This is a genomic window from Streptosporangium sp. NPDC023963, from assembly GCF_040639135.1.
GTDB lineage: Bacteria > Actinomycetota > Actinomycetes > Streptosporangiales > Streptosporangiaceae > Streptosporangium.
Genome location: NZ_JBEZZK010000009.1, coordinates 172041 through 229711, shown reverse-complemented (window position 1 = coordinate 229711; position 57671 = coordinate 172041). Strand labels below are relative to the sequence as shown.

Sequence of the window (57671 nt, the reverse complement as noted above, 5' to 3'; positions counted from 1 at the left end):
GCCCGCGCGCACCGCGGCGGCCAGCGCCGTCTCCTCGACGAGGGCGCCGCGGGCGGTGTTGATCAGGTGCGCCGTCGGTTTCATCCGCGCGAGCGCGGACGCGCCGATCAGGTGCCGGGTGGCCGGCGTGAGCGCCGTGTGCAGGGAGAGGAAGTCCGCCGCGGCCAGCAGCTCGGGAAGGTCCACGAACCGTACGGAGGCGTCGCGGCGCAGGCTCCGCGGCACGCCGGTCGTGCACAGCACCGACAGCCCGAAGGCCTGGGCGAGAGGCACCACGGCCCTGGCCGCCGCGCCGTACCCCAGGAGCCCGAGCGTTCTGCCGCGAAGCTCGTGACCGTCCTCGCGCGGCCAGCGGCCGGCCTGGACGCCGGCGGCGACCGGCACCAGCCGGCGAGCCTGGGCCAGCAGCAGGGCCATCGTGTACTCGGCCACGGCGTTGGCGTTGACGCCGGGCAGGTTGCTCACCGAAACGCCCGCGCGGGTCGCGGCCTCGACGTCGACGGAGTCGTGGCCCACGCCGGTGCGTACCACCGCGCGAAGAGCCGGGACGCGCGCGAACACCTCGGCCGTCATCGGCTCGTTCGCGATCAGCGCGCCCTGGCAGCCGTCCAGGATCGCGACGAGCTCGTCGCGCTCGCGGGTTTTCCGCAGCGGACGGTGCCGGGTGGTGAGGCCGGCGTCGCGCAGGAGGACGTCCACCTCGTCGCCGGGTGCCAGGTAGTCGGTGGTGACGAGGACGGTGGGCACGGTGGGCGGGGTGCTCACCGGTCGCCCTCCCCCGCGACGGCCGCGCGCCGGAGCCGGTCGACCCGGACGACCAGCAGTACGGCGACGACGGCCAGGACGGCGATGTGCAGGAGCATCAGACGCCATCCGGTGACGTCGACCGCCAGGCCGACGAGGGCCGGGCCAGCGAATCCCCCGCCGGCCCATCCGACCGTGTACAGGCCGGTGTAGGCGCCCAGGACGCGGCTCGAGGGAGCCAGGTTCCACAGCACGACGACCGCGTTGATCACGAATCCGGCGGCGCCGGCCGCCGCGAGGCACAACGCCACGACGGTGACCGCCGGGGTCTGCACGACGGCCCCGAGGAGCGCGCCCGTGCCGAAGACCGTCACCCCGGCGGCCATGACCCGCAGCCGCCCGAACCGTTCGGCGAGCAGCGCGGCGGGGAAGGCGGCGAGGATGAAGGCGATCCCGCTCGGCAGCGTCAGCCCGCCCGCCTCGCCGTCGGACAGGCCGAGGACCTCCACGCCGTAGGGGGTCATCAGGGAACGCGAGGCGAACCACGCTCCCCCGAAGACGAACACGGCGACGATCAGCAGTAACCGGCGCCGGTCGGGGTCGAACACCAGGTCGCCGACGACGGTCCTCAACCTGATCTTGGCTCTCGTGTCGCGCGGCCCGGTGGCCGCCGACGCCTCGTCCTCCGCGAGGGCGGCCCGGTAGGCCGGCGAGCGGCTGTCGCGCACCCGCCAGACGAGCACCGCCGCCGCCACCAGCATGAGGCCGGAGGGAACGGCGAAGGCCAGCTTCGGGTGGTCGTCGACCAGCAGCAGGCTGACCAGCGCGGCCACAATGGTGGTCAGCGCTGACGCGATCTTCACGACGGCGTTGGCCCGGCTCCGGCGCGCGGGCTCGATGAAGTCGGGCATGAGCGATTCGCTGACGGGCTTGAAGCTGTTCATCACCAGCGCGTAGAGGAAGATCACCAGGATCAGCCAGGCCGTCGACGTCGCGTGCGGGATGAGCAGGAACAGCGCGGCGCCCAGCGGCATCATGACCGCCAGGTACGGGATCCGGCGCCCCCAGGCGGTCCGGGTGTTGTCCGACCGGTTGCCCATGTAGGGCTGGATGAAGATCCCCAGCAGGTTGTCCATGCCCATGAGCAGGCCGATCACGGCGACACTGGCGACGTGGTCCCGCAGCAGCTCGGGCACCCGGTTGTCGTAGAAGTTCCAGGTCGACTCCTGGGCGAACACCGCCAGGGCCACGTAGAACGTGATCCTCCCGGTGCCGGCCGAACGGCTTTCGGCTCGCGTCGAGCTGGCCATGGCGTCCTCCTCGAATGTGACAGCAGCCACACTATTTGCCATAGCAAAAATGTCAACGCATAGCATCCAGAGGTGCCATTGCGGCTGTTATCGTGAGCCCATGATGGTCAGGCCGACGACGGACGAACCCCACACGCGCGGCGGGACCCGGGCGGATCTCGCCTACCGGACCCTCCGGGAGGCGATCGGGACCGGCACGCTGCGCCCAGGACAGAAGGTGACCGAGCGCGGCCTGGCCGAGCAGCTCATGGTCAGCCCCACACCGGTGCGCGAGGCACTGCTGCGGCTCGAACACGACGGGCTCATCCAGCGCACGGGCCCCCGGACCGTCGTCGTGGCCGACATCGCCGAGCGCGCCATCGACGACCTCGCCGAGGTCGAGATAGGCCTGCGGGGCCTGGTGGCCCGGTTCGCGGCCAGAAACGCCACCCCCGAGCAGCTGGACGCCCTCGACGCGATCCTCGACGCCGCCGACGACCTGCTGATCGTCAGCGTCACCCGGCACCGCAACGGCGAGAACGTCGACCGGCACGTCAGCGCGCTGCTCGACCGGATGCAGGAGTTCAACGAGGCGGTGAACGCCTGCGCGGCCAACCCGATGCTGATCCGGCTCCTCGAACAGTCCCAGGTCTTCTCCCAGCCCGAGCGCCGGGCCCTGCGCCTTGAGAAGATCGCCGCGGACGACCGCTTCGGCCTGGACCGCTACGCCGGTCACCGCGCCCTGGTACGCGCCCTGCGGCAGGGCGACTCGGCGACCGCGGAACGGCTGGTCATCGAGGACGCCCAGGGCGGGCTGGCGGCACTGAGAGCACGACCCCGCGGGAGGAACCGATGACGCGGGGGAAGCGATGAGGCGAAAGGAAGCGATGACGCGGGAGGAACCGATGACAGCGCCCTCGTACCGGATCGCCGTGATCCCCGGCGACGGGATCGGCACGGAGGTCGTCCCCGAGGGGCTGCGGGCACTGGAGGCGACCGCCGGGGTGTTCGGCCTCGACCTGCGGTTCGACCACTTCGACTTCGCCAGCGCCGCGTACTGGCAACGCCACGGCACGATGCTCCCGCCCGGCTGGCAGGAGACCCTCGGCTCCTACGACGCCCTCTTCTTCGGCGCCGTGGGCTGGCCGGAGGTCGTCCCCGACCACGTCTCGCTGTGGGGCAGCCTCCTGCTGTTCCGCCGCACGTTCGACCAGTACGTCAACCTGCGTCCCTGCCGGCTGATGCCGGGGGTCCGCAGCCCCCTGGCGGGCCGCGAGCCCGGCGACGTCGACTTCGTCGTCGTCCGGGAGAACACCGAGGGCGAGTACTCCAGCATCGGCGGCCGGATCTTCGAGGGCACCGAGCGCGAGACCGTCCTGCAGGAGACGGTGATGACCCGCGTGGGCGTCGACCGCGTGCTGCGCTACGCCTTCGAACTCGCCGGACGGCGGCCGGCCCGCCACCTCACCTCGGCCACGAAGAGCAACGGCATCTCGATCTCGATGCCCTACTGGGACGAACGGGTCGAGGAGATGGGGAAGCGGTTCCCCGGCGTCACCTACGACAAGTGCCACATCGACGCGCTGGCGGCGAACTTCGTCCTGCACCCGGACCGGTTCGACGTCGTGGTGGCCAGCAACCTCTTCGGCGACATCCTCTCCGACCTGGGCCCCGCCTGCACCGGCACGATCGGCATCGCCCCGAGCGCGAACATCAACCCCGACCGGACCCGCCCGAGTCTCTTCGAACCGGTCCACGGCTCCGCGCCCGACATCGCCGGCCGCGGCATCGCCAACCCGATCGGGCAGATCTGGTGCGCCTCGATGATGCTCGACCACCTCGGGCACCCCGACGCCGGCGCGCACCTGCTGGGCGCGATCGAGGACGTCCTCGCGGCGGGCCCGGACGAGGCCCCGCTCACCCCCGACCTCCACGGCCGGGGCACCACCCTGGACCTGGGACGGGCGATCGCCGCCCGGGCCGGGCAGGGCGGACCGCCGTCCGGGTCCGCCGCCATGCGGTGATCGAGCCGGTCATGCAGCGAATGCGGCGAATGCAGTGATCAGGCCGGTTACGTAGTGATCAGGCGGTCGCCTTACCATCGACACGCCCCCTGACGGGACCGACGGGGTGCTTGAGCAAGGGAGTACCGCCATGGACGCGGACGTCATCATCGTGGGTGCGGGCCTGGCCGGGCTGGTCGCGGCGCAGCAGCTGACCGGCCAGGGCCGGAAGGTGGCACTGGTGGACCAGGAGAACGCCGCCAACCTGGGAGGGCAGGCGTACTGGTCCTTCGGCGGGCTGTTCCTCGTGAACTCGCCCGAGCAGCGCCGCCTGAGGGTGAGGGACTCCTTCGAGCTGGCGTGGAGCGACTGGCAGGCGAGTGCCGGGTTCGACCGCCTGGAGGACGAGGACCTCTGGGCGGCGCGCTGGGCCCGCGCCTACGTCGACTTCGCCGCGGGCGAGAAGCGCTCCTGGATAGACGCCCAGGGCATCAAGCTGACGCCGGTGGTGGGCTGGGCGGAGCGCGGCGGCCTGCGCGCCGACGGTCACGGCAACTCCGTACCCCGCTTCCACGTGGCCTGGGGCACCGGAACGGGCGTGGTGGGCCCGTTCATGCGCGCCGCCGAGCAGGCGGCCGGCGCGGGACTGCTCACGTTCCACCACCGTCACCGGGTCGACGAGCTCGTCGTCCAGGACGGCGCCGTCACCGGGGTGCGCGGGAGCGTCCTGATGGACGACGCCTCGCCGCGAGGGGTGTCCTCCAGCCGCGAGGTGACGGGTTCCTTCGAGCTGACGGCGCAGGCGGTCATCGTCACCAGCGGCGGGATCGGCGCCGACCACGACCTGGTGCGCCGCTACTGGCCCCGGCGGCTGGGCACCGCCCCGCAACACATGATCACGGGTGTGCCCGCCCACGTGGACGGGCGGATGCTGGCCATCAGCGCCACGGCGGGGGCCAGGATCGTCAACGAGGACCGGATGTGGCACTACACCGAGGGCGTACAGAACTGGGACCCGGTCTGGCCCGGGCACGCGATCCGGATCCTGCCCGGACCGTCGTCGATGTGGTTCGACGCGCTGGGCCGCCGCCTGCCGGCCCCGTACCTGCCCGGCTACGACACCCTCGGCACCCTCAAGTACCTGCGCACCACCCCCGACATCGCCGGATACGACCACTCGTGGTTCATTCTCACGCAGAAGATCCTCGAGAAGGAGTTCGCGCTGTCGGGCTCGGAACAGAACCCCGACATCACCGGCGGAGACCGCAGGGCGGTGCTGCGCAACCGGGTCTTCGGCAAGGGCGCGCCCGCTCCGGTGGACGCCTTCAAACGGCGCGGCGCGGACTTCGTCGTCGCCGCCACGCTGGAGGAGCTGGTGGTGAAGATGAACGGCCTGACCGACGAACCACTGCTCGACGCCGGCGAGCTGCGCCGCCAGATCGTGGCCCGCGACCTGCAGATCGGCAACCCCTACAGCAAGGACGCCCAGGTGCAGGGCATCCACAACTCACGCCGCTTCCTCGGGGACCGGCTCAGCCGCACCGCCACCCCGCACCGCATCCTGGACCCGCAGGCCGGCCCGCTGATCGGCGTCAAGCTCCACGTCCTGACGCGCAAGAGCCTCGGCGGCATCCAGACCGACCTCGACTCCCGCGCCCTCGGCGCGGACGGCACCCCCATCAGCGGCCTGTACGCCGCCGGAGAGGCGGCCGGATTCGGCGGCGGCGGCGTGCACGGCTACAACGCCCTGGAGGGCACCTTCCTCGGCGGCTGCCTGTTCTCCGGCCGCCAGGCCGGCCGCGCCGCCGCCCGGGCGGTCGCGTGAGACACCCGGGCGGTCGCGTGAGACACCCGGGCGGTCGCATGAGACGCCAGGCTCAAGTCGCGTGAGACGCCCAGGCGGTCGCGTGAGACGGCCGGGCCCAAGTCGCGTGAGACGCCCAGGCGGTCGCGTGAGACGGCCGGGCCCAAGTCGCGTGAGACGGCCGGGCCCGAACGGCCGCCGTCCGGGTCCGCGCTCGCCGGAGTGACCCGGCGGGCACCGAACCCGGTGGCCCGGAGGGCGCCCGGTGATCTCGCTACGCGTCCCCGCTTGACCTTGACACCGTGACAAGGTCTTCACTGGGGCCGAGGAGGTGGTCCCGATGACCATGCAGAACCAGGACACGAACCTGATCCGGACCTTGCGGGGACTGGAGGACGACAACCCGTCGGTGCGGCTGCGGGCGGCGCTGGCGGCCGGCACGACCCCCGACCCGCGGTTCGTCGGCGAGCTCGTCGAGCGATGCGCGATCGAGCCCGAGTTCTACGTACGCGACATGCTCACGTGGGCCCTCACCCGCCACCCGGCGTCGACGACGGTCCCGGCGCTTCTCGACGAGGTCGGCTCGCAGCGCGCGCAGGCACGGAGCCAGGCGCTGCACACGCTGTCCAAGATCGGGGATCGGCGGGCGTGGCCGGCGATCACGCGGGCGCTGCTGTCCGACGCCGACGACGAGGTGGCGCGGAGCGCCTGGCGGGCGGCGGTCGTGCTCGTGCCCGAAGGCGAGGAGCCCGAGCTGGCCGTAGTGTTGTCGACACAGCTCGGGCGCGGCGGACGGGAGACGCAGCTGAGCCTCAGCCGGGCGCTGGTCGCGCTGGGCGAGGTGATCCTGCCGGCCCTGCGCGCCGCGACGACGGATCCCGACCCCCGGGTGCGCGCGCACGCGACCGCCACGGAACGGCTGTCGCGCGACCCGGACGCCGGGTTCGAGTTCGCGATCGAGCAGGCGAAGCGCGTCGTGGCCCTGGGCGGGAGCGGCCAGGAGGAGTGACAGGCAGTGTTGATCGGTGATGTGGCACGACGGTCCGGGGTCAGCGCCCGCATGCTCAGGCACTACGACTCGCTCGGCCTGGTGCGGCCGACGGGCCGCACCGGCGCCGGCTATCGGGAGTACTCCGGCGAGGACATCCGGCGGATCTTCCATATCGAGAGCCTGCGGTCGCTGGGGCTGTCGTTGCGTGAGGTCGGGCGCGCGCTCGACGACCCCGGCTTCACGCCCTCGGCGCTCGTCGACGACCTCATCCGCCGGACGCGAGAACGCATCGCCGGTGAGACGGAGCTGCTCACGCGACTGCGCCGGATCGATGCCGCCGAACCGGCCGGCTGGGAGGACGTCCTCCAGACCGTCGCCCTCCTGCAGGCGCTGGGCTCGAAGAGCGCCGGGAAGCGCCAGCGCGCGGCCCTGTCCTCGGTCGAAGAGGTCTCGGTGCCGGTGGAGGCACTGGTCGAGGCGGCGCTGAGCGAGACGGACCCGAACGTCGCCGGAGCCCTTCGATGGGCTCTGGCGCGGTCGGGCGACGGCGGGCCGGCGCTGCTGGCGGAGGGCCTCGGCTCACCGGCGGCCGAGGTGCGCGAACGTGCCGTCCGGTCCATCGCCGAGATCCCGGACGGTGCGGCGACCGCACTGCTGCGGGACGCCCTCGCGCACCCCGACATCGTGGTCCGCAGGTACGCCGCTCTGGCGCTCGGGGTACGTGGAGTGGCCGACGCGGTCCCGACCCTCATCGACATGGTCGTCGAGGGGACGAACGACGTCGACGCGGCCGACGCGCTGAGCGCGCTGGCGACTCGCCCGGCGTCGGCGGAGCGGATCGCCGCCGGGCTCGTCGACCGCCTCGCCCACGGCACCACCGAACCGCCCGCACGCCTGCGGCTGACCCAGGCGCTCGCGGACATCCCGGGAATCACGGCATCACGCGCCCTCGCGGACCTGTCACATGACGAGGACCGTGCCGTCGCGCTCACCGCGACGTACATTCTCGGGGTACGCGAAGCACGATGACGGATCTCTCCCGGGCCGCTGTCGTGTCCGGGGCCCGGCCGTCGCCGGTCACCACCGGCCGGCCGGTGGTCGATCCGCCCGGAATGCCGGTGCGCCGACGATGGCACTATCCTCTGGCAAGGGGTGTCGGATGATCAGAGTGCTGCTGGCGGAGGATCTGCGGATCCTGCGGGAGGCGCTGGCCGGGCTGCTGCGGCTCGAGGGTGACATCGAGGTCGTGGCGGAGGTCGAGTACGGCGACGCGATCGTGCCCGCCGCCCTGGAGCATCGGCCCGACGTCGCGGTGATCGACATCGAGATGCCCCGCATGGACGGCCTGGACGCCGCCGCCGAGCTACATCGCCTGCTCCCCGGCTGCAGGACCCTGATCCTGACCGCCGTCGGCAGGCCGGGCAACCTGCGGCGCGGGATCAGCGCGCGGGTGTCCGGCTTCATCCTCAAGGACTCGCGGCCCGAGGACCTGGTGGCGGCGATCCGCACGGTGGCCGCGGGCGGGCGGGTCATGGATCCACAGCTCGCCTACACCACCCTGGACATGCCGGAGAACCCGCTCACCGACCGCGAGCAGGACGTGCTCCGCCTGACGGCGGGCGGCGCGACCCCCCGGGAGGTCGCCGGGCGGCTCCACCTGACGTACGGCACCGTCCGCAACTATCTGGCCTCCTCGGTGACCAAGCTGGACGCGCGCAACCGGGTCGACGCCATCCGCATCGCCACCGAGGCGGGCTGGCTCTAGAGGGGCACCTCGGCGGTGAGCACGAACAGGTCGCCCTCCGGCCCGGCCACCAGCCGCCCACCGGCTTCCACGGCGCGCTCGGCCAGGTTGTCCAGTCCGGTCCCCCGCCGCGAGGACGGCTCGGGCCGCCTGCCGAGGCCGTCGTTGGACACGCGGAGCCGTACCATGCCGTCCTGGCGCGCTGTCTCGACCCAGGCGAACCCGGCGCGGGAGTGCCGCACGACGTTGGTCGCGGCCTCACGCAGCACGGTGGCCAGCAACGTGTCGGCGCCGGCGGGCAGCGGCGCCGACACGTCGGCCGACAGCCTGACACCGGCGGCCTCCAGCAACGAGCGGGCGGCGGCCAGCTCGTCGGCGAAGACCAGCCGGGCGGGCGGGCCGGTGATGGCACGCACCTCGCCCAGAGTCCGCCGCGCGACGGGCAGCAGCTCGCGTACCTCCTGGCGCGCCCGGTCGGGGTCGGACTCCAGGAGCCGGGCGGCGAGCTCGCCTTTCAGGACGATCGCCGAAAGGCCGGACCCCAGGAGGTCGTGGACGTCCCTGGCGACCCGCAGACGGGCCTGCTGCACGGCCATCCGGGCGAGCCGGTCCCCGGTCTCGTTCAGACGCCTCGTCACCTCGGGCAGGCGGCACAGCGAGTAGGCGGAGGCGGCCCCCATGACGAGCCCGGACAGCCAGTACAGGCGGCTGGTGATGGGGTCCGGGTCCGGGACGAGCGCCAGGCCCAGCAGGCTCAGCCCGCCGACGACCAGTGACGGGCGCGGCCGCATCCGCACCATCGCGGCACCGACCGCCAGGAAGGCGGGGGGTATCAGCGCCAGGCCGTACATCGTGACGCCGGCGGCCAGGAGGAGCGCGTGCGCCGACAGGGTCCACGGCCAGGCGCGCGGGGCGGACGCGTCGCGGCGGGGTGCGCCGTGGTAGAGCTGCAACCCGCCGGAGACGACCAGCACGGCGACCGCCACCGCCCATCCCGCCGTGTCGGCAGAGCGGTTCTGGGTCAGGTTGGCGAGCGTGATGGCCGTGTAGTTGACCACGACGAGGAGCAGGGTCCACCAGGCGAACCGGAACATGACCGGGACCGGCGCGCTTTCGGCCGGACCGGGGGCGGGAAGGGTCCGCCGGTGGGTGTCGGCGATCTCACGGGCGGCCGCCAGTGACCGCCGGGCCCGCCGTACGACCTCGGTCAGGCCCGTCCAGATCTCGTCGGGCCGGAGAACACGGGCCGTTCCGGTGGCCTCGGGGCCCGCCGTCATGGCGGCGCCGAGGCCGCGGACCGAGTCCACGATGGCCGAAAGGTCCGCTCCGATGGTCTCACCCAGCCTGTCGACGGTGTCCAGGCGGTCCCTGGCCACCGCGAGCTCGGCGAGCCGGCGGCGTTGCGCGCTCGCCAGCCGTACCCGATCGGCGAGCACCACCAGCGCGAACAGGGTGAGCCCGACGTTCAGATCGGTCACCGTCCGCGCGGCGACGGCCACGGCGTCCTGGTAGTACAGGTACGAGATGCCGGTGTCGGCGACCACCACCAGCGCGAACAGCAGCCAGGACGCGGGAGCGGCCAGGGTCAGCAGCACGGCCGAGCCCAGGACGCCCGCGACCGGACCCCAGATGTCTCCGACGACGAGGAAGGACCCGAAGGTCAGCACCGCCTCCACCGCCACCAGCGGGCCGGGGCGTGTCCTTTCGCGCAACACCAGCAGGCCGTGCACCGCGATCAGCGCGACGACCAGGAGAGCCGCGGTCACCCTGTGCGGCGACCCGGCGGCGGAGTGGACGATCTGACCGAGCCTGCCGCCGAGCAGGGCGAGCAGCATGACCGCGACCAGTGCCCGCGCGACCTGCGGTTCCAGCTTCATACGCCCCCTGTGCACAATGCATGACAAGGACATGCATGCTGCGGATTCGTCCGGTGCACCGGACACTGGTGACCGCCAGGGCCGGATCGGCAGGATGAACGCCATGACAGACAACACCGCAATCCGGCCCTATCGCATCGAAGTATCACAGGCCGAGCTTGACGATCTCCAGGAGCGGTTGCGGCGCACCCGCTGGACACCCGAGATCCCGGGGGCGAACTGGAGCCGCGGCGTGCCCGTCGACTACCTCAAGAGGCTGGCCGGCCACTGGGCCCGCGACTTCGACTGGCGCGCGGCCGAGGCCGACCTGAACCGGTGGCCGCAGTTCACCACCGAGATCCAGGGCCAGACCGTCCACTTCAAGCACATCCGCTCCGAACGCCGCGACGCCAAGGCGCTCCTGCTCCTGCACGACAACCCCGGGGCGACGATAGGCCTGCTCGACGTCCTCGAACCGCTGTCACGCGACTTCCACCTCGTCGTACCCGCCATGCCGGGCTTCGGGTTCTCCAGCCCGCTCACCACCACCGGCTGGACCGTCAAACGGACCGCGGCGGCGTTCGCCGAGCTGATGGAACGGCTCGGCTACGACCGGTACGGCTCGCACGGCGGCGGTGGCGGCGCGAACCTCTCCGTCGAACTCGGCCGCCAGGTTCCCGACCGGCTGATCGGCCTGCACGTCAACGCCTACGTGGCCTTCCCCGGCGACGACCTCGAGGGCCTCACCGAGACCGAGCAGGCGCGGATGGCGACCATCCAGCGGTTCATGCAGGACGGGTTCGGGTTCAACGTCATCATGTCGACCAGGCCCCAGACCATCGCGTACGGCCTGCACGACTCGCCCGCCGGCCAGCTGGCCTGGGTGGTGGAGAAGTTCAAGGAATGGACCGACCCGAAGTCGGAACTGCCCGAGGACGCCTTCTCCCTCGACCGCATCCTCACCGACGTCAGCGTCCAGTGGTTCACCGGCACCTCGGGATCGATCGCGCAGAGCTACTACGACGTGGCCCACGACCCCGGAGCCTGGGGGCCGAAGGAGCGGGTGACCGTCCCCACGGCGTGCGTGGTCACCCCCGGCGACGTCACCGTCCGCCGTTTCGCCGAGCGCGACACGACGGTGACCCGGTGGACGGAGTTCGACAAGGGCGGCGCCTACGTCGCGCTGGAGCAGCCCGACATGCTGGTCGCGGACGTACGGGAGTTCTTCGCCGGTCTCTGACCCGGCCGGCCAGGGTACCGCACGGCGCCCCGGCCCCCGCACGTGAGGCCTCGAACGCCTGCCCGGACCCGGGATCCGGACGGGGTGAGCGTGCGGTGGCGGCTCAACCGGTCTCGGGACCGGCCCGGCCGGGCGTCAGGACGGCGGCCACGAGGGCCGCGGCACCTGCGGCGACCGCGGCGAGGACGTAGCCGCCGGTGAACCCCGAGAGCGTGTCCCCGATCAGGCTGGCCGCCGCGACGCTGGAGACGGCGGCGGCTCCGATGGAGGCGCCGAACTCGTGGAACGTGCTGACGATGCCGGAGGCGACGCCGGACTCGTGCGGGGCCACCTGGCCCAGAGCGGTCGCCGAGGCGACGACGAACAGCGCGCCGGTCCCGGCGGCCGCGAGCGCCGTACCCGCCACCACGGTCGCGGTATGCATCGACAGGGCGGGCACGGCCATGCCGACCGCGGCGACGAGCAACCCGGCCACGGCGAGCCGGCGCGCCCCGGCCCGGGCGATGGCCCGGCCGGTGAGGTCGGCCCCGAGCATCGTCGCCACCGCGACCGGGAGGAACAGCAGACCGGTCTGCAGGGCGCCGAAGCCCTGGGCGTGCTGGAAATAGAACGTGCCGAGGAAGAACACCGCGATCATCAGCGCCGTTGCCATCACGATGAGGAACGTGCCGGTGGCCACCGGGCGCCGAACCAGCAGCGCGACGTCCATCAGGGGCGACCTCGCGGTCTTCTGCCTGGCCACGAACGCCAGATAGCCCAGCGTGGCCGCCAGCAGGAGCCACCCGGTCGTGGCGGTGAGCCACCCGTGGTCCCCGGCGCGAGTGATCGCGTAGATCACCGCACCGGACGAGGCGGTGACCAGCAGCGCACCGAGCACGTCAAGCCGAGCTCCGGGCGCGGCCACCCCGTGGCGCGGCAGCATCCGGGCGAGAGCGGCAAGGATCACCAGCCCGATGGGCACGTTGACGTAGAAGACCCACGGCCAGCCCGGACCTGCGGTGAGCAGTCCCCCCAGCAGCACGCCGAGAGCCGCGCCCCCACCGCCGAGCGCGGACCAGATGCCGAGCGCCTTGTTCCGCTCCGCACCGTCGAACAGGGTCACCAGCAGCGACAGGGCCGACGGAGACAGCAGCGCCGCACCGAGTCCCTGCGCGATGCGGCCGCCCAGCAGCACACCCGCGGAGTCGGCGAACCCGGTCACCGATGACGCCACCGTGAAGATCAGCAGGCCGGCGAGGACCACTCGCCTGGCCCCGACCAGGTCGGCGAGCCGCCCGCCCAGCAGCATCAGGCCGCCGAACGTCAACGTGTACGCGCTGACCGTCCATGTCAGCGCCTCACGGCTCAGGCCCAGGTCGGTCTCGATGTGCGGGAGCGCGATGGCCACGACCGTGACGTCAAGGATCAACATCAGCTGGGCCACCCCGAGAAAGGCCAGGATGCGCCATCGCGACGGATGAGCCGAGCTGTTCGGCGGAGATGGTTCGTGGATCTCATGGTGCGTCATCGAGAGCCTCCGGCTAACTCGTATGGTTGTGTACGACTTCGAGCCGTGAGAGTAACACGTATATCTGCGTACGAGTTAAGGTGGTGGCATGCCTACCGTCTCTGCCGGTCCGCGCCGGCGCGCGGACGCCGAACGCAGCATCGCCCGCATCGTCTCCGCAGCACGCGAACGCCTGAGCAGCGATCCGGACGCGAGCGTCGACGACATCGCCAAGGCCGCCGGAGTGGGCCGGATGACGCTCTACGGCCACTTCCGCACCCGGGCGGAACTCGTCGAGGCCGCGCTCGTCGACGCACTGCGCGCCGGCGAGGAGGCGCTGTCGTCCGTCGATCTCACCGGGAACGCACGAGACGCCCTGGCCCGGCTGCTCGACTCCAGCTGGTCCCTCGTCGCCGAGTCCATGGCGTTGTCGAGCGCCGCGCAGAAAGCCCTTCCCGCCGGGCGCGTCCGCGAGCTGCACGCCGCCCCCGCGCGACGCGTCGAAGAGCTCATCCGCCGCGGCCAGGACGACGGCGTGTTCCGCACCGACCTGCCGATCTCCTGGCTGATCAACGTGCTGCACTACATCCTGAAAGGCGCCGCGGAGGAGAGTCGCACCGGGCGCATGGAGACGGGCGAGGCCGCCCGCGTCGTCATCGCGACGGCACAGGCGATCCTGGTCGCCACCCCGCCGGACCCTCACGCGACGCCGAAGTAGCGCGCCCTCGAAATCCTCACGAGGGCGCGCCCGGCGGGCGTGGCCACCACCGAGCTCGGCGAGCCCGCGCGGAACCCGAGCCCTCCGCGCCACCGGCCCGCGAACTCACCGCTCACGCTCCGCCCGTTGCGGTTTCCCGGACGTGGACGTCGCCGAGTTCCCGCCGTCCTCCCCCGGTGGCGATGTCGGCGAAGGCGCCGCACGCTCCGACCCCGTTGGCAATTTAACCCCCAGGGGGTATGTTGAAGTCGCAAACCGAGATACCCCACTGGGGTATTCGTGAGAGGAGACCCTTATGTGCACGGCATGCGCGTGCGGCACCGCGGAGAGCGCCTCCGCGCAGGTGGAGACCGGCGGCGGGAGCGTCTACCAGGTCAGCGGGATGACCTGCGGGCACTGCGTCTCCTCGGTCTCCGGCGAGATCGGCAAGGTCGGCGGCGTGAGCGACGTTCAGGTCGACCTGGCCACCGGCGCCGTCACCGTCAGCGGGGCGGGCTTCTCCGACGAGGAGATCCGCGCCGCCGTGGACCGGGCGGGCTACGCGCTGGTCACCCCCTCGCCGGCCAGCGCCTCCTAGAGCGACTTCGCCCAAGAGAACAAACGGTGGGCGTGCACTGGCATGCACGCCCACCCACGGGGCCGGTCGGACTCGACATCACACCCAACCCCATGACGCATCCTGCCACCACGGCATGGATGCGAGGAATCAGGAGTGCGGCATGAACGCCGTCAATCCCCGCAGGTGGCAGGCACTCATCGTGCTCGCCGCCGCACAGTTCATGGTCATCATGGACACCTCCATCATCGGCGTCGCGCTACCCGACATACAGCGCGACCTCGGGTTCTCCCCCGGCGACCTGCAGTGGGTGTTCAACGCCTACGTCATCGCCTTCGGCGGCCTGCTGCTGCTCGGCGGCCGGCTGTCGGACCTGTTCGGCGCCCGCAGGGTCTTCACCACCGGCTGGATCATCTTGATCATCGGTTCCGTCGTCGCCGCGCTGGCGGGCGAGGCCTGGGTCGAGATCCTCGGCCGCGGCGTCCAGGGCGTCGGCGGCGCGCTCATCGCGCCCGCCTCGATGACCCTGCTCATGATGCTTTTCGGCCACGACCCGCGTGAGCTGGGCAAGGCCATGGCCCTGTACGGCGCGGCGGCGCCGGCGGGCGGCACCGCCGGGGTGTTTTTGGGCGGCGTCATCACCGAATACCTCAGCTGGCCCTGGGTGTTCATCATCTACGTCCCGATCGGCCTGGCCACCCTCGCGGCCGTCCCCGCCCTGCTGCCCGCCGTCTCGGGCAGGCGCGGCTCGGTCGACGTACTGGGTGCCATCTCGGTCACCGCCGGTGTCGCCCTGGCGGTCTACGCCATCGTCCAGGCCCCCGAACAGGGCTGGGGCTCGGCCACCACGCTGGTGGAACTCGCCGGAGCGGTCGCGCTGCTGGCGCTGTTCCTGGTGATCCAGCGCACGGTTCGCGAGCCGCTCATGCCGCTTCGCGTATGGAGGACGCCCGGCCTGGCCACCGCCAACCTCGCGATGGCCCTGCTGGGGGCGGCCTGGATCCCGATGTGGTACTTCCTCAACCTCTACCTGCAGCAGGTGCTCGGCTACGGCGCCTTCCCCAGTGGCGCGGCCCTGCTGCCGATGACCGTCGCCATCATGATCTTCATGATCGGCGTCACCGCGAGGCTGCTGGGCCGGTTCGGTGCCAAGCCGCTGATCGTCGCCGGCCTGCTCGTCCTGGCGGTGGGCCTGGCGGGCCTGTCGCTCGCCAGGCCGGGTGGGACGTTCGCCGTCGACGTGCTGCCCGCCTCACTGATCGCCGCGGTCGGCATGTCCCTGGCCTACATCCCGGCCATGATGTCGGCCATGTCCGGGGTGCGGCCTGAGCAGAGCGGTCTGGCCTCGGGGATCGTCAACACCACCTACCAGGTCGGCTCCGCGCTCGGCCTGGCCGTGATGACCGCGATCGCCACCTCCCGGGGGGCCGCGCAGCTGGGGAACCTGCCCGCGCTCACCGGAGGTTTCCAGGCCGCCTTCATCGGGGCCGCGGCCGTGGCCGCCGCCGGTGCCGTGCTGACCCTGCTGCTCATGCGCACGCCGAAGCGGGCGGCGCGAACGCGGCCGCAGGAGCCGCAGCCGGCCGGTGTGTGACGGATCCGCCGGGCGCGTCTGCGACGCGCCCGGCGGATCGTCGCCGCGGATTGCGCCCGATGTTCTCAAAACCTTCGGAATACCATACGGGGGTATCCTGTTGTAGGAGGTGACGACGAAGGGCGGGGACATGCACGGCTACACCCACAACAAGCAGGACCATCTACGGCGGTTGCGCCGGATCGAGGGGCAGGCGCGGGGACTGCAGCGGATGGTCGAGGAGGACAAGTACTGCATCGACATCCTCACCCAGGTGTCGGCGGCCAACCGGGCCCTGCAGTCCTTCGCGCTGTCCCTGCTGGAGGAGCATCTGGCGCACTGCGTGGCCGAGGCCACCGCCAAGGGCGGCGCCGAGGCCGAGGAGAAGGTCAGGGAGGCCACCGAGGCCATCGCCCGCCTCGTTCGTTCCTGATCGACGAAACCCAGCAAACACAAGGAGTGATCGCCATGACCATCACCACCTACACCGTCACGGGCATGACCTGCGGCCACTGCGTCACCTCCGTCAAAGAAGAGGTCGGCGAGGTCCCTGGCGTCACCGGCGTCGACGTGGATCTGGCTACCGGCCTGATGAGCGTCCACAGCGAAAACCCGATCGACACGGCGCAGATCACGGCCGCGGTCGCCGAAGCCGGATACGACGTGGTGACCCCGTCATGAACACACCGGCCAGGCTGGGCGCCTACGCCCTCGGACTCGTCGTGATCTTCGGCGGCGCTCTGGGGGCCGGCAACGCGGTGGGTGCGACCGGTCCCGCCCCCGCGGCGGAGGCTCACACGACCCACGCGACCCCGGCTGCGAGCCAGGCGGGCGAGCACGCAACCCACACCGAACCGGCTCCCAACCCGGCCGCGACCGGCGAGCCCGTTCCCGGAGGTCTGCAAGTGTCCCAGGACGGCTACACCCTCCTCCCCCAGGCCACCACGCTCCAGCCGGGCAAGACGACGGACTTCCGGTTCAGCGTGATCGGCCCCGACGAAAAGCCCGTCACCGCCTACCGGACAGAGCACGGCAAGAAGCTGCACCTCATCGTGGTCTCTCGCGATCTGGGCAGCTTCCAGCACCTGCATCCCGAACCGACCGGCGACGGCGTGTGGTCGGTGAAGCTGACCGTGCCCGAGGCGGGCACCTACCGGGCGTTCGCCGACTTCGCCCCCGAGGGTGGCCGCGGACTGACCCTGGGCATCGACCTGCAGGCCCCCGGCGCCCAGGAACCCGAGGCGCTGCCCGCGACCAGCCGTACCGCCACGGTCGACGGCTACACCGTCACCCTGGACGGGGAGCTGACTCCCGGCGCCTCCAGCAAGCTCACCCTCAAGGTCGGCAAGGACGGCGGGCCCGTCACCGACCTGCAGCCCTACCTGGGCGCCTATGGGCACCTGGTCGCCCTGCGCGCCGGAGACCTGGCCTACCTGCACGTGCACCCCGACGGGGAACCAGGTGACGGTAAGACTCCGCCGGGCCCGCAGATCACCTTCTACGCCGAGGTGCCCAGCCGCGGCGACTACCGGCTGTTTTTGGACTTCCAGCACGAGGGAACCGTGCGCACCGCCGACTTCACCGTCCGCGCCGGCGAACTCCCCGCCCCGGCCACGACGCCGAGTCCGGCGGCGGCCACGCCGACCGCATCCGCCTCGCACGGCGACCACGAGCACTGACACCTGGCATGACGAGCGAAAGGAGCAGGTGATGTCCCCCCTCACCGATGACAAGCCGCCGACCACCAGCGGCTCGGTTGAACTCTCGATCGGCGGCATGACCTGCGCGTCGTGCGCCAACCGGATCGAACGCAAGCTCAACAAGCTCGACGGCGTGAGCGCGACCGTGAACTACGCCACCGAGAAGGCCAAGGTCACCTTCGGCGAAGGCGTCGATCCTCAGACGTTGATCGCCGAGGTGGAGAAGACCGGCTACAGCGCCACACTGCCCGCCGAGCCGAAGAGCGACACCGCGCCCGGTGAGGCAGACGGCGAACCGGCCGACGAACTTCAGTCGCTGCGCCAGCGGTTGATCACCTCCGTGGTGCTCGCCGTGCCGGTGATCGCCATGTCGATGATCCCGCCCCTGCAGTTCGTCAACTGGCAGTGGCTGTCGCTCACCTTGGCCGCCCCGGTCGTCGTCTACGCCGGCTGGCCCTTCCACCGGGCAGCCTGGACGAACCTGCGCCACGGTGCCGCGACCATGGACACCCTGGTCTCGCTCGGCACCGTCTCCGCACTCGGCTGGTCGCTGTGGGCGCTGTTCCTCGGTACGGCGGGCACACCTGGCATGATCCACCCGTTCGCCTTCACCATCGAGCGCACCGACGGCTCGGGCAACATCTATCTGGAGGCCGCCGCCGGAGTGACGGCGTTCATCCTGGCCGGCCGCTACTTCGAGGCCCGCTCCAAGCGCCGCGCGGGCGCCGCCCTGCGGGCGCTGCTGGAGTTGGGGGCCAAGGACGTCGCCGTACTGCGCGACGGCGTCGAGACCCGCGTTCCCGCCGAGGAGCTCAAGGCGGGCGACCGGTTCGTCGTCCGGCCCGGCGAGAAGATCGCCACCGACGGCGTGGTCGAAGAGGGAACCTCCGCCGTCGACGCCTCCATGCTCACCGGCGAATCGGTGCCGGTGGAGGTGCGCCCCGGCGAAGCGGTGACCGGCGCGACCGTCAACGCCGGTGGACGCCTGCTCATCCGCGCCACCCGCGTCGGATCCGACACCCAGCTGGCCCGGATGGCCAGGCTGGTCGAAGACGCTCAGACGGGTAAGGCCCAGGTCCAGCGGCTGGCCGACCGCATCTCCGGGATCTTCGTGCCAGTCGTGATCGCACTGGCCGTCGGCACGCTCGGCTACTGGCTGGGAACCGGCGGCGGGGCCGGGGCGGCCTTCACCGCCGCGGTGGCCGTGCTGATCATCGCCTGCCCGTGCGCCCTGGGCCTGGCCACGCCGACCGCCCTGCTCGTCGGCACCGGGCGCGGCGCCCAGCTCGGCATTCTGATCAAGGGCCCGGAGGTGCTGGAATCCACCCGCGCCGTCGACACCGTCGTGCTCGACAAGACCGGGACCGTCACCGAGGGCAAGATGACCCTGGCCGGCGTCCATCTCGCCGACGGCGAGGACGAGACGCAGGTGCTGCGCCTGGCGGGTGCCCTGGAGCACGCCTCCGAACACCCCATCGCCCAGGCCATCGCCCGAGGAGCGGCCGAACGCGTGGGCGAGCTGCCCACCCCCGAGGACTTCGCCAACCGCGAAGGGCTCGGCGTACAGGGCGTCGTCGACGGACACGCCGTCCTGGCGGGCCGCCCCGCGCTGCTCGCCGAGTGGTCCCAGCACCTGCCCACCGGCCTGGAGCGGGCACTCGCCGAGGCGCAGGCGGCGGGCCGCACAGCCGTCGCGGTCGGCTGGGACGGCCAGGCTCGCGCGGTCCTGACGGTGGCCGACACCGTCAGGCCCACCTCGGCCGAGGCGATCCGACGGCTACGCGCCCTGGGCCTGAGGCCGGTGCTGCTCACCGGCGACAACGAGACCGTCGCGCGGTCGGTCGCGGCCGAGGTCGGCATCACCGAGGTCATCGCCGAGGTGCTGCCCGCCGACAAGGTCGACGTCGTCAAGCGGCTGCAGGCCGAGGGCAGGTCGGTGGCCATGGTGGGTGACGGCGTCAACGACGCCGCGGCGCTCGCCCAAGCCGATCTGGGCCTGGCCATGGGCACCGGCACCGACGCGGCCATCGAGGCCTCCGACCTCACCCTGGTCCGCGGCGACCTGCGGGTGGCCGCCGACGCCATCCGGCTGTCACGCCGCACCCTGGCCACCATCAAGGGCAACCTGTTCTGGGCCTTCGCCTACAACGTGGCCGCCCTGCCCCTGGCCGCGCTCGGCCTGCTCAACCCGATGATCGCCGGGGCCGCGATGGCGTTCTCCTCGGTCTTCGTGGTCGGCAACAGCCTGCGCCTGCGCACTTTCAGATAGCGAGACACCGGTGCGGCCGCGACGATCCTGCCGGGCAGGCCGCCCTCTCGATCCGTCGCGCTCCTCGGGCCGATCCGTCGCGCTCCTCAGGCCGAGGGGCGCGAGGCGCGGACGTAGTAGAGCATGACCGGCAGGTCGCCCTCGTCGATGAGGTGGAATCCGGCGTCGGGGATCAGGTCGCCGAGCAGGTCCCGCGGGCTGTGTCGCATCGCGGGGCCCGACACCGTGCCGACGAGATGGGCGAGCAGGTGGTTGGCGGGCGGGCGGAACTCGGCGATCAGCAGCCGTCCGCCCGGCCGCAGTACCCGGAACATCTCCCTTACGGCGGCGCCTCGCTCGGCGGCCGGCATGTGGTGGACGGCCAGGCTGGAGACCACCACGTCGAAGGAGGCGTCGGGCAGGTCGAGCGCCTGCCCGGCGCCCGCGACGTAGGAGCAGTTGCCCGGGGCGCGACGGCGGGCATGGCCGATCATGGGTGGTGAGGGGTCGACGCCGGTCACGTGGCCTGCCGGGCCGACGAGCGGGGCCAGGATCCGGGTCAGGTAGCCGGTGCCGCAGCCGACGTCGAGCACCTGGTCGCCCGGCCGGGTTCCGGACAGCGCCGCCAGGCGGGTGAAGATCTCGCGCCGTCGCCCGAGCAGGCCGATGTTCGCCGCGATGTCGTAGGCGCGGGGGTGATCGATCGTCCCGCCCTCGTCTGCGTGCTCGGCGTGATTGTGGAGCAATCTTCCCAGTCCCATTATTGTTCTCCTCTCGAACAACCTGTTCAATAATGAATGATCCGTTCGTTAGCATGACGGGGTCAACAACCACTTCCGCCTTGCTGTGCCATACCGAACAGGACCGGTGAAGTGTCCGGAAACACCGACAGGCGGGTGCGGCGCACCCGGCAGGCGATCCAGCGCGCGCTGGTGGAGCTGATCCTGGAGAAGGGGTATGAGCCGGTGACCGTCACCGACCTCATCAACCGCGCCGACGTCGGGCGCTCGACCTTCTACGCCCACTTCGCCGACAAGCAGGCCGTGTTGTTCGCCAACCTGGACGAGGTCGCCTTTCTGCATCCGGCCCCGAGTGCCGACGGCCCGCTGTTCGGCTTCAGCCTGGCGATGTTCGAGCACGTGCAGGAGCAGCGCAGGCTGGTGCGGGCACTGCTCGGACGCCGTGGTGGCCAGATGGTGATCGCCCACGGCGAGCAACTGCTGCAGGCCGTCATCCGCGACGAGCTGCTCGCCCGGGGCGGGCGCGCCGGCGCCTCGCTCGATCTGGTGGTCACCTGCGCCGTCGGGGCGTTCATGGCCTTGGTGCGCAAGTGGGTGGACGGGGAGATCGACGCCACACCGGCCGAACTGGACGCGGCGTTCCACACGACGATCACCCCCGGCGCACGAGCGTTACTGGCGCGGGCGTGAGACCGGTGCGAAAGACCATCGGATCGTGGATACGCCACCGGCTGGGCGGCATGCTCCGGAAGACCTCCACAACCTGGCTGTATGCCATTTCAGCATAGATTTGCCTATTTCCGTCTTTGACGGCATCGGATGCCGGCGTGAGACTTCTCTGCGCCCCAGATCCACGACAGGAAGGCATCCCGCCGTGCCCACCCGGCTTCTCCGACGCGCCACGCTCTGGGCGCTGACCTCCCTCGCGTTCGTCCCGATGGCGGGGGTCACCGCGACCGGCCACGCGTCCACCACCCTGCCCACTGCCACGTCCACCACCCTGCCCACTGCCACGTCCACCGTCCCGGCAGCGCCGGCAGCGCCCGCGACGGCACCGGCGCCGGGCCAGATCCGGGCCGCGAAGGAGCTGCGCGCGCTGGAGGCGTCCTTCAAGGGCCGGATCGGCGCGTACGCCGTCGACACCGCCACCGGCGCGACGATCGGCTACCGGCCGGGCGAGCGTTTCCCGATGCTGTCCACCTTCAAGGCGATGGCCGCCGCGGCCGTGCTGCACAGGGCCCGCACCTCCGAACCCGGCCTGATGGACAAGGTCGTGCGCTGGACGGCCGCCGATCTGCAGGAGCACTCCCCGGTCACCGAAAAGCACGTCAAGGGCGGGCTGACCGTCGCGCGGCTGTGCGAGGCGGCCATCACCCAGAGCGACAACACCGCGGCCAACATGCTGCTGAGGCAGATCGGCGGCCCCGCCGGCCTGACCCGGTACCTCCGGACGCTGAAGGACCCGGTCTCCCGGCTGGACCGCTGGGAGACCGGGCTCAACGACTGGAGCCCCAAGGAGAGGCGCGACACCACGACGCCCGCGTCCATGGGCCGTGACCTGCGCGCGGTCACGACGGGCAACGCCCTCAACGCCAAGGACCGGCAGCGGCTGAACGCCTGGCTGATCGCGAACACGACCGGGGACGCCCGCATCCGCGCGGGCCTGCCCAGGACCTGGACGATCGGCGACAAGACCGGCACGAGCTCCAGGTACGGGGCCGGAAACGACATCGCGGTGGTCTGGCCGGGCCGGTCGGCCGCCCCCGTCATCATGTCGATCTACACCAACCGCAGGACCGTGGGCGGCGCCGTCGAGGACAGGGTCATCGCGAAGACCGCCACCATCCTCGCCCGCGGCCTCGGCAGGCTCTGATGCCGGGACAGCGTAAGGGGCCGGGGATCACCTCTCTCGCCGCGCTCCCCCGTCCCGTTCGTCCGATGCGCGCCGGGGGCGAAGGATGAACCTCTTCGGCCAGGAGCCGGACGACGCCGCCGTCCGGCGGGTGCACCGCCCGCGCCCGGCCAGGACCCGATTGTCAGCGGGGGCGAAGATCGTGCGTCTGGCCGGCGCGGCGACGGCAGTGGGGGTGCTGACGGCCGGGCTCGCGCTGCCCGCCGTGGGAGGCGCGGGGGCGGTGATCGTCGGAGCGTCGGACGGGCTCGACCTCAATCCCGCGGAGCTCACCGAGCCGCCGCTCGCCGAGAAGACGACCGTCCTCGACGCCAGGGGCCGCCCGATCGCGCAGTTCTGGGACGTGTACCGCGAGGTCGTACCGCTCGGCCGGGTGTCCGGCGTCATGAGGGCGGCCATCGTCTCGATCGAGGACTACCGCTTCTACGAGCACGGCGCGATCGACCTCGAAGGCACGGTGCGGGCCCTGGCCAAGAACCTCTCCTCGGGAGGGGTGAGCCAGGGGGGGTCCGGCATCACCCAGCAGTACGTCAAGCAGGTGCTGCTGAACACGGCCGTCACCCAGAAGGAGAAGGAAAAGGCCCTGGAGGCCAGCTACGCGCGCAAGCTCACCGAGTTGCGCTACGCGATGGGGGTCGAGCGGAAGTACACCAAGGACCAGATCCTCGAGAAGTACCTCAACATCGCCTATTTCGGCGCCGGGGCCAACGGTATCGAGGCGGCGGCCCGGCGGTTCTTCGGCGTGCGCGCCTCCCGGCTCAACCTGTGGCAGGCGGCCACCCTGGCCGGAGCCGTGCAGCTGCCCACCGCCACCGATCCTGAGGGCGGCGGGGAGAACCGGCGAAGGCTGCTGGAACGGCGCGACGTCGTGCTCGACCGGATGGCGGAACTCGGCGCGATCACCCCGCGGCAGGCCGCCGCGGCCAAGGCGAAAAAGCTCGGCTACCGGGGCACTCCCCTGCCCGGCAACTGCACGGCCAGCCCGTACCCCTACTTCTGCGTGTACGTGCGCGAGGAGTTCCTGCGCGATCCCGCGTTCGGCAGGACCGCGGAGGAGCGCGCCCGGCTCCTCTACCGCGGCGGCCTGACGATCAGGACGACGCTGGACCCCCGCATGCAGGCGGCGGCGGAAAAGGCCGTCAGGAAACACGTCCACGCCTCCGACGACCCCGTCGCCGCCGAGGCCCTGGTCCAGCCGGGCACCGGGATGATCAAGGCCATGGCGGCCAGCCGCGAGTACGGCACCTCCGCGCGCAGGAACGAGATGTCGTACAACATCGTGGCCGACACCGACCACGGCGGCATCGGCGGGTTCCAGGCGGGCTCGACGTTCAAGACCTTCACGCTGATCACGGCCCTGAAGCAGGGCATGAGGATCGACGACGGCTTCACCGTCGGAAACGGTTACCGCGCCTCGGGCTACGCCGACTTCAAGAACTGCCGGGGCGAGAACATCGGCGACCCGACGCACACCGTCACCAACGACGAGGGATCTCCGGGCTTCAAGTCTCTGCAGACCGGCACCTGGCAGTCGGTCAACACCTTCTTCATGGAACTCGAACGCCGTGTCGGCCTGTGCGACACCGTCCGGACCGCCAGGTCGCTGGGCATCAAGCGCGCCGACGACCGCAAGCTGCGGGAGTACGAGACCTTCACCCTCGGCATCAACGAGATGGACCCGGTGACCGTCGCGGCCGCCTACGCCGCCATCGGCGCGCGCGGGAAGTACTGCGCTCCCATGGTCGTCACCCGCGTCACCGACCGGAACGGCAGGGCGACCGGCCACCGGCCGAAGTGCCGCCGGGTGCTGGATCCCGGGATCGCGGACGCCACGGCGCACATCCTGTCGGGGGTGTTCACCAAGGGCACGATGCGGGCGGTGGGCGGCATCGGCCGCGACGCCGCCGGCAAGACCGGCACCAACGACGACCAGGCGAGCGCGTGGTTCGCGGGGTTCACCCCGGACCTGGCCGGCGCGGTGAGCATCGGCGACCCCCGGGGCGCCATCGCGCACAAGCTGAACGGCGTCACCATCGGCGGCAGGCATTACGGCGCCGTCTTCGGGGCCACCGTGCCCGGGCCGATCTGGAAGGACACCATGATCGGCGCGTTGAAGGGCGTGCCGGCCACCTCCTTCACCCCGATCGACTCGGCGCGGTTCGGCGGCTGCGGGCGGCACTGCCGGCCGGCCCGGACGCCTCCGGACGAGGAGGCGGCCGGCGAGACGGACGATCTCAGGCGTGGAGGGTGAGGGGTGCGGGCATCCCGTCGGTGAACAGCTGCGCGTCGACCTGGTCCAGGGCGACGCGCAACGCGCCGAGGGCGACGCTGTCCGCGCCGAGATCGGACGCCCTGATCTCGGGGACGCGCAGGCAGAGGCGGCGTAGCTCCTGCTCCAGGGGATCGATGATGAGGTCGGCGGAGCGGGAGTAGCCGCCGTCGAGGATGAGGCCGGCCCCGGTCCGCATGCCCGCCAGCAGGTAGACGATGTCGTCGGCGTCCTGCGCGGCGCCCTGCCGGCGTTCGGCGACGGCGGCGAGCTTGCAGTCGTTCTCGACGAGGACCGGGCAGGTGAACCGGGCCGCGCTGCCGAGCAGGTAGACCTCCGGGCCCGCGACGCGCCGGATCAGGGCGAGCGCGTCCCGGTAGGCCTGCTCGCGGGGTGCCCCGGAGTGCCGGACGCCGGGGGCGGCGCCGGCGTTGACGAAGTCGAGCTTGAGACGCGCCGCGCCGCCGGCTCACGGCCGGTGCGCGTACCGGTCCGGTCCTTCGTGAGGCACGGCCTGCAGCAGTGAACGCAGCAGCCACGCGGCGGTGTCGGCGGACACCTCGCCGGGGGTGTTCACGATCTGGCCGGCGAGTCCGTCGACGAACGTGTGCAGGAGTGCCGCCCAGAGCTCGACCTGGGCGTCGGGGTGCGGGAACGTGGCCCGGTCCGGTTCGCGGATCGACTCGTACCCGCGCATGGCGGCGACGCACTGGCGGTACAGCGCCCGCTGGTCGCTCCACGTCACCGAACCCCCCTCCGGAGGGTGCCGGCGCTCCCATTCCACGATCGCCGACCACAGCGCGTACTCCTCGCGCCGCTCGGTGTCGAGCGGCAGCATCTCCTCCACGATCGTGGCGATCCGTTCGACCACCGAACCCTGCGTGCGGGGCCGCTGGACGCGCGGGAGGACCCGCAGACGCAGGGCGTCGGTGGCGGCCCGTACGACGTAGGCCTGCAGTTCGTGCTGGTTGCCGAAGTAGTGCCGCAGGGACCCGGTGGACCAGCCGGCTTCGGCGGCGACCCCGCGGACGGTCACCCCGGCGAGACCTTCGCGCAGGATCACCCGGACGGCGGCCTCGCCGAGCTCGGCCCGCCGCCGGTCATGATCAACGAGTCGCGGCACGTGAAGATGCTAGCACGCGTGTGTTATTTTAACTGACACGGGCGTATTATTACGGTTCGTCGGCTCCCGTAAGGAGACAGGTTTGTCGATCGAGACGATCGGGGCGGTGCTCGGGCTGGCCCTGCTCGACACGCTGAGTCCCACCGTGATCGGGGTGACGCTCTACCTGCTGCTGGCCAGGCCGCGCCGCGTGGGCGTGCTGCTCGGCGTGTACCTCGGCTCGGTCGCGATCGCGTACTTCGCCCTGGGCGTGCTGCTCATGTTCGGCCTGGGCGCCGTCGTGCCGGTCGTCGACGAGACCGTGTGGGCCTGGGGGCAGGCCGTCCTCGGCGTGGCACTCATCGTGGGGAGCTACTTCATCCCCGACAAGGACCCCGAACGCGCGTCCGTCCAGGCCCGGTCCTTCACCCTGCGCGCGATGCTGCTGCTGGGGCTGGGGACCTGGCTGTTCGAGTTCGCCACCGCCGTGCCGTACTTCGCCGCGATCGGCGTCATGACCGCGGCCCATCTGACCGCCGTCCAGTGGTCGCCGCTCCTCGGCGTGTACGTGACCGTCATGGTGCTGCCGGGCATCCTGCTCCTCGCCGCGTGGGCCGCCCTGGGCGAACGGATGCGCGAGCGGTTCGAACGATGGCAGAGCAGGCTCTCCTCGGGATCCCGCTCGACGCTGCGCTGGATCGTCGGGATAGCGGGAGTCCTGATCCTCCTGGACGCGGCACCGGACCAGATCACCTTCACGACGAGTCCGTGACCGCCCGCGCCGGCACCTCGGCGAGGCTCCCGCGCGTCGTGACCCGCTCCTCGGCGGGGAACTCCACCGCAACGGCGAGGGACGACGGCGGACCGACGAGGGCCGCACGCCGGGCCCCCGATCGAACCGTCGCGAGCACGGGGACACGCGACACCGCACCTCGCGACACCGCACCTCGCGGCGTCTCACACGCGGCGTCGCGAGCCCGCGGCCGCGCTCAGCCGGCGGCGGCGCCGAACCACCTGGGCAGCCGGTCGAGCAGATCCCGCTGGTCCTCACCGGCCCACGCCACGTGGCCGTCCGGCCGCAGCAGCACGGCGGGCACGTCCAGTTCCTCGCCGACGTCGACGACGTGGTCGACCCGATCCGCCCAGCCGGCCACCGAGAGCCGGCCGGTCTGGTCGAGCAGCAGTCCGCGGCCGCCGCGCATCAGCTCGTAGAGGCGACCGCGCTTCAGCGCCACGTCCCGCATCCGCCGGCCGAGCAGGTCATGCCCCTCGCCGACGTCGTAGCGGACCCCGATCGCGACGATCTTCTCGATCAGGTGCCGGTTCACGTCCTCGAAGTCCATCAGCTCCGCCAGCAGCCGGCGCACCGCCTGCGGCCCCGGCTCGGTGGACATCAGCTCCGCCTGCGCGCGGGTGTTGTCCAGCACGTCGGCGGCCACCGGGTGCCGCTCGGTGTGGTAGCTGTCCAGCAGCCCCTCCGGTGCCCAGCCGCCGACCTCGGCGGCCAGCTTCCAGCCGAGGTTGAACGCGTCCTGGATGCCGAGGTTGAGCCCCTGCCCGCCCATCGGCGGGTGGATGTGCGCCGCGTCGCCGGCCAGCAGCACCCGGCCGGTCCGGTAGCGCTCGGCCTGCCGGGTGGCGTCGCCGAAGCGGGACAGCCAGCGCGGTGAGTGCACGCCGAAGTCGGTGCCGGCGAAGGCCCGCAGCTGTCGCCTGAACTCCTCCAGGGCCGGCGGGACCGAGCGGTCCCCGGCCACCCCCTCGGCGGGCACGACGACGCGGTACACCCCTCCCCCGAGGGGACCGAGGCCGAACCGCAGCTGGGTCCTGCGGACTTCGGCCACCACGGCGGCCACCGTCTCCGGCGGCACGGCCACCTCCATCTCGCCCAGCAGCGTGTCGATCCTGGAGGGCTCACCGGGGAAGCCGACGCCGAGCAGCCTGCGCACCGTGCTGCGGCCGCCGTCGCAGCCGACGAGATAGCGTGCGCGCAGTCGCGTGCCGTCCGCCAGCTCGGCGGTCACCCCCTCCTCGTCCTGGCTCAGCCCGGTCAGCTCGCGGCCGCGCCGGATCTCGGCGCCGAGCTCGGCGGCGCGCTCGGCCAGCAGGCGATCGGTGATGGTCTGCGGGATGCCGAGGACGTAGCCGTGCGCGGTGTCCAGCCGGCCGGGCGAGGGCTTGGTGATGCCGGCGAAGAAACCACCGACCGGATGCCGCCGGCCGTGGGCGAGGAACCGCTCCAGCAGGCCACGCTGGTCCATCACCTCGATGCTGCGCACGTGCAGGCCGAGCGAGCGGACGTGCGCGGTCGGCTCCGCCTCCTTCTCCAGCACGAGCACGCGCACGCCGTGCAGCCGCAACTCGCCGGCCAGCATCAAGCCGGTCGGTCCCCCACCGGCGACGATCACGTCGATCATGAAAACCCCCCATTGGACAAGGTCGCGTCTCGGCCGCCGCTCCGCGCGGTCCGGCGGCGCGCACCCGCGCCGCCGTACCGAGTCCTCCCGACCGCACCGCGGGTGCCACCGGCGGTCCGGCGTCCCACGTGCTCCGTACGCCGGTCGACGAAAGGACGCGTGCTTCGCGAGCTCCTGCTTTCCGCAGGTCCTGGCCTCGGCCGACGATTCTGCAGCATGACCCGGGGCTTGCCGCAAGCCCCCCGGTGCGCTGTACATTGAAAGTGGCGAGGAGTCCGCGATCTCCTTGCCTTCACCGTTTGTCGTCCGCCTTCACCGTCTGTCGTCCGTTGCGGACCGGCAAGCCCCTCCCGAGGCGGTGACGCGCCGCTCACGGCGACGCCGCCGGCTGGACACGCCCGGGACGCGTGCCCCTTCGTCCGGCGCGGTGCGATCAGCGTCCGGCGCGGTGCGATCAGGCCCCGGCCCGTGTCGTGCCCCGGCCCGTGTCGTTGAGGAGGAGTGTCGTTCAGGAGGAAGAGCCGCTCCGGCTCCGGCTCCGGCCGCGCCGGCTCCCCGGCGAACCGTCCGCACGCCGCCGCCCGCTCGTCAGCCGGAAACCCTTCGGGCAGGACGGCGGCCGTTCTTCGCGGGCCTGATGGTGATCCTCCCGGGCCGGCGGTGCCGGCGTACGCGACGTGCCGCCGCTTCTTGAGGAGATCGCCCGCCCAGAGCGGGCAATGAGGCGGAAAGGGGAATATCCACTCCTTTCCACTCTCAATGTATAGCGCACCGGGGGGCTTGCCACAAGACCCGGGTCATGCTGCAGAATCGTCGGCCGAGGCCAGAGCCTGCGGAAACGGGGATGGGAAGTGCGTGTGGTGTTGTCGGCGCATGGGTCGCGGGCGGACGTCGGACCGCCGGTGGCACTCGCGGTGCGGTCGCGAGGACTCGGTACGGAGGCGCGGGTGTGCGCGCCGCCGGACAAGGAGTTCGCGGAGCCGTCGGCCGGCGCCCGCGCGTGGTCCGTGGCCGGCACGATCCGCACCGGCGGGGCGACGGTGACCGCGACGCCGCCGCTCGACGCGGTCAGCCGGGAAAGACCGCCCGCGCCCGCGTGAACCACGCGAGACCCTCGAGCCGGAACCCGAGAACCCGAGAACCCGGACGACCTGAACCGGCAACGGCCACGGGCCCGTGTCAGGCAGAGCGTCGCTCGCCATGACCACCGGACTCGTCACGCCGGTTCATCCCCCTTGCCGCACGCGACAGCGCAAGCGCCCTCAGATCGGAGCAAATGACGTGACACCGCTGACCGCCAGCGCGTTCGACCTTCCTGACCACCTCTCCCCCAAGGCCGACCCGGCGCTGATCGCCGGCGACGAGAAGCATTTCGCGGCCATCGCGGACAGCCTTGAACGGTCGATCGCCGACCTGGCCGACCGTCTCGACGCCGAGCGCAAGGCGCCCGGCGGCAAAGGCCGGCAGGTGCTGGACCGGGACCTGGAGATCCACCGGCTGACCGCCCGGCTACGCGCGCTGCGCCGCTTCGGCCTGGACCTGTGCCTGGGGCACATGGTCGGCGCCGACGACTCCGAGCCCGTGTACATCGGACGGCTCGGCCTCACCGACAGCGCGGGCCGTCGGCTGCTGCTCGACTGGCGCTCCCCCGCGGCCGAGCCGTTCTTCGGAGCCACCCACGCCAACCCGATGGGGCTGGCGAGCCGCCGCAGGTACCGCTGGACCCGCGGCCGGATCAGCGACTACTGGGACGAGGTGTTCACCTCGGACGGGTTCGAAGGGCACGCCGCGCTCGACGACCAGTCCGCCTTCATCGCCAGCCTGGGCGGTAACCGGTCGCCCAGGATGCGGGACGTGCTCGGCACCATCCAGGCCGACCAGGACGCCATCATCCGCGCGGGATCTCGCGGCGCTCTCGTCGTCGACGGCGGCCCGGGCACGGGCAAGACCGTCGTGGCTCTGCACCGCTCCGCCTATCTCCTCTACTCCGACCCCCGCCTCGGTCGCCGCCGGGGCGGCGTGCTGTTCGTCGGTCCGCACCAGCCCTACCTGGCCTACGTCGCCGACGTCCTGCCCAGCCTGGGAGAGGAGGGCGTGCAGACCTGCACCCTGCGAGACCTCGTCGCCGAGGGAGCCGCGGCGGCGATCGAGGCCGACCCGGAGGTGGCCCGCCTGAAGTCGTCCGCGGACCTGGTGAAGGCGATCGAGCCGGCCGTCAGGTTCTACGAGAACCCGCCCGACAAGGGGATGACGGTCACGACCCCCTGGTCCGACATCTGGCTGAGCGCCGAGGACTGGGCCGAGGCGTTCGAGGCACCGGAACCCGGCACTCCGCACAACGAGGCGCGCGACCGGATCTGGGAGGAGCTGCTCACGATCCTGATGGACAAGCACGAGGGCGAGGTCTCGGCCGACCTGCTCCGCAGGTCGCTGCTGCGGGACAGGGAGCTGCTCACGACCTTCAACCGCGCGTGGCCGCTGATCGAGGCGGCCGACCTCGTCGGGGACCTGTGGTCGGTACCGGCCTACCTGCGGATGTGCGCCCCCTGGCTCGGCCCCGACGACGTCCGGAAGCTGCGGCGTGAGGACGCCCAGGCCTGGACAGTGTCCGACCTGCCGTTCCTGGACGCGGCACGGCAGCGGCTCGGCGACCCGGAGGCGGCGCGGCGCAGGCGGCGCCACGAGGCCGCTGTCGCCACCGAACGCGAGCACATGGCCAACGTCGTCGACGCCCTGCTCGAGGCCGACGACGACGGTGAGGGTGTGGTGACGATGCTGCACGGACAGGACATGAAGGACGCCCTGGTCGACGAGACCGCGCCGCCCGGCACCGAGCCGGACCTGCTCGCCGGCCCGTTCGCGCACATCGTCGTGGACGAGGCTCAGGAACTGACCGACGCGGAGTGGCAGATGTTGCTGCTCCGCTGCCCGTCCCGGAGTTTCACCATCGTCGGTGACCGTGCCCAGGCCAGGCGTGGATTCACCGAGTCGTGGCGGGAACGGCTCGAGCGGATCGGGCTCGACCGGGTCGACCTGGCCTCCCTGAGCGTCAACTACCGGACGCCGGAGGAGATCATGGCGGAAGCCGAGCCGGTCATCCGGGCCGTGCTCCCGGACGCCAACGTGCCGACCTCCATCCGCAGCGGCGACGTCCCCGTCGTGCACGGATCCGCTTCGGATCTGGGCTCGATCCTCGACACCTGGCTCGCCGCGCATGCCGACGGGATCGCCTGTGTCATCGGCGATCCCGCGTTCCGGGCGACGTCCCGCGTCCGGTCGCTGACCCCGGAGCTGTCGAAGGGGCTCGAGTTCGACCTGGTCGTCCTCGTCGATCCGGAGGCGTTCGGCACCGGCATCGGGGGAGCGGTCGACCGCTATGTCGCCATGACCCGGGCGACCGGGCAGCTCGTCATCCTCACGAGCTCCTGACGCCGGCCGCACCCGCTACGGCGAGGTCGCCACCTCGTACGCCGGCGCGGTCACGAACGGCACCGCGAGGACACCGCCCGGAACAGGGAACCTGGTGGTGGCCAGGCCAGGCCAGGCCAGGCCAGGCTAGGGGTGGTGGTGATGGTGGTGGCCGTGCCAGGGGTGATGGTGATGGTGGCCGTGCCAGGGGTGATGGTGATGGTGGCCGTGCCAGGGGTGATGGTGGTGGCCGTGCCAGGGGTGATGGTGATGGTGGCCGTGCCAGGGGTGGTGATGGTGGCCGGGCCAGGGGTGATGGTGGTGGCCGTGCCAGGGGTGGTGGTGGCCAGGAGGGGGATCGTTCAGAAGGAGGTGCGCCGGAGCGGCTTCCTGGACCGCCGCGCTCGCCCCGGCGGGCTGAGCCGACATCGTCATGGCGATGATGAAACTGGAAGCCGTCAATGCGCCGGCGGCGAGAACCTGCTTGAACATGAAAGATCACTCCGTATCTGATGTCGGGCCCGGTCTGCTTCCGCGGCTGACAACACGCCAATGCAGTTTCCGGAAATATGTTGAATCGACGTCACGTAAAACGCTAGTTCCCGGACATCCGGACGTTCGCCCCATATAACACAAAGCCTTGGTCCAGGATCACCACGGAGAAGAAAGCCGGAGGTTACACGAGGACGGAGATCACAAATCCGGCCTCGGCAACCAATCTGGCTTAAGCTCCGATACCTGGGCAAATACGAACGAGGGGAAATAGCCGCCCACCTTAGCGTTTCCTGGTCGATATCGATGGTCCGCAGGGTCGGCGACGATGCTATATATCGCCATATCGTTAGCTTTTCGGGTAATTCGCGAATGGGTGACGGCCGAATTCGGCAGGCCCTGCGCGATCATCCCGTGCGGCGCATGGCGATGGGGGCATCCCACAGCCCTCGGGGCGGTGCGGCCACCGGCTGCTTCATCGTCTTCCCGATCTGGTCGCGGACCTCCGACGTCGCGCCGCGCCACGGCCGGTGCGCATGTCCCGGAGCCGATCGCCGGAGCCGCGAGCTCCGCAGGTGACGGCCTCGGCCACTGCTTTCCACACCGGTCCCCGAGGGCCGGATGGACGCCGTTCGCAATAAGCCGGACAATGATCCGGTTGGCACATGGCGTGACCGCGGGGAGGTGGCGTCGTGCCGGGTGATCGAGCCGTTACGCAAGTGCAGAGCTGGCGTCTGGGGCCGGTGCGGGTGCTGCGTGTCATCGGTGAGCTGGACGCCATGACGGTCCCGGACGTCGTGGTGAAGCTCGATGAGGCGCTGCTCACGTTCGATGACCTGTCGCTGGTCGTCGACCTCACCCAGGTGACCTTCATCGCCTCGGCCGGGGTGGGCGCCCTGGTGGAGATGCGGCGGAAAGTCCAGCGGCGCCAGGGGCGCCTGATCGTGGTCCTTCCCCCGCAGGGGCGTGCGCGCCGCCTCTTCGTGCTGACGCGCATGGTGGATCACTTCGAGGTTCGCCTGACCCTGCCCGAGGCGGTGAGCGCCCTGCGACGGCAGGACCCGGGCCCCCCTCTCGGAGAGGGGATGAGGCCGGCTCCGGAGTCGACACCGCCGCCGACGCCGATTCCGGGAGGCCCCGCCGGCTGAACTGGCCCGGTGGCGGCGAGCGGGAGCCGCCCGCGCGGCCGGCCGGGACTCACGTCCGAAGACGAGCGCGCCGCGGATCGGCCGGTCGCCGCCGGGAACACGCCGGCGGCGGCGGATCGAAGGCATCGCCGTTCGAGATGAGGCCGGCCACGGCGGCTTCGGTGATCTTCTAGGCGGGCACCACGATGGGAGTTCCGGCGACCGGGTCGGGAACGATCACGCAGGAGAGGCCGAAGACCTTCTCGACCAGGTCGGCGGTGATCACCTCGGCCGGGGGGCCCTCGGCGACGACGGCGCCGCCGGCCATGGCGATGATGTGGTCGCAGAAGCGGGAGGCGAGGTTGAGGTCGTGCAGTACCGCGACGATGGTCTTGCCGGACTCGGCGTTGAGCCTGCGCAACAGCCGGAGCAGCTCCACCTGGTGGTTGATGTCCAGGAACGTGGTGGGCTCGTCGAGCAGCAGCAGGTCGGTGTCCTGGGCCAGCGCCATGGCGACCCAGACCCGCTGCCGCTGCCCGCCGGAGAGAGCGCGCAGCGGGCGGTCGATGAGGTCGGCCGTGCCGGTCGCCGCCAGGGCCCGGGTCACCGCCTCGTGGTCACGGTCGGTCCACCGGCGAAACCAGCCCTGGTGCGGGTAGCGGCCGCGGGAGACCAAATCGGCGACCGTGATGCCGTCGGGCGCCACGGGGGTCTGCGGCAGCAGGCCGAGCACCTTGGCCACCTCGAGGGTGCTCAGGTCGCCGAGCGTCCTGTCGTCGAGATACACGACTCCCCTGCGCGGTTTGACGAGCCGGGCCAGGCCGCGCAACAGCGTCGACTTGCCGCAGGCGTTGGCGCCGACGATCGCGGTGATCTTCCCGTCGAGTACGGAGACGTCGAGGTCGGTGATGACGGCTCGATCGTCGTAGCCCAGGGACAGGCCTTCGGCGCGGAGGCGGCTCATCCGCCTGCTCCTTGTCTGTTCGTGGTGGCCAGCAGCCACAACAGGTACGGTGCGCCGACCGCGCCGGTGACCACACCGGTGGGCAGCGCTGTCGGCAGCAGATGGACGGCGACCAGGTCGGCGGTGAGCAGGACCACCGCGCCCACCAGGGCGGCGGCGACCACGCCGCCGGTGGCGGGGCCCAGCAGCCGGTTGGCGATGGGTCCCGCGACGAGCGCGACGAAGACCAGGGGCCCGGCCGCCGCGACGGCCAGCGCGACCAGGACCACGGCGGTGGCCAGCAGGCCGGCGCGGGCGAGCTCGGTGGGCACGCCCAGTCCTCGCGCGGCGTCGTCGCCGAGTTCGAGCACGCGAAGCTGCCGTTGCAGCAGCGTGGACAGGGGCAGCAGGACGACCAGCGCGACGAGCAGCAGCCGCAGCTCGGTGTCACTGGCCTGCCCGACCGAACCGGTCAGCCAGTGCATCGCCTGGCGCGCCTCGAACAGCTGGGCGCGGGTCAGCACGAACCCGGTGAGGCCCTCGAAGAAGGCCGCCATGCCGATGCCGATCAGGATGAAGCGGTAACCGCTCACCCCGTCGCGCCAGGCGAGCACGTACATCAGCAGCGCGGCCACGATGGCCCCGCCCAACGCGAGCCCGGCGATGGCGATCCCTCCGACCTGCAGGAACACGATGCCGGTGACCGCGGCCAGGCCGGCGCCGGAGGAGATGCCCACGAAGTCGGGTGAGGCGAGGGGATTGCGGAGCAGCTGCTGGAAGATCGTCCCGGACGCGCCGAGGGCGAGCCCGACCGAGAGCGCGGTCGCGGCGGTGGGGAGCCGCAGGCCCAGGACGACGAAGTCGAGGCTCGGGTCGTCGATCGTGCCCAGCAGCGACCCGATCACCTCGGTGGCGGAGAGACGGAAGCTGCCCACCATCATGGTCACCACGAACAGGGTGGCGGCGGTCGCGGCCAGCGCGGAGATCACCACCACCATCCGGGCCGTACGGCTGCGCCGGGTGGCGCGGACGGTGTCGGAGACGGCGGTGAAGGCGTCGTGAGTCGTGGTCATCCCGTCACACCTCCGACAGCCGGCCGTAGCGCACGATCACCACGAAGACCGGCGCGCCGAGCACTCCGAGGACCACGCCGACCTGCAGTTCTCCGGGGGCGCCCGCGACCCGGCCGAGCACGTCGGCCAGCAGCAGCACGATGGGCGCCAGCAGCATCGCGTACGGCAGGATCCAGCGGTGGTCCGGGCCGCAGAGCGCCCGCGCGAGGTGCGGCACCACCAGCCCGATGAAGACGATCGGCCCGCAGGCGGCCGTGGCCGCGCCGGCGAGTATCGCGACGACCCCGAAGGCGACGGCTCTGGTGAGGCCGACCCGCTGACCGAGCCCTCGCGCGACGTCCTCGCCGAGCGCGAGCCCGTTGAGCGCCCTGCCCAGGCACAGTGCCGCCACCAGGCCCGCCAGCAGGAACGGCGCGACCCCGGTCAGGATCGGCGCGTACCGGCCGGCGAGCGAGCCGACCTGCCAGAAACGCAGCTCGTTCAGCGCGTCGACGTCGGTCATGATGATGCCCGTGGTGACGGAGCCGAGGCCGGCGGTGACCGCCGCGCCGGCCAGGGCCAGCTTGACGGGGGTGGCGCCCTCGCGGCCCAGCGACGCGATCGTGTACCCCAGCAGGGTCGCGACGATCGCGCCCGCGAAGGCGAACCACACGTACACGCCCACCCCCCGGACTCCCAGGACCGTGAACGCGAAGACCACCAGGACGGCCGCGCCGGAGTTGATCCCCATGATGCCGGCGTCGGCCAGCGGATTGCGCGTGACTCCTTGCAGGATCGCGCCCGCGACGCCCAGGGCCGCACCCACCAGGATGCCCAGGAGCGTACGCGGCACGCGCAGCTCCAGGGTCACCGTACCGGTGATCGACTCATCGGCGCCGAGGCCGCCCAGCGCCCGCAGGACATCGGGCAGGCCGATGTCGCGCGAGCCGAGGGTCACGCTGAGGAACGCCACCGCGGTGAGCAGGACGCAGAGCGCGACGAGCCCGAGTCCGAGGACCGGGGCCCGTCGTATGGAAAGCGTGCTGGGCATCGAAGGGGATCAGTCGCCGAGGTTCTCGTCAGCGACCTTGATCGCTTCGGTGAGCTTGTCCACCTCGGTGGCGAAGTCGCCGAACGTGTGCAGCCAGTAGGCCGGCCACGCCGCCACCGCACCGGCCTTGGCCGCCTTGATCTTGAACCAGGTGGGCTGCTTCCTGCCCCACTCGGCGTTGGCCGTGGGCGTGAAGGACCTGCCGTCCCACAGAATCAGGTCGGGCTGGTACTTGTCGGCGTTCTCCCAGCTGAGGTTCTCCCAGTACGGGAAACCCGCGTCCGGCTTGGCCGGATTGATCACCTTCAGGCCCCAGCGCTGGAAGTCCAGCAGCTCGGGCGCGTACTCGGGGTTGGCGGCGTACAGCTTGTCGTCGGCGGGCGACATGCCGAGGGCCGTCAGGCCGGGCTTGTCCGCGACCGCCGCCTTGAACCTCGCGACGGACTCCTCGAAACGCTTCTTGTTCGCGGCGACCTCGGGAGCGTCCACCTTGGCGCCCAGGCTCTTGGCGAGGCTCTCGTACCCCTCGGCCAGGTCCTCGATGGACTTGCCCTGGGAGACGCCCACCACCGGAGCCAGCTCGGCGAGCTTCTTGCTCTTCTCGTCGACGCCTTCCTCCAGGCCGCTGTGCGCCTTCTCCGCCGGCCACCAGTCCGCGACGATCAGATCCGGCCGCAACGCGGCCGCCTTCTCCACGTCGATCTTGCCCCACTCCTGGCCGAGAAGCTCGATCCCGGAAAGGTCGAGGTTCTTCAGGTTGGGGTCGGTCTTGACCGACTCGTCGGCGTAGACGCCGACCGGTTTGATGCCGAACGACATCAGCGCGGCCGCCTCACCCGCGTGCGCGATGATCCGCGTGGGGACCTTGTCGGCCTTGACCGTCTCACCGGAGCCGTCGGTGAACGACCACGGGCCGGACGACGAGGGCTGTGCGCCGGGGGAGTTCTGCGTGCCCGGGGAGTTCTGTGCACCGCAAGCGGTGAGCGCAAGGCCCAACGCCGCCACGGCGAGAACCCGACGCGACGTGCGCATGCGGTGTTCCTATCTCGCAAAGGGAAACTTCGCCCTAAAGTTAGGTTAGGCTAACCAAAATATCAACTCGGGCCGATGTGACCGATCTCGCACTTCCCGCCGCGCACCTGCCACCCGCTTTGCGCATGGCCCTGCCCAGGAACGTCACGCCGGACGGTACCGTACGCCGGGCGGTGCCCAGCGGGCGGGTCGACCGGCCGCCAGCCCGCGCGGTGCCGGCGCACCGCGTCATGGAGGGTCACGAAGGATCACGGAGGGTCACGGCCCGCTCGCGAACTCCCCGGCACGTTCCAGGAGGGCACGGACCTCCTCGGCCTCCGGGACGCCGAGCTCCCGGTAGAGGCCGAAGGCCAGCCGCCCGTGCTCCCCGGCCTGCCCCGAGCGCCCGAGCGCGAGATGGGCGCGCGCCAGCCCGTCGTGAGCACGCGCCCGCTCCGGCCGGTTACGCGTCACGTCGGCGAGCGCGAGCGCGGCCGCGTGCTCCTCGGCCGCCCGAGCCGGGTCACCCGCCGCCTCGGCCAGCCCGTTGAGCGCGGCGGCCTCGCCGGCGGCGTCGCCGAGCCCGCGGTAGAGGGCAGCCGCCCGCTCGTGACGCACGCGTGCCTGGCCGAAGTCGCCCTGGTGCCGGAGAACGACACCGAGATGGTTGAGGATCACCGCCTCTCCGGCGGGATTGCCGACCTTGCGGTGGAGCGCCAGCGCCAGGTCGAGATGGCGCCGGGCCTCCTGCGGACGGCCGGCCCGGTCGAGGACGAGGGCGAGGATGCCCAGCACGTGAGCCTCGCCCCAGGTGTCGGCACCGGTCCGGGTGAGGTCGAGCGCCTGCTTGAGGTACGGCTCGGCCCGCTCGTCCCGCCGCCGCAGGGCCACGTTGCCCAGCGTGAGCAGTGCCCGCGCCCGTTCGCCGGCCTCCTCGCACACCTCGAGAGCCTGGTGGGCGTGCTCCTCCGCCCGCTCGTACTCGCCCAGCCGCCAGTAGGTCCACGCCAGGTCGGTGAGCGCCCGCGCCTGGACCGCGCGGTCGCCGAGCGCGCGGCTGCGCTGGAGCGCCAGGGAGTGGAGCGTGAGCGCGTCGTCGTGGTGCGCCTGCCGGTCGAGGAAGGGGCGCATCGTCAGAGCCAGGAAACCAAGACAGATCTCGGGCCCGTGGACGGCGGTCGCGATGATGTTGGCACGCTCGGTGTCGAGCCAGGCGAGCGCCTGCGCGGCGTCGCGGACGGGCGCGATCGGGGCGGCCGTCCGGGGGACGCCCTCCCGCTGAGCGACGCTGTCGGGGAAGAGCCGGTCCATCGCCGCGCGGGAGCGGTGCAGGTAGTAGGCGAGCAGCCGCATGACGGCGCCGTCGTCCTCGGCGATCGAGCGGGCGTGCTCGCGCAGCAGGTCGTGAAAGGTGTACCGGCCCGGTTCGAGCTGCAGGAGCATGTGGGCATCGAGAAGTCCTTCGAGAAGCTCCTCCGCCTCCTCCTCCGAGATCCCGGCCAGCGCGGCCGCGCCGCACGGGTCGATGTCGCGGCCCGGCACCAGCCCGAGCAGGCGGAACATGCGCTGCTCGGCCTCGCCGAGGTGCTCGTAGGACAGGGCGAAGGCCGCCGACACCCCGTCCAGGAGCCGGCGATGCTCCCGCAGCCGGCCCGCCAGGTAGGACACGGTCCAGCGGGGGCGGTGCTGCAGGCGGGCGGCCGAGATCCGGATGGCGAGCGGCAGGTGCCCGCACAACCGCAACACCTCACGTACGGCATCCGGCTCACGGTGAGCGCGCTCCCCCACGATCCGCCCGAACAGTCCGGCGGCGTCCTCCTCCCCCAGCACGTCGACCGACAGGGCGTGGGCGCCGTCCAGGTCGACGAGCCGCCGCCTGCTGGTGACCAGGACGAGGGTGTCGGAACGCCCCGGCAGCAAAGGACGCACATGCTCGGCGTCGAAGGCGTTGTCCAGTACGACCAGCACGCGGCGGTCGGCCAGCTCGGCACGCCACAGAGCGCTCCGCTCGGCCGATGTGACCGGGATGCGGTCGGCGGGCACCCCGAGCCGGCGCAGGAGTGCCTCCAACGCGGCGGCGGCCTCGAGGGGCTTTCGGCCCGCGGTGTGCGCCTGCAGATCGATGAAGAGCCCTCCATCCGGGTAGCGAGCGGCCAGCCGGTGGGCCGCGTGGACGGCGAGGGCGGTCTTGCCGATCCCGGCCATGCCGTCGATCGTGACGACCCCCGGCCCGCGGTACTCGCCCACGAGCCGCTCCAGCTCGACATTCCGCCCGGAAAAATCGGAAATGTCGTAAGGCAGGAAGGTGGAGCGACGCGGCGAGCCGGAAGCCACCGGCGCCACCGGCACCACCGGCACCACCGGCACCACCGGCGCCGCTGTCACCGCCGGCACCGTGCCGGCCGGTCGCAAAGCCGGATCGTCCGCCAGGACCGCCCGCTCCAGCTCGACGAAGGCACGCCCGGGATCGAGTCCCTGTTCCTCCGCCAGAGCCGCACGATAGGAACGCGCCGCCGCCAGGGCGTCGGCCTGCCGTCCCGCCCGGTGCAGGGCCAGAACGAGGTGGCCGTTGAGCTTCTCGCGGAGCGGAGCGGCACTCACCTGGGCGGCGAGCTCGTCGAGCAGGCCCCCGTGCCGCCCGGCGGCGAGCTCTGCGGCGAGCTCGGCCTCCACCAGGCGCTCGTACGCCGACAGCCGCCGGTCGCTCCAGAGCTCCCGGGCGCCGCCGGCATAGTGCGCGTGCACATCCTCCAGCGCCTCGCCGCTCCACAGGTCCAGAGCCCCGCGCAGCTCCCCCGCGGCCACCAGCTCGGTGAACTCCCGCGCGTCGAGCTGCCCGGGCTCGGGCCGGGCGATGTAGCCACCGGCACGCGTCTCCAGAAGCCCTGCCGCCCCCGCACCGCGCAGCACCTTGCGGATCGCGGTGACCGAGGCGTGGATCTGTGATCGGGCGGTGTCCGGCCGATCGTGACCCCACATCGCGTCGATCAGCCGCTCGATGCCGACCACCCGGCCGGCGTTGAGCAGAAGATAGGCCAGAACAGCCCGATGACGTGGGGCGATGCCCGTCAGCGGCACACCGTCGACGATCACCTGGACGGGACCGAGAAGGGTGAAACGCAGCATCGTCCCTCCAACAACGTCGCATCGCGCGCGCATAGCGAATGTATCAATCCGGGCGGCCACTCTGATCTCACACGAACCGAGACGAAGGAAACACGATGGAAGCCCGCATGAAGAACCCCGCCACGCTCATCCCCGCCGCCGGCCGGCCCATCCAGGAGCTGATGAAGGCCGCCCGGTCGCAGGGCCTCCCCCAGGAACTCCTGGAGATGATCCACCTGCGGGTCAGCCAGATCAACGGCTGCAGCTTCTGCGTCGACGCCGGTCTGAAGGGCCTGCGCAAGCTCGGCGAGAGCGACGAGCGCATCGGCCTGGTCACCGCCTGGCGCGAGGCGCCGTACTACACCGACGCCGAGCGGGCCGCGCTGGAACTGGCGGAGGCCTCGACCCGGCTGGCCGGCCACGACGACGCCGTCTCCGACGAGATCTGGAACAACGCCGCCGACCACTTCGACGAGCGGCAGCTGGCCTCGATCCTGTTGATGACCGCCGTCACCAACCTCTTCAACCGCCTGAACGCCCCGATCCGGCAGATCGCCGGCAGCTGGTGAGCACCGGCCCCCCGCGCACAGGAGGCACCGACATGCCCGTCGCCCGCTCACACCGCTACTTCGTCGCCGACATCGACCTGGAGGAGTTCCTGGCCCGCCGGAGCTCGCTGATCGCGACCGTCCGGGAGGGACACCCCGGGCTCACCCGCGCCGTGCTGATCCGGCTCGAGGACGGCACCTACACCGACACCTGGCACTGGGAGACCGCCGAGCAGATGGGCGCCGCCTTCGCCGCCCTGCCCACCTTCCCCGAGGCGCCGCTGACCATGGCCCTCACCAGGGACGGCACCGCCCTGAACGGCCAGGTCGTCGACGAGCGCTGAGACCTGCCGGCGGCCGGCTCCGGGATCTCCTGACCGGGCCTTCGGTCCTGCACGACCGGGCGCGCCGAACCCACCCGGGTCCGGCGGCGCCCGGTCCGGCGAGCCGGCCGGTCACGCCGGCCTCGCCGGCCTCGCCGCGGATGCCTCGGGACAGGGGTCCGGCCGTCGACCGGCCGTTCAGGCCCAGGGGTCGAAGGGGATGCCGCCGGGCTTGGCGCGCGAGAGGAGGTCCCCGAACCTGCCGTCGTTGATCTTTATGGTCGCGGAGCCGAAGTTCGCGTTCATCAGCCTGTCGCGCAGCCCGGTGCCGGGCCGGCCGTAGCGAGGGTCCCGTCCGGCCCGGTGGCGGGGGTGGCGTAGCAGCCGTCGCCGTCGTAGTCGTAGGCCGGCGAGAACGAGGCCTCGGTCAAAAGGTGAACCACGCGCGAAAGCTCATCTGTTAACGTAACCGTCATGGCACGAGGTATCTGGTCGCAGAAGATCCGTTCCGCCCGCTGACGGCGGCGCCCTCTTCCTGCTGAATCCGCGCTCGCCGTCCCGGTTCCCGCCGGGCGGCCGCTCACCGCTGCCCGGCTCCACTGCGAGCTGCGGAGCACCGTTGAACCTCACCCCCACCCCCGAAGCCATGTCCCTGCCCGTCGAGGCGGGCGGCAGCGCGCACGTCCGCGCCACGGGCGTCACCGTCACCCGCGGGTCCCGGCGGGTCCTGAACGACGTCTCGGTCACCGTCTCCGCCCGGTCGCGGATCGCCGTCGTCGGCGAGAACGGCCGCGGCAAGACGACGCTGCTGCACGTCCTCGCCGGGCTGATCGCGCCGGACGAAGGCACCGTGCACCGGGCCGGCACGATCGGCCTGGCCCGCCAGGAGCTGTCCGCGCGAGACGGCGAGACCGTCGCCACCCTGACGTCCGAGGCGCTGGCCGCGTCGCTCGCCGCCCTCGGCGCGCTGCAGGAGGCGACCCTCGCCATGGCCGAGGGCGATCCCGCCGCCGACGACCGCTACGCCGCCGCGCTCGACGCCGCCACCCGGCTGGACGCGTGGGACGCCGAACGCCGCGTCGACGTCGCCCTCGAGGCCCTCGGCGCCTGCACGGACCGCGACCGCCCGCTGGCGACGCTGTCGGCCGGGCAGCGCTACCGGGTGCGGCTGGCGTGCCTGCTCGGCGCGCGGCACGACGTGCTGTTGCTCGACGAGCCGACCAACCACCTCGACGCCGGCGGGCTGGACTTCCTGACCCGCAGGCTGCGCGAGCACGACGGCGGCCTCGCCGTCGTCAGCCACGACCGGGCGCTGCTGCGCGACGTCGCGGACCGGTTCCTCGACCTCGATCCGGCCCGCGACGGCAAACCGCGGCTGTACGCCGGCGGCTATGACGCCTGGCAGGACGCCCGGCGTCGCGAGCGTGAGCGCTGGGAGCAGGACCACGAGCAGCAGCAGGCCGAGCACCGCCGGCTGCGGGACGCGGTGTCGCAGGCCCGCGACCGGCTCTCCACCGGCTGGCGGCCGGACAAGGGAACCGGCAGGCACCAGCGCCAGTCCCGCGCACCGGGCGTCGTACAGGCCCTGAACCGGCAGCAGGAAGCCCTGCGGGCGCACCGGATCGACGTGCCGGAGCCGCCTGCGGCGTTGCGGTGGCCGGACCTGGGCGTCCGGCCGGGCGCGCCGCGGGTGCGCGCGCACGGCGTCGCCGTCGACGGGCGGCTGGCCGGTCCGGTCGACCTCACCCTCGACGAGGGCGACCGGCTGCTCGTCACCGGGCCGAACGGTGCCGGCAAGTCCACGCTGCTCGCGGTGCTGGCCGGTTCGCTCGAACCCACCGAAGGGCACGTCTGGACGGCGCGGGAGGCCCGGGTCGCCCGGGTCGCCCAGGAGACCGCCGCGCAGGACCCCGGGCTCACCGCCCGCGAGGTGTACGCCCGCCACGTGGGACGGCTGGTGGCCGCCGGGGCGCTGCGCGACGGCGACGCCGTCCCGCTCGAAGCGCTCGGGCTGCTGGACTCCGACGCGATGCGCGCGCCGGTCGGGCGGATCTCGCAGGGACAGCGGCGCCGCCTCGACCTGGCGCTGGCACTGGCCGGGCGGCCCGGGCTGATCCTGCTGGACGAGCCGACCAACCACCTGTCGCCGGCGCTGGTCGACGAGCTGACCGGCGCGATCCGCGACACCGGCGCCGCCGTCGTCGTCGCCACGCACGACCGGCAGCTGCTGCGAGATCTCGCCGGCTGGCCGCGTCTGGAGATGGGCCGATCTGCGGCAGCAGGGGGTTGATCCCGCGCGGCCCACGAGGAGTGCGGGACCTCGAAGACCCGCCCTCGCGACGTGCCGGGCGGCGGGGGTGCGCACGCCGCCGCCCGCCCGGTGACCGGCGTGCCGGGTGGCGGGGGTGCGCACGCCGCCGCCCGCCCGGTGACCGGCGTACCGGGTGACGAGTGATCAGCGACGTCGCCGCGCCGCGTCGAGCAGGGCGGGCGGCGTGTCGAACTTCTCGTGCGCGGCGAGGTCGACACCGGGAGCGACGATCTCGTCGATCGCGTCGAGCACCCCGGCGGAGAGCACGGTGTCCGCGGCGGCGAGCTGGGAGCGCAGGTGGTCCATGGTGCGAGGGCCGATGATCGCGCTGGTCACGGCGGGGTGCGCGGTGACGAACCCGAGCGCGAGCTGGATCATCGTCAGACCGGCCTCGTCGGCGAGCGTGGCCAGCCGCTCGACGGCGTCGAGCCTGGCCCGGTTGGCGGGGACGGCGGTGTCGAAGCGCTCCGGCATGAACGCCGAGCGGCTGGTGGTGATCTCCCTGCCCTCGCGGATCGCGCCCGACAGCCAGCCCGAGGCCAGCGGGCTCCACGCCAGCACGCCGAGCCCGTACTGCTCGGTCACGGGCAGGACGTGGGTCTCGATCCCCCGCTGCAGGATCGAGTAGCTGGGCTGCTCGGTGACGTAACGGCCCAGGTGGTTCTCCCGGGCGGCCCACTCGGCCTGCACGATGCGGTACGCGGGGAACGTCGAGGAGCCGAAGTAGCGGATCTTCCCCGCGCTCCGCAGGTCGGTCAGGGCCGACAAGGTCTCCTCGTCGCCGGTGTCCGGGTCCCACCGGTGGATCTGGTAGAGATCGACATGGTCGACGCCCAGCCGGCGCAGGCTGTTGTCCAGCTCGGTGACCAGCCAGCGGCGCGAAGCGCCCCGGTGGTTGCGCTCGCCGCCCATCGGCATGCCCGCCTTCGTGGCCAGGACGACGTCGTCGCGGCGGCCGGCGATGGCCTTGCCCACCATCTCCTCCGACTCGCCCTGGCTGTACATGTCGGCGGTATCGATGAGGTTGATCCCCCCTTCCAGGGCGGCGTCGACCATGGCGGTGACCTCCTGCTGGGTGGTGCGCCCGATCCGGCCGAAGTTCATCGCGCCGAGCGCGAGGGTGCTGACCTGCACACCGGTGCGGCCCAAAGTGCGGTACTGCATGACTGTTCCTCCTGGGGAGGTGAAGGGAGTGGTCGATGCCCGGCTTGGTGACGGCTCACCTTTTCTGGCATCCTGAACAAGCGGAACCGTGTTCCGCTAATCAATATACGGAACGCTGTTCCGTTTGCCAAACGGAGTGACGGAGGTAACGGCACAGTGGCCGACATCGACAGCGACATCGACAGCGACATCGACAGCGACATCGACAGCGGATCGGGGCCGCCGGCCCCGCGGAAGCGGGCCGACGCCCGGCGTAACGAGGAGACGCTGCTGGACGCGGCCTCCGCGGCTTTCGTCGCCTCCGGCGTCGACGTTCCGGTACGCGACATCGCGGCCAGGGCCGGCGTCGGCGTCGGCACGATCTACCGCCACTTCCCGACGCGGGCCGATCTCATCGTCGCCGTCTACCGGCACCAGGTCGAGGCATGCGCCGAGGCCGGGCCGGCACTGCTGGCGAGTAGCGGCACGCCGCACGCCGCCCTGGCACGGTGGATCGACCTCTTCGTCGACTTCCTGGTCACCAAGCACGGCCTCGCCGAGGCGCTGCAGTCCAACGACGCCGCCTTCGCGACCCTGCACGCCTATTTCCTCGACCGCCTCCTGCCCGTGTGCGCCCGGCTGCTCGACGCCGCCGCCGCGGCGGGCGAGATCCTCCCCGGCGTGGACGCCTACCACCTGCTGCGCGGCGTCGGCAATCTGTGCGTCGGCGCGGAAACCGACCCCCGCTACGACGCGCGTCGCATGGTCGCGCTCCTCGTCGCGGGACTGCGCCTCCACCGGCGAGAAGCCGCGCGCCGCGAGACAGCGGCCGCGCGGCCGGCCGGGGCATCGTCACCGCCGGAACAGTCGCAAGCCATGTGATCACGACCCGGGCATGACGCCTCCGTGAACCATGTCCCGCACGGACTCGCCCCCGCGGTGACGTCGAAGCCGGCGCCCTGATCGGCGCCCCTGGCCGCCCGTCCCCTCCCGGAGCCCGGGAAAGCCGGAAGTGTCGTCCTCTGGCCTAAATGCGTTGGCGTCGCGGTCCTCGATCGGGCTAGCGTTGGCTTCCGTCACGCGCAGGAGGCCACGCCCCGCCTGCGCCCGTGAGTCGTTGAATGGGAGATCCGGGATGCCCGCTCAGCTCGTCGCGCTCTGCTTCGACGCGAACGACCCGCTCCGTCTCGCGCGCTTCTGGGCAGGGGTCCTGGGCTGGGAGACCGACGACGACCCCCACGACGGCATCACGCTCCTGCCGAACGATGACACCGGGTTCCGGATCCGATGTCTCGCGACCCAGGAGAAGAAGACCGGCCCGAACCGGATGCACTTCGATCTGACGAGCACGTCCCTGCAGGACCAGCGGCAGACGGTGGCCAGGGCACTCGAACTCGGCGCGCGCCACATCGACGTCGGGCAACGCCCGGAGGAGGACCACGTCGTGCTCGCCGACCCCGAGGGCAACGAGTTCTGCGTCATCGAGCCGGACAACAAATTCCTCGCCGACTGCGGATTCGTCGGGGCGCTCGCGTGCGACGGTTCGCAGGAGGTCGGATACTTCTGGAGCGAGGCACTGGGCTGGCCGCTGGTCTGGGACCAGGACCAGGAGACCGCGATCCGCTCGCCGTACGGCGGCCCGAAGATCACCTGGGGTGGTCCGCCGGTGGCGCCGAAGACCGGGAAGAACAGACTGCACTTCGACCTCGCTCCGCCCGCGCACGGTGATCAGCAGGCGGAGGTCGACCGTCTCGTCTCCCTCGGAGCGACGCGAATCGACATCGGCCGGCCCGAGGCCGGCCAGGTGGTGATGGCCGACCCCGACGGCAACGAGTTCTGTGTGCGCACCCCCCGGTAGCGCGACCGGCCCCGGGGACGGCGCGCCCGCGCTCCACGCCGGTCGCGGGCACGCGGCCCGACCGGCCGGACCCCTCCCCTCCCTCCCGGGCGGCCCGGGCGGCCCGGGCGGCCGTTTCGCCGCCGATGGTCATCGCAAGGTGAGCGGGGTCTCGGATTCGACGCGGGTCAGCTTCTCCGGGTTGCGGATGTAGTAGAGGCCGGTGATGCGGGCGTCCTCGACACGGACCGCCATGACGCCGTCGAACGCGCCGTCCAGGCGAAAAACGAGTGCCGGGTTGCCGTTGACCACGGTGAGGTCACCGGTGGGCACGGCCCCGGCCTTGCCGAGACCACCGGCGATCACGCGGATCACCCTCCCGGCACCGGCGATCGGCCGCAGCACGGCCTGCTTGACGCCGCCGCCGTCGGCGATGAGGACGACCTCGGGGGCGAGCACGTCAAGGAGGCCCTGCAGGTCCCTGGTCTCGACCGCGCGCCGGAACGACTCCAGGACCGCCCGGGTCTGGCTCGGGGAGACCACCTCGCGAGGGCGGCGGGCATCGACGTGCCGGCGGGCGCGGTGCGCGATCTGGCGGACGGCCGCGGGACTCTTGCCGACGGCGGCCGCGATCTCGTCGTAGCCGACGCCGAAGGCCTCGCGCAGCACGAAGACGGCGCGCTCGGTCGGCGACAATGTCTCCAGGACGAGCATGAGCGCCATCGACACGCTCTCGGCGAGCTCGACGTCCTGGGCCACGTCCGGCGCGGTGAGCAGCGGCTCGGGCAGCCAGGAGCCGACGTACGCCTCCTTACGGCGTCTCATGGTGCGCAGCCGGTTGAGCGCCTGCCGGGTCGTGATCCGCACCAGGTAGGCGCGCCGGTCGCGCACCTGCCCCATGTCTGTCTCGGCCCACCGCAGCCAGGTCTCCTGGAGGACGTCTTCGGCGTCGGCCGCCGATCCGAGCATCTCGTACGCGACGGTGAAGAGCAGGTTGCGGTGGGCGACGAAAGCCTCGGTCGCCGCGTCGACGGCGTGGTCGCTCATCTCCCGCGCCCTCTCCTTCGCGGCCGGCCCCCGTCGCCGGAGGCGTTCGGGCGTGTGTCCACGGTAGGTCCTTTCGCCGGTGGCGGTTCGATCCGGACGCCTCGCCGGGCCGCCCGTTCAGCGATTGGCCGGCGTCGCGTCGCGCCTGGCCCGCAGCACCTGCCGGCGCCTGCCGTCCTTGGCCCAGACCGGGAAGTCAGGCGAACCGGGCCTGCGCGCCTGGTGGGCCAGCTGCCGGAGAATGCCCCTGCAGATGAACTCCTTGATCCTCGCGCCGGGGCGGCCGCCGATGTGGAACCGCGTCGCGACGTCGTTCCTGTGGGCGAGCTGGAAGATGCCGGCCCGGCGCCCCAGGCTGATGCACTGGGCGACGAGCGCCAGGGCGAGAGGCGCGGGGTGCTCGCCCGCGATCCGGCTGAGCACCGTGTCGGCGGCGTGCGGGCCCAGCTGGACCGCGGCCTGGCAGCTCATCCGGAACGGCAGGTCCGACGGTGCCGCCGAGTCCCCGGCCGCGACGATGCGCGCGTCGTCCACGCTGGTCAACGTCTCGTCCGTGCGCAGCCGGCCCAGGGCGTCGATGCTCAGCCCGCTGCGGCCGGCCAGGTCCGGCACGCCGAAACCGGCGGTCCAGACGGTCACCGTGCTCGGCAGCTCGCGGCCGTCGCCGAGCCGCACGAAGTCGCGGGTCACGGCCGTCACCGTCGCGCCGGGGCCGTCGAGCACGGTCACCCCGAGTTCGGCCAGCCGCCCGGCGACCGAGCGCCGTCCCCGCGGATGCAGGTACGGGCCGAGCACCTCGCCGCACACCAGGGTCACGCTGCGGCCGGCCTCCGCCAGCTCGGCGGCGACCTCGATGCCGGTCGGGCCGGCTCCGACCACCGTCACCGCGGCCGTGGCGGGAGCGGCGTCGACGACGGACCGCAGCCGCTGCGCCTCCTCCAGGGTGGCGATCGGGTAGGCGAACTCGGCCGCTCCGGGCACGCGCGGGTCGGCGCTGCCACTGCCCACCGCGTAGATCAGGTAGTCGTAGCCGATCGTGCCGCCGGTCGCCAGTGTCACGGCGCGCTCAAAGGCGCGGATCCGTGTCACGGTGTCGACGACCAGCCGGACGCCCTCGGCCAGGACGTCCGCGTAGTCGACGACCGCGTCGTGGGACCCGCCCACCAGCTGGTGCAGGCGGATCCGGTCGACGAAGGCCGGGCGCGGGTTGATCAGGGTCACCGTCACGTCGTCGCGCCGGGTCAGGCGATTGGCCGCCATGACGCCGGCGTATCCGCCGCCGATCACGACCACGTCGGTGGTCTCGGTCATGGTCTCTCCTTCGTTTCCAGAGGTTCGACCACAAGACACCGCGGGATCGGCCGTTGTGACAGCACGTGAGACAGATCACTCCGGCCGGGCGGCGGGGCGTCATGCGACACCCCCGCGTCACCTGACGTCGCTGGAGCTGCTCGCGTCGAAGGAGCAGGCCGGGTCGGTGGTGGGACAGCCGTCCCGCGATCGGCCCTCAGCCGCGGTCAGGCGGCCGGCCACGGCGCGGACGTCAGGGCCTGTTCGGTCAGGGGGTGCCGCCCAGGCCGGCGGCGCGGGCGCGGCTGATGGCCTCCGCGCGGGAGGTCGCGTTGAGCTTGATGAGGATGGTGGAGATGTAGTTACGCACGGTCTTGCCGCTGATCCCGGCTCGTTCGGCGATGGCGGGGTTGGTGTAGCCCGCTGCCAGCAGCTCGAGGATGTCGTGTTCGCGGGCGGTAAGTTCCGCGAAGGGCCGCCTGCCGGAACGGGGCGTGGTGATCTGGCTGGTCAGGTGCTGTGCGGCGGCGGGGCTGAGGATGGCTTGGCCGGATGCTGCCGCTCGGACGGCGCGCAGCGTCTCCTCCCGGTCGGCGCCTTTGATGAGGTAGCCGCGTGCCCCGGCTCTGAACGCCGCCAGTACCGACGCGCTGTCGTCGAACATGGTGACGATCAGGATGTTGGTGCCGGGAAACTCGGCGAGGATGCGGCGGGTGGCCTCGACGCCGTTCAGGCCGGGCATGCTGATGTCCATGAGCACGACGTCGGGCCGCAGCCGCCGGGTCAGCTCGACGGCCTCCTCACCGGATCCGGCCTCGCCGACCAGTTCGGTCTCCGGGTCTGAGGCCAGTACCGCCCGCAGCCCGTAGCGGAAGATCGGGTGGTCGTCGGCGAGCAGGATCCGGATCATGCGAGCTCCATGGCCAGCGGGAGACGCGCGGCGACGCGAGTGCCGCCGGCGTCGGTGGAGACGGTGAGGACGCCGCCGAGTTCTTCGGCGCGTTCGCGCATCGACGCGGTGCCCACGCCGGGCCTGCCGGTGGAGGCGATGCCGGTGCCGTCGTCGGACACCACGAGTGTCACCTCGTGATCGGTGAGTTCCAGATCGATGAGGCAGCAGTCGGCGCCGGAGTGCCGGATGACGTTGGTGACGGCCTCCTGCGCGATCCGGTAGACGGCCACCTCGACGGCGGCCGGCAGAGCCCGCGGTTCGCAGACGCGCACGGTGGCGGTCAGGCCGGCCTGCTCGGTGGTGTCCGCCAGGTGTGTCAGCGCGCCAATGAGGCCGAGCTCGTCCAGGACCGGGGGGCGCAGCAGTCGCGCCAACCGCCGTACCTCTTCCAGCGTCTGGCTGCTCTGATCCTTCAGCGCACCCAGCAGTCCGTCCGCGGCGGCCGGGTCTGCGGCCATGACGGCGCGTGCGGCGTCGACGGTCAGGGCGATTCCACTCAGCGCCGGCCCGAGTGAGTCGTGCAGGTCACGGCGGAGCCTGCGGCGCTCCTCCTCACGCGCCAGGACGAGATCCTCGCGGGTTTTTTGCAGGTCGGCGGCGAGCCGGTGGATGCGCAGTGACTCCAGGGCGCCGTGCAGGGCGGCTCCGCAATGGCCCGCGAGGTCGGCCAGCAGCTTCCGGTCCCGGGTGGACAGGGTGTCGCCGGGGGTGCCGACGATCAGCACGCCCAGGGCTTCGCCCCGATGGCTGACCGGAAAGCTCTCCGTGGGCCCCGCGGGGCTGCCCGCGCTTGCGACGACCTCCCCGGCCAGCTCGAGCGCGGCATGCGAGACCTTGATGGTGCGTTTGACCGTCTCCACGATGGCGGGCGCGATCTCTTCCGGCTGGACTATGCCACCGAGCTGCCGGCCAAGCCCGGACAGGGCCAGGTAGGGATCGCCGCGCTCGCCGTACATCAGCCTGTTGACCTGCCGATGGACCCGCTCGCGCAGCGGGCTGAAGGCCAGCGCCACGGTGGCGGCCGCGGCGACGGGCAGCACGCCGCTCGTCCCCTCGGTCCACAGGGCGCCGATGCCACCGACCACGGCCGCGTACGCAGCCACCACGAAGGCCGTCAGAACACCGTAGACCAGCGCCCGGTTCAGCCAGACATCGAGATCGAACAGACGATGGCGCAGGACGGCGATCGCCACCGCGGCCGGGATCAGCGCCATGATCATGGCCGTGACCAGGCCGATGAGCGCGAACGCGATCAGGCCGCGAGGGCTGGCCTCCCCGTACAGCGTCCCCAGCGGGGTCACGTTGAGCGTCAAGGCGAACACGAACCACAGGCCGACGGCCACCATCAGCCACTTGGCCTGCTGCTTCTCGATCGGACCTGAGACGCGGACGTAGCGGTAGAGCTGGGCGGCCACGCAGGTGCCGACCAGGATCAGCGTCACGACCGCGTCGATTTCCTGCGAGCCGCCGGCCTGAGCCAGGCCCAGCAGAAGGTAGACGGCCCACGTCGCGGCCAGCCAGCGGCTCCAACCGGGCACGAACCGCCCGTCCGGGAAGACGTAGGCGACCGGGAACAACGCGATCCACGCCAGGCCCTGCACATTGCGGGCGACGGCGTCGAACTCGGGGAACCGCGCCGCCATCACCAGCGGCACCTCGCTGCCGGCCGTGGCGAACAGGACGAGCACGAAGCCGAGATACAGCCGAAACCACGACGTGTCCCGGCGCAGGATCAGCGCCGCGGCCGTCACGCCGGCGCTCGTCACGACGACGCCGGGCAGAGCCACGAGAGCGGCCCACGACTCGACGGGCACTCCCCAGGCGTCGAGCACCAGGCGACCCCGGGCGGTGGACCACGGGGCGTACGCGATCTCCGGCAGCCGGGCGGCGTCGACGATCCAGATCGCCATCGCGACGACGTACGACGCGAGCACGAGAAAGACAAGGGTGAGAACGACAGCACGGCCGGCGCGCAACGCGCCGGCCGCCAGGCGCCTGTCATGCACCGGTGCAGCCCCTTACTCGGCGCGGCCGCGCCAGGTGAACCAGGCCAGCGCCGCGAGCGTCGCCATGAAGACCGCGTGGAGGACATCGTAGATGACCCCCGTCCCGGCCGCGATCATCGTGACCAGGCTCAACGGCACCGCGGCCGCGAGCCACCTGGGCACCGCCCCGGAGCGCCACAACGCGGTTCCGAGTACGGCGAAGCCCAGCACCGACAGGAGGAATCCGATCGCCTGGACGCCGAAGACCTTCCCGGAGTTGTCCTGGAAGTAGGCGAAGAGCGCCTGTCCGCCGGTGGCGTCCGCCGTCAGATACCAGTCGACGGCACCGATGGCGAAGAAACCGGCGCAGTACAGCACGCCGGCCAAGCCGGTGAGCACGGCACCGATCGTCGCGAGGGTGGCGCCCTTACGCCGGATGAGCAGGCAGGCCGACAGCCCGGCGGCGAGGTGGGCGACGGCCGTGCCGATCCCGCCGAGCAGGCCGAACAGCCAGACCGCGTCCCGCTCGGCCCGCAGGGCGGCGTACGAACCGAAGTCGAGGGCCGGGACGGGGCGCAGCAGCAGATTCGCCGCGGCCAGGACGGCGCCGGCGGCCAGGAGCACGGTCACGACGGCGGTCCGGCCCGCCAGGGTGGCTCGTGTGGAGGCGAGGGTGTTCACGGTGATCCCCTTTCTCAACGGACCCCCAGCGTCCTGCGCCTGGCGTCACTGGAACCAGAGGCGTCATGTCCCGCCCGGCCCTGGGACTTCAGGTCCCCGCCTGTGACAGCTCATACCGGTTCCGGATGGGACATGACGCCTCTGGGATCGAGGACGTCGGGAGCGCGACCCTGAGGTCGTCCGGCAGGCGGCGCTGACCCGCCTGTCGCGCTCAACGGCTCCAGCCGTCCCTGGACGACACCTGGAAAGGAAAGATCATGCGCGTCGTCACCATCCGTCACACCTTCGCCGTCACCTTGGCCGCGGCCGTCGGCCTGGCCCTGGCCGGCAGCGGGACCGCCCATGCCGACGCCGCCCGCTACCGGCTGACCGCCGCGCACAGCGGCAAGTGTCTGGACGTCGACAGTGGCAGCGGGCAAAACGGCGCCCGGACCCACCAGTGGCGATGCCTGCCCGGTGTCGGGAGCCAGCTGTGGGAGGCCAGAAGGCTCGACGACCGCGCCTACCTGCTCGTCGCCGGGCACAGCGGCATGTGCCTGACCGTGTGGGGCGGCAGCCGCGCCGACGAGGCCAGGGTGATCCAGGCGGACTGCCGCTACGGCAACCACCAGCGGTGGTGGATCGGGAAGAACGCCGACGGCTCCTGGCGGATCATCGCCAAGCACAGCGGCAAATGCCTGGATGTGGCCTGGGCGGGCCACGACGACGGCACCAAGATCGTCCAGTCCCGCTGCTGGGGCGGTGACAACCAGCGCTGGCGTCTGTCGTGACAACGCCCGCCATCCGCCGGAGGCGACTCCGGCAGATGGTGGTCCAAGGCAGCGAACCCCTTCTCCACGCCCCGCGTCACCTGATGCCGGGGGCTGTGGTGACAGAACCGGATGGTGTTGCCTTGGCAGACGCCCCCGCCACCGGGTGAACACGCCCGGACCGGATGCCGCCGAAGGTCACCGGGGGGGCGGGGCCGTCGAGCGGCGCGTGACGAGTTTGGGCGTCACGGAGAAGCGCACCGCCGACACGCGTCCCTCGATTCGTTCCAGCAGCAGCCGTCCCGCCGTACGGCCCATGACGGCCCCCTCCTGGTCGACGCTGGTCAGCGCGATGTTGGGCAGGGCCGCGAGGAGCGTGTCGTCGTAACCGGCGATCGAGACGTCGCCGGGAACGGACAGGCCGGCCTCGTGGACCGCGGCCAGAGCTCCGATCGCCGCCTGGTCGGCGCCGGCGAAGATCGCCGTTGGGCGCGGGGAGCGGCTCAGCAGCTCGCGCGCCCCGTCGTAGCCGCCCTTCTCGTGGTAGAAAGCGGTCGCGACGGCGATCTCATCGCCCAGCCCGTGCTCGCGCATGACACGTTTGTAGGTCTCGGCCCTGATGATGTGCAGCAGGTCGTCCGGCCGCGCGATGCTGTTGTCCTGATGGGTGATGTGGGCGATGCGGCGATGCCCGAGCCCGATCAGGTGCTTGACGACCGCTTCGGCGCCCGTGTCGTCGTCGTCGAGAACCGAGTCGTAGAACGTCGACCTTTCGTGCCGCGCCAGCACCACGGTCGGCGTCTCCCGCGCGACCTCCTCCATCCGCGTCCTGGAGGCGAGGGGGGCGACCATGATGATGCCGTCCACCTGCCGGTCCACCAGCGCGTCGACCGCCTGCCTCTCGGCCTTGCGGGTGACGCCGCCCTGAACCATGATCGGCTGGTAGCCGGTGTCCCCGAGTTGCTCGCAGAGGCCGTCGAGGATGTCGGCGAAGAACGGGTTCCTGATGTGCGGCAGCACCATGCCGATCGTGAAGGTGCGCCCGCGCATCCCCCGGGCGGTGGTCTGCGGCCGGTAGCCCAGCTCCTCGATGGCGCTCTGGATCCGGTGTTTCGCGGCCGGTCCGACCCCGCCGGCGTTGCGGATCACCTTCGAGACCGCCGTGGTGGAGACCTGGGCGTGGCTGGCCACATCGGCGATCGTCACTCGGCGGCGTCCATTGCGCGCGACCATCGAACTCCTTCCGGGAGGTACTCCCCGATTGTACGAGGTCAGCGCGGCATCCCGATGAGTAACGTTACCCTTTTTCATTCACTGTCATGCGCTCTGACATGCACCTCAAATCAAGTATCGTTACCGGAATCGACCTTGACGTTCTATCCAGTGACGCCTACGTCGAGGCCGTTTTGAACCGTTTCGAACTCCGCTGAAGCGGCGTCGCGACAGCCGCGGGCATCGCCCCGCCCTCCGACCTCGCCACCGAGCCGACGGCCGGGACGGCGGAGCCCGCCACGACCCGGGAGGAGCCGGGCGCCGGCGCCCGGCACCTGGGTCCTCGACTTCGGCCGGAACCTCGTCGGCCGGGCGAGACCGCGCCCGGGCCAGGTCCCCGCCGGTACGACGCCAGGTCCCCGCCGCCACGACGGCCGAACCGGCCCCGGCCGGCCGGGACCCGCACGCGGTGCGGCCGGAATCTCCCGATCACGAACCGGACGACCGCCAGGGAAGGTGGAAGACATGCCGCCCGGAACCGACCTCGACGGCGTGGCCGGGATCGGCGGGCGGGTGGACGGTGGCCGTGGTGTTCGCGGGCACGACGACCGTCAGCGTGAGCCGGTCGCCGTTCCGTTCCCAGCTCACCTCGGCCCGCCCGTAGGGGGTGTCGTGGTGGGCGCGGGCGCGGGTGAGGCCCCCGCCGGGGCGGGGACGCACCGAAATCCTGCGGTATCCCGGAGCGGCCGGGGCAAGGCCGGCGACGGTGCGGTGCATCCAGTCGGCGACCGCGCCCAGGGCGTAGTGGTTGAACGAGGTCATCTCGCCCGGGTTGACGGAGCCGTCGGGCAGCAGGCTGTCCCAGCGTTCCCAGACCGTGGTGGCGCCCATCGTCACCGCGTACAGCCAGGAGGGGCGTTCGGTCTGCAGCAGCAGCCGGTAGGCGTCGTCCACGGCTCCCGCGTCGGTGAGCGCGTCGCACACCAGCGGCGTCCCGACGAATCCCGTGCCGATGCGATGGCCGCCCGACCGGACGAGCTCGGCCAGGCGTTCCCCGGCGTGTGCGCGGCGTTGCGCGCCGTCGAGCAGATCGAACCGCAGGGCGAGGGCGTAGGCGGTCTGCGAGTCGCCGGTCACCTCGCCTTCCAGGGTCGCGTACGCGGCGTCGAAGGCGCCCCTGACCCGTCCGGCCAGCTCCCGGTAGCGGGCCGCGTCGCCGGCGTCGCCCAGCAGGTGAGCGGTCTCGGCGACCAGGTGCGCGGAGTGGGCCAGGTAGGCGGTGGCGACCAGGCCCGGATCGGTCTGCGCCTCGAAGGGCCGCTCGGGCGGCGCGGTCGGGTCGAGCCAGTCGCCGAACTGGAAGCCGGTGTCCCACAAGAACCTCTCCCCCGCCAGCTTCGCGACCTGGTCCACCCAGGCGGTCATGCTCGGATACTGCGCGCGCAGCACACCGAGGTCGCCGGTGCGCCGGTGGATCGTCCACGGCACCACGACCGCCGCGTCGCCCCAGGCGGCCGCCGGCAGTGCCTCGGTGAACGGTTCGAGCGCGATCCAGGGCACGAAGACGGGAACCGTGCCGTACCGGTCTTGCTCGGCGCTCAGGTCGGCGAGCCAGGAGGTCAGCGGGCCGGCGCAGTCGTACAGGAAGGCGGCCGCGGGGCCGAAGACCTGGATGTCGCCGGTCCAGCCCAGGCGCTCGTCGCGCTGCGGGCAGTCGGTGGGCAGGTCCACGAAGTTGCCGCGCATGCTCCACACCACGTTCTCGTGCAGGCGGTTCAGCAGGGGGTCGGAGCAGGTGAAGTCGCCGGTGCGGCGCATGTCGGTGTGGCAGACGACCGCCACGACATCACCGGGGTTCAGCGCGCCGGGCCAGTCGTCGACCTGGGCGTAGCGAAAACCGTGGACGGTGAAGCGCGGCTCCCATTCCTCCACCTCGCCGCCACGCAGGGTGTAGCGGTCGTGCGCGGCGGCGCCGCGCAGCGGCCGCAGCGCCAGGGCGCCGCCGTCGAGGACCTCGGCGTGCCGCAGGGAGACGGTGTGCCCGGCCGGGCCCTGGACGCGAAGGCGCAGCCGGCCGGCGATGTTCTGGCCGAAGTCGAGGATGGTCTCCCCGTCCGGACCGGTGAGCGTGGCCACCGGCTCCAGGACCATCGTCCGGCGCACGGGCGGTCCCGTGGGCGCCACCAGCAGGACCGGATCGTGGTGGAGCACGTCGGCGCTCAGCCATCCGGAGTCGTCGAAGCCCGCCCGCGACCACCCGGCCGGCAGCAGGCGCGCGTCGTGGGACTCGCCGTCGTAGAGTCCGGCGGCGATGACCGGGCCGGGCGCGCAGCGCCAGTTCCCGTCGGTGACCACCACGTCGGTACCGCCGTCGTCGTAGGTGATCTCCAGCTGGGCGATCAGCGCGGTGCGGTCGCCGTAGACGGCGGACCTGCCGCCGCCGAAGCCGACCCTGCCCCGGAACCAGCCGTCGGCCACGGTCGCGCCGATGGCGTTGCCGCCCTCGCGCAGCAGGGCGGTGACGTCGTGGGTGCGGTACCGCAGGCGGTCGTGATAGCTGGTCCAGCCGGGGGCCAGCACGTCGTCGCCGACGGGCACGCCGTTGATCTCGATGTCGTACAGGCCGTGGGCGCTGACGTACAGGCGGGCCGAGGCGACGGGCGCGCGCAGGGCGAAGCCGCGGCGCAGCAGCGGCGCCGGGCCGTCGGGAGCGCCCAGCAGCTCGCGGGGAGGCGCCGCCGCGCCCGCCCGCCATTCGGCCGCCTCGAGCAGCCCGGCCTCCACCCACGACCACGGGCTCCAGTCACCGGCCGAACCGTCGCGGCCGTGGACGCGCACCCGCACACCGCGCCGTGCGCGTGAGCCCAGCGGCTCGAAGGGCCAGGCCACGAGCACCGACTCCCCCGACTCGACGAGGCCGGTGGCGGTGCCGTCGCCGGTCTCGATCTCGTACGCGCGCTGCGACCAGCCGGCGATGTCGGTACGGATGATCCACGACAGCCGGGGCGCGGG

General features: G+C 71.9%; 50 protein-coding genes (2 of these 50 cut by a window edge). 28 read left to right on the top strand and 22 right to left on the bottom strand.

Features of this window, described 5'->3' with window-relative positions; genetic code table 11:
- Together AB0F88_RS26365 and AB0F88_RS26360 are read right to left on the bottom strand one after the other, a co-directional pair.
- On the bottom strand, positions 1–765 hold the 5' portion of the coding sequence (locus AB0F88_RS26365) for an NAD(P)-dependent oxidoreductase (protein WP_362689305.1). The gene continues 234 nt to the left of window position 1, outside the view; the window shows 765 of its 999 coding nt (coding positions 1–765); its start codon is at positions 763–765; its stop codon lies beyond the left edge, outside the window.
- Entirely contained in the window at positions 762–2084 is a 1323-nt protein-coding gene (locus tag AB0F88_RS26360; RefSeq protein WP_362689302.1) for an MFS transporter, read from the bottom strand. The genes AB0F88_RS26365 and AB0F88_RS26360 overlap by 4 nt, the downstream gene beginning before the upstream one ends.
- A gap of 70 nt (positions 2085–2154) precedes the next feature.
- On the opposite strand from AB0F88_RS26360, the gene AB0F88_RS26355 reads away from it, so the two are divergent.
- The 6 genes from AB0F88_RS26355 (at position 2155) to AB0F88_RS26330 (ending at position 8596) form a co-directional block, all read left to right on the top strand.
- Positions 2155–2889, top strand: coding sequence for a GntR family transcriptional regulator (locus tag AB0F88_RS26355; RefSeq protein ID WP_362689300.1), 735 nt, complete (start codon positions 2155–2157; stop codon positions 2887–2889).
- A 49-nt stretch (positions 2890–2938) separates the two neighbouring features.
- A complete protein-coding gene (locus AB0F88_RS26350) occupies positions 2939–4057 on the top strand; it encodes a tartrate dehydrogenase (RefSeq protein ID WP_362689298.1) in 1119 nt (372 codons plus the stop codon).
- A gap of 130 nt (positions 4058–4187) precedes the next feature.
- The gene (locus AB0F88_RS26345; protein WP_362689296.1) at positions 4188–5861 is read left to right on the top strand and encodes an FAD-binding dehydrogenase; all 1674 of its coding nucleotides are present in this window, start codon (positions 4188–4190) and stop codon (positions 5859–5861) included.
- A gap of 319 nt (positions 5862–6180) precedes the next feature.
- Positions 6181–6849, top strand: a complete 669-nt coding sequence (locus AB0F88_RS26340; protein WP_362689294.1) for a HEAT repeat domain-containing protein — start codon at positions 6181–6183, stop codon at positions 6847–6849.
- A 6-nt stretch (positions 6850–6855) separates the two neighbouring features.
- Entirely contained in the window at positions 6856–7860 is a 1005-nt protein-coding gene (locus tag AB0F88_RS26335) for a MerR family transcriptional regulator (RefSeq protein ID WP_362689292.1), read from the top strand.
- A 130-nt stretch (positions 7861–7990) separates the two neighbouring features.
- On the top strand, positions 7991–8596 hold the full coding sequence (locus tag AB0F88_RS26330; protein WP_362689289.1) for a response regulator transcription factor: 606 nt from the start codon (positions 7991–7993) through the stop codon (positions 8594–8596).
- Here AB0F88_RS26330 and AB0F88_RS26325 read toward each other — a convergent pair.
- Entirely contained in the window at positions 8593–10452 is a 1860-nt protein-coding gene (locus AB0F88_RS26325) for a histidine kinase (RefSeq protein ID WP_362689286.1), read from the bottom strand. The genes AB0F88_RS26330 and AB0F88_RS26325 overlap by 4 nt on opposite strands.
- A 103-nt stretch (positions 10453–10555) precedes the next feature.
- Between AB0F88_RS26325 and AB0F88_RS26320 the strand changes: the two genes are divergently transcribed.
- On the top strand, positions 10556–11671 hold the full coding sequence (locus AB0F88_RS26320; protein ID WP_362689283.1) for an epoxide hydrolase N-terminal domain-containing protein: 1116 nt from the start codon (positions 10556–10558) through the stop codon (positions 11669–11671).
- A 103-nt stretch (positions 11672–11774) separates the two neighbouring features.
- Here the strand turns inward: AB0F88_RS26320 and AB0F88_RS26315 are convergent, their stop codons facing one another.
- Positions 11775–13178, bottom strand: a complete 1404-nt coding sequence (locus tag AB0F88_RS26315) for an MFS transporter (RefSeq protein ID WP_362689280.1) — start codon at positions 13176–13178, stop codon at positions 11775–11777.
- A gap of 88 nt (positions 13179–13266) precedes the next feature.
- On the opposite strand from AB0F88_RS26315, the gene AB0F88_RS26310 reads away from it, so the two are divergent.
- From AB0F88_RS26310 to AB0F88_RS26280, 7 genes are all read left to right on the top strand, one after another.
- On the top strand, positions 13267–13875 hold the full coding sequence (locus tag AB0F88_RS26310) for a TetR/AcrR family transcriptional regulator (protein WP_362689277.1): 609 nt from the start codon (positions 13267–13269) through the stop codon (positions 13873–13875).
- Between the two features lie 295 nt (positions 13876–14170).
- A complete protein-coding gene (locus AB0F88_RS26305) occupies positions 14171–14452 on the top strand; it encodes a heavy-metal-associated domain-containing protein (RefSeq protein WP_362689274.1) in 282 nt (93 codons plus the stop codon).
- A gap of 142 nt (positions 14453–14594) precedes the next feature.
- Positions 14595–16025, top strand: a complete 1431-nt coding sequence (locus AB0F88_RS26300) for an MFS transporter (RefSeq protein WP_362689271.1) — start codon at positions 14595–14597, stop codon at positions 16023–16025.
- A gap of 130 nt (positions 16026–16155) precedes the next feature.
- Positions 16156–16437, top strand: coding sequence for a metal-sensitive transcriptional regulator (locus tag AB0F88_RS26295; RefSeq protein WP_362689591.1), 282 nt, complete (start codon positions 16156–16158; stop codon positions 16435–16437).
- Positions 16438–16472: 35 nt separating this feature from the next.
- Positions 16473–16685, top strand: a complete 213-nt coding sequence (locus AB0F88_RS26290) for a cation transporter (RefSeq protein WP_362689268.1) — start codon at positions 16473–16475, stop codon at positions 16683–16685.
- Complete coding sequence (locus AB0F88_RS26285) at positions 16682–17683, top strand: hypothetical protein (protein WP_362689265.1); 1002 nt, start codon at positions 16682–16684, stop codon at positions 17681–17683. The genes AB0F88_RS26290 and AB0F88_RS26285 overlap by 4 nt, the downstream gene beginning before the upstream one ends.
- 31 nt (positions 17684–17714) lie before the next feature.
- The gene (locus AB0F88_RS26280) at positions 17715–19973 is read left to right on the top strand and encodes a heavy metal translocating P-type ATPase (RefSeq protein ID WP_362689262.1); all 2259 of its coding nucleotides are present in this window, start codon (positions 17715–17717) and stop codon (positions 19971–19973) included.
- 86 nt (positions 19974–20059) lie between these two features.
- Here AB0F88_RS26280 and AB0F88_RS26275 read toward each other — a convergent pair whose 3' ends face one another.
- Positions 20060–20713, bottom strand: a complete 654-nt coding sequence (locus tag AB0F88_RS26275) for a methyltransferase domain-containing protein (protein ID WP_362689259.1) — start codon at positions 20711–20713, stop codon at positions 20060–20062.
- A 111-nt stretch (positions 20714–20824) separates the two neighbouring features.
- On the opposite strand from AB0F88_RS26275, the gene AB0F88_RS26270 reads away from it, so the two are divergent.
- The 3 genes from AB0F88_RS26270 (at position 20825) to AB0F88_RS26260 (ending at position 24855) form a co-directional block, all read left to right on the top strand.
- The gene (locus AB0F88_RS26270; protein ID WP_362689257.1) at positions 20825–21382 is read left to right on the top strand and encodes a TetR/AcrR family transcriptional regulator; all 558 of its coding nucleotides are present in this window, start codon (positions 20825–20827) and stop codon (positions 21380–21382) included.
- Between the two features lie 184 nt (positions 21383–21566).
- Positions 21567–22565: a class A beta-lactamase gene (bla, locus tag AB0F88_RS26265; RefSeq protein WP_362689254.1), complete on the top strand. Its 999-nt coding sequence runs from the start codon at positions 21567–21569 to the stop codon at positions 22563–22565.
- 85 nt (positions 22566–22650) lie between these two features.
- Entirely contained in the window at positions 22651–24855 is a 2205-nt protein-coding gene (locus AB0F88_RS26260; RefSeq protein WP_362689251.1) for a transglycosylase domain-containing protein, read from the top strand.
- Here the strand turns inward: AB0F88_RS26260 and AB0F88_RS26255 are convergent.
- Together AB0F88_RS26255 and AB0F88_RS26250 are read right to left on the bottom strand one after the other, a co-directional pair.
- Positions 24839–25201, bottom strand: coding sequence for an ROK family protein (locus AB0F88_RS26255; RefSeq protein ID WP_362689588.1), 363 nt, complete (start codon positions 25199–25201; stop codon positions 24839–24841). The two genes, AB0F88_RS26260 and AB0F88_RS26255, sit on opposite strands and share 17 nt — an antisense overlap.
- A 141-nt stretch (positions 25202–25342) precedes the next feature.
- Entirely contained in the window at positions 25343–25996 is a 654-nt protein-coding gene (locus AB0F88_RS26250) for a TetR family transcriptional regulator C-terminal domain-containing protein (RefSeq protein ID WP_362689248.1), read from the bottom strand.
- A gap of 82 nt (positions 25997–26078) precedes the next feature.
- Here AB0F88_RS26250 and AB0F88_RS26245 point away from each other — a divergent pair, with 82 nt between their 5' ends.
- Positions 26079–26747, top strand: a complete 669-nt coding sequence (locus tag AB0F88_RS26245) for a GAP family protein (RefSeq protein ID WP_362689245.1) — start codon at positions 26079–26081, stop codon at positions 26745–26747.
- 217 nt (positions 26748–26964) lie between these two features.
- On the opposite strand, the gene rox is transcribed toward AB0F88_RS26245, so the two are convergent.
- Entirely contained in the window at positions 26965–28392 is a 1428-nt protein-coding gene (gene rox / locus AB0F88_RS26240; protein WP_362689242.1) for a rifampin monooxygenase, read from the bottom strand.
- An 851-nt stretch (positions 28393–29243) separates the two neighbouring features.
- Between rox and AB0F88_RS26235 the strand changes: the two genes are divergently transcribed.
- From AB0F88_RS26235 to AB0F88_RS26220, 4 genes are all read left to right on the top strand, one after another.
- Complete coding sequence (locus AB0F88_RS26235; RefSeq protein ID WP_362689239.1) at positions 29244–29492, top strand: hypothetical protein; 249 nt, start codon at positions 29244–29246, stop codon at positions 29490–29492.
- A 181-nt stretch (positions 29493–29673) separates the two neighbouring features.
- Positions 29674–31821 (top strand): RNA polymerase recycling motor ATPase HelR, encoded by a 2148-nt coding sequence (helR, locus tag AB0F88_RS26230; protein ID WP_362689236.1) that lies wholly within the window; start codon positions 29674–29676, stop codon positions 31819–31821.
- Positions 31822–31956: 135 nt separating this feature from the next.
- Complete coding sequence (locus tag AB0F88_RS26225; RefSeq protein ID WP_362689233.1) at positions 31957–32313, top strand: hypothetical protein; 357 nt, start codon at positions 31957–31959, stop codon at positions 32311–32313.
- 698 nt (positions 32314–33011) lie between these two features.
- A complete protein-coding gene (locus AB0F88_RS26220) occupies positions 33012–33440 on the top strand; it encodes an STAS domain-containing protein (RefSeq protein WP_362689230.1) in 429 nt (142 codons plus the stop codon).
- A 169-nt stretch (positions 33441–33609) separates the two neighbouring features.
- Here AB0F88_RS26220 and AB0F88_RS26215 read toward each other — a convergent pair whose 3' ends face one another.
- The 5 genes from AB0F88_RS26215 to AB0F88_RS26195 form a co-directional block, all read right to left on the bottom strand.
- Entirely contained in the window at positions 33610–34383 is a 774-nt protein-coding gene (locus AB0F88_RS26215; protein ID WP_362689228.1) for an ABC transporter ATP-binding protein, read from the bottom strand.
- Entirely contained in the window at positions 34380–35435 is a 1056-nt protein-coding gene (locus AB0F88_RS26210) for an iron chelate uptake ABC transporter family permease subunit (protein ID WP_362689225.1), read from the bottom strand. Before AB0F88_RS26210 ends, AB0F88_RS26215 begins: the two co-directional genes overlap by 4 nt.
- Before the next feature lie 4 nt (positions 35436–35439).
- Positions 35440–36465, bottom strand: a complete 1026-nt coding sequence (locus AB0F88_RS26205) for an iron ABC transporter permease (RefSeq protein WP_362689222.1) — start codon at positions 36463–36465, stop codon at positions 35440–35442.
- Positions 36466–36474: 9 nt separating this feature from the next.
- On the bottom strand, positions 36475–37497 hold the full coding sequence (locus tag AB0F88_RS26200; protein ID WP_362689219.1) for an ABC transporter substrate-binding protein: 1023 nt from the start codon (positions 37495–37497) through the stop codon (positions 36475–36477).
- A gap of 258 nt (positions 37498–37755) precedes the next feature.
- Complete coding sequence (locus AB0F88_RS26195) at positions 37756–40602, bottom strand: BTAD domain-containing putative transcriptional regulator (protein ID WP_362689216.1); 2847 nt, start codon at positions 40600–40602, stop codon at positions 37756–37758.
- 95 nt (positions 40603–40697) lie between these two features.
- Between AB0F88_RS26195 and AB0F88_RS26190 the strand changes: the two genes are divergently transcribed.
- Together AB0F88_RS26190 and AB0F88_RS26185 are read left to right on the top strand one after the other, a co-directional pair.
- The gene (locus AB0F88_RS26190; protein ID WP_362689213.1) at positions 40698–41150 is read left to right on the top strand and encodes a carboxymuconolactone decarboxylase family protein; all 453 of its coding nucleotides are present in this window, start codon (positions 40698–40700) and stop codon (positions 41148–41150) included.
- A gap of 32 nt (positions 41151–41182) precedes the next feature.
- The gene (locus AB0F88_RS26185; protein WP_362689210.1) at positions 41183–41473 is read left to right on the top strand and encodes a hypothetical protein; all 291 of its coding nucleotides are present in this window, start codon (positions 41183–41185) and stop codon (positions 41471–41473) included.
- A 284-nt stretch (positions 41474–41757) separates the two neighbouring features.
- On the opposite strand, the gene AB0F88_RS26180 is transcribed toward AB0F88_RS26185, so the two are convergent.
- Positions 41758–41895: a hypothetical protein gene (locus AB0F88_RS26180; protein WP_362689207.1), complete on the bottom strand. Its 138-nt coding sequence runs from the start codon at positions 41893–41895 to the stop codon at positions 41758–41760.
- Positions 41896–42098: 203 nt separating this feature from the next.
- On the opposite strand from AB0F88_RS26180, the gene AB0F88_RS26175 reads away from it, so the two are divergent.
- Entirely contained in the window at positions 42099–43742 is a 1644-nt protein-coding gene (locus AB0F88_RS26175; RefSeq protein ID WP_362689585.1) for an ABC-F family ATP-binding cassette domain-containing protein, read from the top strand.
- Positions 43743–43907: 165 nt separating this feature from the next.
- On the opposite strand, the gene AB0F88_RS26170 is transcribed toward AB0F88_RS26175, so the two are convergent.
- Positions 43908–44927: an aldo/keto reductase gene (locus tag AB0F88_RS26170; protein ID WP_362689204.1), complete on the bottom strand. Its 1020-nt coding sequence runs from the start codon at positions 44925–44927 to the stop codon at positions 43908–43910.
- Positions 44928–45128: 201 nt separating this feature from the next.
- Between AB0F88_RS26170 and AB0F88_RS26165 the strand changes: the two genes are divergently transcribed.
- Together AB0F88_RS26165 and AB0F88_RS26160 are read left to right on the top strand one after the other, a co-directional pair.
- Complete coding sequence (locus AB0F88_RS26165; RefSeq protein WP_362689582.1) at positions 45129–45788, top strand: TetR/AcrR family transcriptional regulator; 660 nt, start codon at positions 45129–45131, stop codon at positions 45786–45788.
- 253 nt (positions 45789–46041) lie between these two features.
- On the top strand, positions 46042–46764 hold the full coding sequence (locus tag AB0F88_RS26160; RefSeq protein WP_362689201.1) for a VOC family protein: 723 nt from the start codon (positions 46042–46044) through the stop codon (positions 46762–46764).
- Positions 46765–46893: 129 nt separating this feature from the next.
- On the opposite strand, the gene AB0F88_RS26155 is transcribed toward AB0F88_RS26160, so the two are convergent.
- From AB0F88_RS26155 to AB0F88_RS26135, 5 genes are all read right to left on the bottom strand, one after another.
- Positions 46894–47790, bottom strand: coding sequence for an RNA polymerase sigma-70 factor (locus AB0F88_RS26155; protein ID WP_362689198.1), 897 nt, complete (start codon positions 47788–47790; stop codon positions 46894–46896).
- 117 nt (positions 47791–47907) lie between these two features.
- On the bottom strand, positions 47908–49101 hold the full coding sequence (locus AB0F88_RS26150; RefSeq protein ID WP_362689195.1) for an FAD-dependent oxidoreductase: 1194 nt from the start codon (positions 49099–49101) through the stop codon (positions 47908–47910).
- Positions 49102–49348: 247 nt separating this feature from the next.
- The gene (locus AB0F88_RS26145; RefSeq protein WP_362689192.1) at positions 49349–49990 is read right to left on the bottom strand and encodes a response regulator transcription factor; all 642 of its coding nucleotides are present in this window, start codon (positions 49988–49990) and stop codon (positions 49349–49351) included.
- The gene (locus AB0F88_RS26140) at positions 49987–52038 is read right to left on the bottom strand and encodes a sensor histidine kinase (protein ID WP_362689189.1); all 2052 of its coding nucleotides are present in this window, start codon (positions 52036–52038) and stop codon (positions 49987–49989) included. The genes AB0F88_RS26145 and AB0F88_RS26140 overlap by 4 nt, the downstream gene beginning before the upstream one ends.
- Positions 52039–52050: 12 nt before the next feature.
- Positions 52051–52698, bottom strand: a complete 648-nt coding sequence (locus tag AB0F88_RS26135) for a hypothetical protein (protein ID WP_362689186.1) — start codon at positions 52696–52698, stop codon at positions 52051–52053.
- A gap of 257 nt (positions 52699–52955) precedes the next feature.
- On the opposite strand from AB0F88_RS26135, the gene AB0F88_RS26130 reads away from it, so the two are divergent.
- Positions 52956–53468, top strand: a complete 513-nt coding sequence (locus AB0F88_RS26130; protein ID WP_362689183.1) for an RICIN domain-containing protein — start codon at positions 52956–52958, stop codon at positions 53466–53468.
- A gap of 177 nt (positions 53469–53645) precedes the next feature.
- Here the strand turns inward: AB0F88_RS26130 and AB0F88_RS26125 are convergent, their stop codons facing one another.
- On the bottom strand, positions 53646–54680 hold the full coding sequence (locus AB0F88_RS26125) for a LacI family DNA-binding transcriptional regulator (RefSeq protein WP_362689181.1): 1035 nt from the start codon (positions 54678–54680) through the stop codon (positions 53646–53648).
- 468 nt (positions 54681–55148) lie between these two features.
- Positions 55149–57671: the 3' portion of a glycoside hydrolase family 78 protein gene (locus AB0F88_RS26120; protein ID WP_362689178.1), read on the bottom strand. 66 nt of this gene lie beyond the right edge of the window; only the last 2523 of its 2589 coding nucleotides appear in the window; the start codon falls outside the window, past its right edge; it ends in the stop codon at positions 55149–55151.

Coding starts and splice junctions, on each gene's coding strand:
- AB0F88_RS26185 (WP_362689210.1), top strand. CDS start 41,183: ATGCCCGTCGCCCGCTCACACCGCTACTTCGTCGCCGACATCGACCTG.
- AB0F88_RS26175 (WP_362689585.1), top strand. CDS start 42,099: ATGTCCCTGCCCGTCGAGGCGGGCGGCAGCGCGCACGTCCGCGCCACG.
- AB0F88_RS26330 (WP_362689289.1), top strand. CDS start 7,991: ATGATCAGAGTGCTGCTGGCGGAGGATCTGCGGATCCTGCGGGAGGCG.
- AB0F88_RS26170 (WP_362689204.1), bottom strand. CDS start 44,927: ATGCAGTACCGCACTTTGGGCCGCACCGGTGTGCAGGTCAGCACCCTC.
- AB0F88_RS26315 (WP_362689280.1), bottom strand. CDS start 13,178: ATGACGCACCATGAGATCCACGAACCATCTCCGCCGAACAGCTCGGCT.
- AB0F88_RS26200 (WP_362689219.1), bottom strand. CDS start 37,497: ATGCGCACGTCGCGTCGGGTTCTCGCCGTGGCGGCGTTGGGCCTTGCG.
- AB0F88_RS26280 (WP_362689262.1), top strand. CDS start 17,715: ATGTCCCCCCTCACCGATGACAAGCCGCCGACCACCAGCGGCTCGGTT.
- AB0F88_RS26295 (WP_362689591.1), top strand. CDS start 16,156: ATGCACGGCTACACCCACAACAAGCAGGACCATCTACGGCGGTTGCGC.
- AB0F88_RS26285 (WP_362689265.1), top strand. CDS start 16,682: ATGAACACACCGGCCAGGCTGGGCGCCTACGCCCTCGGACTCGTCGTG.
- AB0F88_RS26305 (WP_362689274.1), top strand. CDS start 14,171: ATGTGCACGGCATGCGCGTGCGGCACCGCGGAGAGCGCCTCCGCGCAG.
- AB0F88_RS26145 (WP_362689192.1), bottom strand. CDS start 49,990: ATGATCCGGATCCTGCTCGCCGACGACCACCCGATCTTCCGCTACGGG.
- AB0F88_RS26150 (WP_362689195.1), bottom strand. CDS start 49,101: ATGACCGAGACCACCGACGTGGTCGTGATCGGCGGCGGATACGCCGGC.
- AB0F88_RS26205 (WP_362689222.1), bottom strand. CDS start 36,465: ATGCCCAGCACGCTTTCCATACGACGGGCCCCGGTCCTCGGACTCGGG.
- AB0F88_RS26125 (WP_362689181.1), bottom strand. CDS start 54,680: ATGGTCGCGCGCAATGGACGCCGCCGAGTGACGATCGCCGATGTGGCC.
- AB0F88_RS26260 (WP_362689251.1), top strand. CDS start 22,651: ATGAACCTCTTCGGCCAGGAGCCGGACGACGCCGCCGTCCGGCGGGTG.
- AB0F88_RS26210 (WP_362689225.1), bottom strand. CDS start 35,435: ATGACCACGACTCACGACGCCTTCACCGCCGTCTCCGACACCGTCCGC.
- AB0F88_RS26355 (WP_362689300.1), top strand. CDS start 2,155: ATGATGGTCAGGCCGACGACGGACGAACCCCACACGCGCGGCGGGACC.
- AB0F88_RS26310 (WP_362689277.1), top strand. CDS start 13,267: ATGCCTACCGTCTCTGCCGGTCCGCGCCGGCGCGCGGACGCCGAACGC.
- AB0F88_RS26350 (WP_362689298.1), top strand. CDS start 2,939: ATGACAGCGCCCTCGTACCGGATCGCCGTGATCCCCGGCGACGGGATC.
- AB0F88_RS26215 (WP_362689228.1), bottom strand. CDS start 34,383: ATGAGCCGCCTCCGCGCCGAAGGCCTGTCCCTGGGCTACGACGATCGA.
- AB0F88_RS26130 (WP_362689183.1), top strand. CDS start 52,956: ATGCGCGTCGTCACCATCCGTCACACCTTCGCCGTCACCTTGGCCGCG.
- AB0F88_RS26155 (WP_362689198.1), bottom strand. CDS start 47,790: ATGAGCGACCACGCCGTCGACGCGGCGACCGAGGCTTTCGTCGCCCAC.
- AB0F88_RS26290 (WP_362689268.1), top strand. CDS start 16,473: ATGACCATCACCACCTACACCGTCACGGGCATGACCTGCGGCCACTGC.
- AB0F88_RS26345 (WP_362689296.1), top strand. CDS start 4,188: ATGGACGCGGACGTCATCATCGTGGGTGCGGGCCTGGCCGGGCTGGTC.
- AB0F88_RS26160 (WP_362689201.1), top strand. CDS start 46,042: ATGCCCGCTCAGCTCGTCGCGCTCTGCTTCGACGCGAACGACCCGCTC.
- rox (WP_362689242.1), bottom strand. CDS start 28,392: ATGATCGACGTGATCGTCGCCGGTGGGGGACCGACCGGCTTGATGCTG.
- AB0F88_RS26300 (WP_362689271.1), top strand. CDS start 14,595: ATGAACGCCGTCAATCCCCGCAGGTGGCAGGCACTCATCGTGCTCGCC.
- AB0F88_RS26190 (WP_362689213.1), top strand. CDS start 40,698: ATGGAAGCCCGCATGAAGAACCCCGCCACGCTCATCCCCGCCGCCGGC.
- AB0F88_RS26325 (WP_362689286.1), bottom strand. CDS start 10,452: ATGAAGCTGGAACCGCAGGTCGCGCGGGCACTGGTCGCGGTCATGCTG.
- AB0F88_RS26320 (WP_362689283.1), top strand. CDS start 10,556: ATGACAGACAACACCGCAATCCGGCCCTATCGCATCGAAGTATCACAG.
- AB0F88_RS26195 (WP_362689216.1), bottom strand. CDS start 40,602: ATGCTGCGTTTCACCCTTCTCGGTCCCGTCCAGGTGATCGTCGACGGT.
- AB0F88_RS26340 (WP_362689294.1), top strand. CDS start 6,181: ATGACCATGCAGAACCAGGACACGAACCTGATCCGGACCTTGCGGGGA.
- AB0F88_RS26275 (WP_362689259.1), bottom strand. CDS start 20,713: ATGGGACTGGGAAGATTGCTCCACAATCACGCCGAGCACGCAGACGAG.